This is a genomic window from Acinetobacter sp. P1(2025) (assembly GCF_051390655.1).
GTDB classification, from domain to species: Bacteria; Pseudomonadota; Gammaproteobacteria; order Pseudomonadales; family Moraxellaceae; genus Acinetobacter; species Acinetobacter junii.
Map to the genome: position 1 here is coordinate 1 of NZ_JBPKBJ010000012.1, position 57,671 is coordinate 57,671.

Here is a 57,671-nt window from a genome sequence, read left to right on the forward strand (position 1 = left end):
TGTGCTGAAAAGGCTGCCGACGCATAAAGCGACCCAAATAGAAGAATTACTGCCACATCGCTGGAAATCCAACTCAAATTAAAAAATAGGCATGGGGTTCAGCGGACGCTTACTTTTATTCATAGCAGTGGTGACCGTAGAACCCTCCTTATAGATGGCAAACAAAGAATGTCCAACGCATGTATGCTTGGCTATGTTTTTAGTGCCACACGTAACTTCCTACTTGAAATAGAACATAATGGCCTCGCTTATCGCACTGATGACCATAAACAGAAAGAGGGACAATTTTTTAATAAAATCGACCCTGTTGAGCTACAGGGTGAAACTGAAGCCATAGTTACTATCGGATTTCCTACAACTATAGGTAAAGACATTGACTCTACAATGGATGAAGTAAAGAGCTTACCTAGACTGAATTTAGAAAGCTCTTATGTGATTGATAATATGGAAACTCTAAATCTTGCTGTGAGAGAGGCAAAATCCGCTTTAGTTTCATTCAAATCTGAAAATAAGTTATCTAAATTACACCTCTTTATTAAAGCACCCTCAGTTTTTGCAATGGTCTTGGGACATCGCTTGAATGGTATTTGCGATATCCAGCTTTACGATTGGGTAGATGGGCAATATATCCCTACAGCCGAACTGAACTTATAAGAAGAATTGACTAGTCGATAATATTACCAATAGAGAGGTTGATCATGAACAATCATTCTAATGAAGAAAATACTGATAACTCTTTAGATAAAAAAAAATCACCCGCATTCAAAGTTCTTGAATCCAATGCTGAAAAGTTCTTAATGGTGTGGTGGTATGGGGCGTTAGCAAAAGCTGAACGTAGAAATACCCAACCTAAAGTTCATGTGGCTTTTAGGGAACTTCTGGAAGATTACACACCCACAGATAATTTTATTTTTATTGATGCCAATATAACAGATTTGGTGTCTTGGCCTATTGGCACAGTTTGGCATCATGAACGATTGGTTGATTATCTTCCCTTAGAAATACGGGAGTTTGATATTGACCATACGGATTTTAAACATACCTATGTTCAAACATATAAGCGAGACGAAAAGACTGGGGAAATAGATCATTTCCTCTCAAACATAAATGAATTTTATATTAAGCCAAGCAAACGTGAGAATTGTATTTCTTTCTCCTTAACGGATCAGGAATATAAGGAACTTCTCGTACCTTGTTTTGAGTTTCTGGTTAGAGGGTATGGTCTATCTACTGAACTTCCTAGAATTCTGACAACATACGATGAGGCCGAACGGCATGAACGGCTCTACACTCCTCATCCAGGAGAGGAAGGCACATGGACTGTTCTTATAGGTGATGGCCTTACATTAAATGACCATGTATTTATTGCCTATTATCAATACAGTGAATATACCCAAAATGCTGTAAGGATATTATTTAGCAGTATTGCAAAACATGATGATTTTGATAAAAAAAATCATATATACCCTAAAGTAATGCCATGGCACGAGGAAACGAGAAAGATTCGAGTTTCAGGTTTCAATATTTCTGGTACCAATGCTTTTTTAGGTCTAAGAATTCTTGGAATAGATTTACCAGATCAAACCCTCATCAGAAGTGTCACAAAGGAAGTTCACCAAGTTAAGAAACCTATAGACCACAACGCACCTAAGCCTCCTGAGCTACAACTAGGCTCTGGTCAGATTAATGTATCTGAAGATCAAGGAGGGCGCAGACCATTGTCACAAACGGTTATTTTAGATCATGAATTTGAATGGTTAGGTTCAGGACCCATCGCGAAAAAAAGTAAAACAAAACATGAAAGAACCATTACTCGGTCACAAAGGAAGAAAAATATAAAAGAAACCAATACAGTTGGTACAGGGGAACCTGATAGCTCCAAGGATGTTCTTAATGCCACAATTAATCCGACCACTAATAAAGATAATGCCACAGAATTTGAAGCTCCAGAACAAGGAAGAATTATGGACCTTTGGAATGCTTGCGTAAAAGCACGCTTGTTAAATCCCAGTATTGTCAATGCAGTACACTATTATACTTTTGAAGAAGACTTTAATTACAACGATAAACCCACTCTAATGGCCTTTTCCGTCAATTCAGAAACTTTAGAAAATGAAGATATTTCAGATGGAGAAAAGCAAGCTTATAAAAATTGGTGTTATGCAAATTCAAATAAAACAGCAACTCGCGGAGCATTAGTCATTCGACTATCTCTTAAAAATTGCCCTCCAGTTTATATTTTCGATATACAACCAGCGATTTATATTTCAAATGTAGAGGGAAAAAGCATCCACAAGGAACGTGGGCATTCTGGGCTAGTATTTAGGTCAAAGACCCTAGAACAATTTGAACAGTATATTTCTGATCTCATGAAGAGCTTACCTTTGTCAGAGGGCTCTTATTCGAAAACTCTTCAGGGCTCCAATCTTGTTACCCAATTATTTGTTTTTAGGCGCTCAAAATCTGCTGGCTTTTCAGATGGTGAATCAACTTTATTGAATGCTCTAAGAAAAATTGGAATTACCAATATTCAGTTAAAGGAAAAAACAGAAGAAAAGCCTTATCTATTGAGATTAATAACCTTTAATCTCTAAATTCTTTGGTAACTTAATAGCAGATTTATATCTTTCCATTGCAAGTAATCTTTTAGACATAGGTCACCTATAATGTAAAGATTTTTATTTTTCTTGGGCTTTAGGCAGAAAAAACTGGTTATTTGCAGGATCATTACTTAGAGGTCAACGGGCAGACGAACATCATGACTTTAATTCAGTCAGCCAAACTGAATGGTCTGGATCCGTATGCCTAGTTCAGTGATGTGTTAAAAAGACTACCAACACATAAAATGAAAGACATCGAAGAGCTACTACCACATATGTGGAAGCCTGTTTGAGTCAAGTGGGTTTAATCAAATGCTTACATTTATCGAATAAAAACTGAATCTCTCTAGATGATTAACATTATTTAGTTTATTATTCATTTATTCTGATTTATAAATAACAAATCAATTTTTGGAATAAATATGGATATCAAGGGGTTAAAGGTTTTTAATGCTGTTATTGAAACAGGAAGTTTTTCAGGGGCAGCTCAGAAACTTCATTGTGTTCAGCCCAATATTACTTCACATATCAATAAATTAGAAAGTCTATTAGGTGTAAGATTATTGGTTCGATCTCCTAAAGGTATTTGTCTAACCGCTGAAGGTGTTAAACTTAAAAAATATAGCGATCAGATCTTAGATCTTGTAGATGCAGCATCGGATGATCTTAGTTCTGACAATAATACATTACAGTCATGTCCACTTGATATCGGCATTCTACAAACTGTTAACCAACGTAATCTTATTGATTGTATCCAGCATCTAAACAATAAAACGAAACAACCATTATCAATAAAAACTATGTCTTTAAACCATTTAAAATCAGAATTGATCGCTGGAAATATTGATTGTGGATTAATTAATGAAGAATTAATTCATCCTTGTATCTATAATATTCCTTTATGGAAAGAAACGGCTGTACTTTGTTATAACAATAAATTATTTCCACCACTTACCCAATATTCTAAAGAAATTAATCTTATCGCTTATCCAAAGGGTTGCTATTACCGCCAAATTGGTGAGAAAATTTTATTAAATCAAAATATTAATTTCACAACAATTGATTTCGACAATATTGACAATATATATCAGGCAGTTCTCAATGGTTTAGGGTATGCAGTGTTACCCCATAGTTATATTGAGAGAATGAATAATGATCTTATTACTTTACAAGAGATCCATGATACTGATAGCTCAGTACAAATATGGTTCTCATGTCAAAATCGTTACTTATATAATTTTAAAGAGCTTTATTTACTTCATGACATTCTTATTCACAATGTTTCAGCTAGATGTTAGGTTAATAAGGAAGATCATGTTCTTCCTTATTATTAAAGAAATATAAAATTAAATAGATTTACTTTTGTACCATTCATCTACAAGTGTACTGACTAATTTTTGCATTGAGAGAGGACGTCCCATACCTACACCTTGCCCTGCCCAAAGCGACATAAATTCCGCATTATTTTGTTCTTTTGCCCATTTACGTATAGGCCCAGATAATGCATTCTGAATAGGATAAATTGGTACTGTCTCATTATTTGCCAACTCTCTCATAAATTGATTCTCAATCCCTCTAGCAAGTTTACCTGAGAATGTTTGAGTCAGTTTGGTATCATGACCAGATGAGCTTAGTAATTTATTACGATATGCTGGCGATAAATTAGCTTCATCACAAAATAAAAATGCTGTGCCTAACTGAACCATATCAGCACCAATAGATTGCAGTGCTGCTATAGTTTGTCCAGTCATAATCCCACCAGCAGCGATTAATGGTAATTTTACTTTAGCTTTTGTTTCTATAAGCAGAGGCAATAAAGCCATTCCTCTATCTTCGGATTTTAAAAACATACCTCGATGGCCGCCAGCTTCAACGCCTTGTAAACAAATTGCATCAGCTCCTATAGCCTCCCATGCTAGGGCTTCTTGTACAGTAGTTGCTGTGCCAATGACAAAACATCCTTGCTCATGCAAATTTGTAATTTGTTGTTTATTAAGAATACCAAATGTAAAGCTTGCGATCTCTGGCCGTAATTGCAAAAGGACATCAAACTGTTCACTAAATTTTGGAGCAAATTTAGTAGGTAGCTCTAATGGTGGTAAATTTAGAGAGGTATGTAATTTCTGTAACTTCTCGATATCCAACTTATCCCAATCATGTTTAGGATGATCATTGATGATGAATAAATTAATATTAAAAGGTTTATTCGTAAGCTGACGTATCTTTTCAACGGTAGATTTAATCGCAGAGGGTTCAAGCATCCCCGCACCTAATGATCCTAAAATCCCAATTTCACATGCTTGAGCAACCATTTCCGCAGTTGTTATTCCTGCCATGGGAGCCTGAATAATTGGATACTTAAATTGGAATCTCTCAGTAATCATTTTTGCATGTCCTGATAAAATCATTATCTAACTCCTATAACATTTAATTCTGATTACTTAGGGTTTTAATAAACCTTGAGGTATACGAGGGAATAAAGTTGCTTGGCGTATATCATTTACTCCCATAAAGGTTGCAACAAGCCTATCAAAACCAATTGAAAAACCTGAATGAGGTACACAACCGTGACGACGTATATCAACAAACCAAGCGAATTCATCCAAGTCATGGCCAAAATATTCTAGATTTGCTTTGAGTTCTTCATAGTCAGAAACTCGTGTACCACCACCAACTATCTCACCTTGTCCCATATGAGAAAAGAGATCATTCGATGGGCTTAAATCATAGTTATCTGTACTATGAGCGAACCAAAAGTTTTTTAGACTCATTGGAAAATCAGTTATAAAATATGGTACTTTTACATGTTTACCAATTGCATTGTTATGCTCTTCTGTATAATCATTTCCATAATCAAATAAGTATCCTAATTCGTTAAGTAAAGTTACAGACTCATCATACGTAATACGTGCAAATGGTTTCAGTAACTGATCCAAATGTTCTGTCCCTAACTGAGCTTTTGCATATAAATCGGTATGCTTTTTGAGTTTTTCTGCGATAAAGTGGATTAAGTCCTGTTCCATTTGCATAATTTCATCATTACTAGCCCATGCCAAATCTACTTGCAATTGCCAAATTTCAACCAGATGTATACCTGTTGCATCAGTTTCTCGTCGAAAAGAGGGATTTAATGCATAGACTCTTTCTACCCCACTAACTAGCGCATCAGCATACATCCATGGACTTTGGATAAGAGTCGCAACCTGTTTTCCGTAATAAGGAAACGTAAATACATCACCACTACAAACACAAGATGCATTTGTTAAAATTGGGGTTTGAACCAACATACAATTTTGATCATCCAAAAATTCAAAAGCATATTTTCTAACAAGATGGCGAAACTCTGCTGTAGCTCGAAAGAAATTATTACGTATGCCTAAGTGTCGATGTTCAAGGTCTTTGTAGTTATATTGATTAATATCGATAGGTAATGGCTCTGCTGTATGCAATACATTTAAAGTACATAAAGGATCTTTTTCTGAAATATCACCATTTAATTGTACTATTGATTGTAATGGCAAGTTTTCTAAAAAATGATCTTTATCATCTACACGCCAATTATGTATTTGGTTATTTTGTCGAATCGAGACATTAAAAATCCCTTTTTCCAATAATTGAATTTGTTCAATCCAACCTGCCGCGACCAATTGTTGTTGTGTATTTCTTAGATTTTGCATGTGATACTCCTGATACTATTAGATGGTTAAAATCACTTCATGTTTATTGAATAATTCAGTTAAAAAATCATTACTAATACATTCCGCATATGGAGATATATGCTTCAAAGGTTCTGTTGACCATATAAAATGTGGCTGGTTCGTGAAACTACGGCTAAATATGGATTCTGCAACCAATAAAACTACATCGTTCTTAATTCTAATTTCTTGATACTTTTCAATAGCATTTAAGCTTGTCAAAATAACTAAACGGCTCATAAGAAAAATGCCTTATCATATCGATTGATATATGCTGAAAATTGCTCATTCGTTAGAAATTGCACTGGAAATTTTGTTCCATATTCCTCAAGCCCCCTTTGATCCAAATCGGATTTTCGCACAACCAAAGGAACATCACTTTCTACTAAAAACTTGTATTGATTAGAAAAATTATAAAACGGACTACTATGATCATGATGTAGAAGATAGACAGCATCATGCCAAAATGCAAAACTCACATCGGTATCACTACTAATAGAAAGTGCCATTCGAGCAACTTGCATGTTTATATCAGACATAGCTGGACTTTGACTAAGAACAAATAAAGCGGATACATTCATTTGGAGTCTCCTCCAAAGAAGATGATGCGATCTGCCATATTGTATTGCTCTGCAAACGTCATCATATTTTCTATTTGGATTCCTTCCTGAACATTGCTCTCATCTAATCCAGAAAATTTAGCCATGTTGACGCAAGTAGATACTGTTGCACCTTGAGCAATTAGTTTTCTTAAGCGAATAATATGGTTCTTTATGCTTTGTGTCTGAATAGCATTGTAGATCCCATTACCAATTAAAAAGATGTTGACCTGAAGCCCTTTATCCAAAAAGACCTTAGCCATTTCTAATGCGGCTAATGTGCGACTTTCCCTAGGCCCACAAGCGAGTACAAAGAAAATATTTTTCAATACATGATCCTCATTTCAATTAAAACTACAAATAGTAAGGTTAAAAAACTACTACTGATAAAAAGGAACCTCAAATCTGGTTTGTACCAAGAGTTATCTCCAAGAGTTGCATTCACAGTTAAGTTGATGACTGAACTTGGGGAAATAATGAGTGATTGCACCCAATAACACAGCCAAAGGGTTATAATTATGGGAAGGCTGATTTCATTCGTTAACGGACTAATTAAAGGTGCAACGATACAGAAAGGAATGATGGGATGTAGCCCTATTCGACATACCAAGGGCATAACAATTAGTAATAAAATACAAATTAGAAAGCTAGTTAAATACACTGGTATTTGTGAAAAAATGCCTATTTGTATACCTTCAAAGATATCATAAAGACGTATTGCTAATATGCCACAGGCAATGAATAATATGAGTTCAGGTAGGAGCTTTGTCTGAGCTATATTGATTAATTGAAATAAATCTGAGTGGTTATTAATGATACTGCTAGAAAACCAAGTGATAAAACATGCGATAAATATTGATTGAGAATATGGTTTATGCAGAATAATACTCAATGTTAATAATGTACCGAGAAAAATAATAACAGGTAATAGACTCTTCCACCTATTTATGTTTGTGATTGAAATGTCAGGTGGAGTAATTTCTTTAATGATGTTTATATTATTACTGAACAAATGATTTGATCTATAAGCATTTAATCCAATTAGTGCAATCATAATAACGATGGCAAATAGACTTATAGACATTACACTGAACCAACTAATCGCTGGAAACATGCTTAATGTTAATAGTACAGGCGCAGAAGTAGGAGCTAAAAGGTTAGCTGTAGCAACTCCGCGAGCAACAATATTGGGTATTTCTCTATTGTTTGTCAGTTCTTTCTTACTTAAACCTGCCAACAAGATTGGTATAGTACCCATGTTAAATATAGGTGATATACCAACTGATACACCAAGTGTTATCCAAGGGCGACGATGTTGAGTCAGCCACTGTGAGAGTATCTGACTTATCGCACTATTAGCAATTGCACTTCTCAGGAGATTCAGTGATACCAACATAATTATGACATCTACATATGGCATGAGTTTATGCCATACCGTTGTCCAGTGATTAGGTAAAATGACTGCAAGTATTAATATGAATAGTGCTATCTTTCCACTACGCAGTTTTATCCATGACCAGTGTTGTGTAAATAGAATAGTTAATAATATAAAAACTGCTAGAAGAGCTTGCTCAGGAGCAAAAATTCGCAGCAATGCTAATAATAGCCATAATCCAGAACGTAAATTAATTATCATGTTTTAATCGCTGAGAGATACCATACATTAGTGCTTTACTAGTAAGTGCGGAACCTGCAATAAATTGGCACTTGGGACCTATTCTTTTCATAGCGGCATAGCCACCGAAGAACAGCCCAGGTACACTAGACATACAATTTTCATCTAGTAACGGAAAACCATCTGAACTCTTTATTTGATGTTGTAAATCACTTAAGGGCTTTATTTTATTGATCTCATATTTATAACCAGTGCCAAGAATTAAGTGGTCTACATACTCACATTGCCCACTACGTGCTTTAAGTTCTAATTTTCCATCGGATAAAACATTGGCTTGTATTAAATCGAATTTTGGAATTATTTTTAGCTTATCCCATTGATTAATCAACTTCATTTTTGGCTCAGTAGTTCCTTTTAATAAATAGGATAAGAACCGCTTTTGTATAAATGAAGGTAGACGATAAACAAAACTATCAGCATTCTTAGAACACCATTTGTAGAGATGATTTCCTGGTGAATGTAAATTACGAAAGATGAGATTGCTATCACGAATTAATAATTTTACTTGTGCCCCACTATCAATAGCTAGTATTGCATGTTCAGCAGCACTTTGACCTGCGCCTATTACTGCAATTTTATAATCTTTGGATAAGGTGTTCGGAATATTTGTATCACTTGAATGTGTGAAATTTTTACTAGGAATTTGACGTAAAATTTTTGGAATATTCTCCATTCCTTTAAGACCAGCACACCAAACCAAATTACGACATTTTACAGTTTGGTATTGATCCGCCATTCGTAGTTGTACATTGTAGCTATTGTCCTGATAGTCTACTTTTTCAGCAGTAAATGGTAATGGAGTTAGATTTTGTTTTGTGACGAAGTAATTGAAATACGCTAAAGCTAGAGGCATCGAAACAGGTTGATCAATTGGAACACCAATACACTGAGCAAAGCTTATAAAGTCCATGTCATTTATAGGTGTATTGATACCTGATGCAGCAGCAGGAGAGCGGAGATCATTTGGCAAAATATGATATAGCCAAAAGCTGAATGGTTCGCCAAGCCACAAGTAATTTAAACCAGCATGTTCAGCATGTGCTGCTAAAGAGGCTCCACTAGGCCCAGCACCAACAATAACCAAATCATATGAATTTTCTATTGGAAGCTTTTTCGTTTGTACTTCTAAAGAATCTAAGCCACGTTTAGAGCAGTTAAATGTCAATGATAAACTACCAAGAGTTCCCAATGCAATAATAGGAAAAAATTTACCAGATTCGGAGAGAACACGTTTATCGAGAGTTCTAAGTTTTTGGTCTCTGATATTAGATGGTATATGATTAATAATGCGTTGTTCGATATTTAATGCAGTTAGTGACTCAATGGTAAGTTCATCATAGCCTTCAATCAAAATAAGGCTATTTTTATCTACCCATTTACGATGATGATCAACAATAAGCCATCCTTCACCTTGATTAACACTCAATACTATAGCCAATTTATTTAATATAACTTTTTGTCTTTGCATGTCAGCCATTTTAGCTCTTTCCATTGGTTAAACTTTTGCTCTAAATTTTTATAACAATCAGAAATTCAGTATCATTTATTCTTTGATCAACACATCCATATTCATTTTTCTGACAAAATAAATAGATATCTTTGACAACGTCTAAATGATCAGTTATAACTTCTAGATTTTTCAGATCAGAATTATTTTTAAGCATCCTCTTAATCCTTAATATTGGAATAGGACATCTTAGCCCCTGCAGATTGATACGCCCTAAATCCATATTTTCCATAAAATCCTCATATCGTGATCAATTAAATAAAATATGATTATCAATATTCATTTATGACTAAATTTACAAACTCAACCTCGCCCTTATTTAATTTTTTTAAATGATCTCTGATATATTTTTCCATTACAATTTCAGGTTGTGATAATGGCAAAGGTAGTTCTTTTTCAGATATATGAATAAATCCACCAGTTGTATCTTCAATATATTGTTCTTTGTAATAATCAATATGAGATATGATTTCAATTAGTGCGGAAACAACACAATCTATATCTTCTACAGTGTTGTATAGTCCAAGACTAATGCGAACCATACCTTTATATCGATCAATATAAGCATCAACTTGCTCTTCAGGTAAATCTATGTCATCAGCCATGCTCCAAAGTTCTTCTCGTATGAGTGAACGTACATATGGATGAGCACAAAAGCATTGATTCCTGACAGCAATACCAAAGTAATCATTGAGAATAATTGCTGTGAGTTTATGTGGTAATTTATTAATATTGAAAGAAATAACCCCAACACGATTATGAGGATCTAAATTGCCATATACTGTAATTTGAGGAATCTCGGCTAATTTATTTAACAAATATTGAGTAAGAGATTGTTCTTTTGCTTGAACATTATGCATCCCCACTCTTCGTAGGGTGTTAGCTGTAACACCAAGCATAATACTACCAACAATATTAGGTGTCCCAGCTAATTCTCGGTCAGGGTAAATATTTGAAATGGCATAATCACTTAATGAAACATCAGTAACCATTCCTCCCCCTAAATCGATAGGTTTGGATGAATCTAATAGAACTTTTTTAATGATTAAAACACCTGGTGAGGATGGCGCATACATTTTATGTCCAGCCAAAACCAACGCATCTGCCTTGCATATGGCTAAATCAATAGGCATATGCGGTCCCATTTGTGCTGCATCTATAATGATATAGCTATCATAGCTATGAGCTAATTTAGCTATTTTTTCAATTGGGTTAATGATACCTGTAACATTACTCACTCCAGTAACAGCTACATACGATACATCTTTTGTCTTTAATTCTTGTTCAAGTTTCTCAATATCGATTCCTCCAAGACCAGTTGGTGTATCAAGTAAAGATAAATGTGTTACCTCACTTCGTTGTCTATGTGGTAAATCATTAGAGTGATGTTCCATCAAAGAAACAAGCACACGAGGCTTTGGATTGATTTGTCGTAATATTTGAGATGCTCGATTAATTGCTGCTGTTGCGCCACTACCCAAAAATATACATGTATAAATCTCAGGATCTGCATTAACCAGTTTCAGAATTTCATTAGCAGACCACTCAAAAAGTTGAGTCGATATTTTTGCAGAGTTATGGCTATCACTATGAACATTTGCATAGTACTTTAGATAATCATTAATAAAATTTACGGAAGGTAGGAATGCCAAACTTGATGCTGTTGAATCCAAATAGCATTGTCGAATGTTCGTTCCCAATCTTGTTGGATATTTTGTTTCCAATCCTATAAAAAGGTTTCTAATTTGATCCAGATTTATCATAGATTTATTCACCACATAATATAAAATATTTTAGGCACAACAAAAGCAATTTAAATTACACATAATTACTGCAAAAAAAATCCAGCAAAAATTAGTGTGACAATTATTAACACCACTATTAAAAATATGGAAATAAATAAAAATTATAGACCTATAAAAATTACTTAATTGACAGGTCTTTATATGATCTTTAATTTTACTTCTGTTTTAATACATCAAACGATTTTCTTTGATATTTATTCAAACAAAATCAAATATACAAGCAAGCATAAATATTTATTTTATGTACTTTTAAACAAAAATTTAAATGGTAGTACCTATGAGGCTTATAATATCACCAACATCTCCATATTCCCGCAAGGCAAGAGTACTACTACGTGAAAAAGGTTTAGAAGCTATAGTTACAGAAGTAATAACAAATGTTTATGAGTCAAATCTGGTTACAAAATACAACCCTCTTGGGCGAGTTCCAGTTTTGAAAGATCAGTCACTTAATATTTATGACAGCATCATAATATGTCAATATTTAAATAATTATCAACCTGATATTAAAAAATCAATCTACTCATTATCTAATAGTACATGGGAAGATCAAATACGTGTAGCACTAGCAGATGGAATAATTGATAGTGCCTTACAATTAGTTATAGAAAGCAGACGACCTATTGAATATCAGTCTTCAATGATTATTGAACGTCATACTGCCCACATTCTTCGTGGGCTTCAGGCTTGTGAAGAACAAATCAGTGAATATAAAATCAAATTTGATATCCCAGAAATCGGTTTAGCATGTGCACTTTCCTATTTAAATTTCAGATTACCAAATATTAACTGGGGGAGTAAATATCACGAACTTTACGAATGGTTTGAAAAAGTTAAACAATATAAATCCATGAAAGAAACAGAGTTCACAATACTATAATTTTTTGTTTATAGGTTTATTAACCAAAGAAATGGAGGAAATTAATTTAAACTTACTAAAATATTTTATAGAACAATATTTTTAAGTATTTTTTGTGAATTAATCAACTCCATTTTATTCAAGGAACATATATGAACAAGGTGAGAATTGCTATTATTGGTATGGGGCCTAGAGGTCTTAGTATATTAGAACGGCTTAATGCAATATACAAAATTTCAGATCAGAATCTTAAGTTTGAGTTGCACTTAATAGATCCTCGTGTTTATGGGCAAGGTATTCATACTTCAGAGCAATCAGATCATCTTTTGGTAAATACCATAGCCTGCCAAATAACAATGTTTAGCGATGATTCGGTAACAGATGCTGGACCAATTATTCCAGGTTTATCTATTCTTGAATGGGCAAGGCAGCATGGATACCGAGAATTAAATAATAAATTTCTTTATTTAGGCAATCATATCTGTAATGAAATCAATGCTAATGCTTATTTACCACGTCGTATGTTAGGTGAATATTTATCTTGGGTTTATCGTGAACAAATCAATCAATTACATCCAAATATTAAAATAATTCGTCATCAACAACTTGCATACAATATTGATTCAATGGATGATGGCCAGCAGATTATCACATTGGCGAATGGGTATACTTTTCATGCTGATAAAGTATTTATTACAACAGGTCATGGAGAAAATACACCATCACCACAAGATTTGATGTACCTCAAATTTGTTCAGGAGGTTGCAAAAACCAACCACAAAGCTGATTTTATTAGAAATATTACAAATACTTATTCGTTACATCACATTAGTTCAGAAGCTGTCGTTGCAATTGAAGGTATAGGCCTCACAACATATGACCTAATTTCTCAACTAACCGAAGGTCGATCTGGAAAATTTATAAAAAATACAGATGGTACCTTGAAATATCTTCCCTCTGGTGAGGAACCACATATCCTAGTGTATTCTCGCTATGGCTTACCATATGCAAGTAGAGGAATAAATCAGAAAGGTGCACATGGACAATATCAAGCTCGTTTTTTTACAACCAATGCAATTGATAAATTACGTATAGCTAATCAACAAAATAGAGGCAATGGGCAACTTGATTTTGAGCAGGAATTGCTTCCAATTTTGTTGAAAGAAATGTGTTATGTATATCGATGTACTATAGATAAGAAATGGTACGATATAGAAGCTTATGTGCCTACATCTGATGACTTTACCAAGATTGAGCAAATTTTCTTTGGAAAATTACCAAGTTTGCAAAACTATGAAGCATTCAAGGAATACGCAATAAACTATCTGCAAACAGATATTGAAGATGCCTTAAAAGGGAACATTGATGGTGCTATTAAAGCAACAACAGATATTATTAGGGATATTCGGGATTGTTTACGTTATGCTGTTGATTATGCAGGATTAACACCAACATCACATAAAATATTTATTGAACAATATTGTCCTATTATGAATCGAATTGCTGTTGGACCTCCTGTTATACGTAGCCAACAACTATTAGCTTTACTAAATGCTGGAGTTATTGAATTTGCTTGTGGTCCAAAAGGGCGTGTTGAACTTAATTACCAGACAAGTCGCTTTAACATTATTAGTGAATTTTCTGATGGCTCATATACGAGTAGTGCTGACATTCTAATAAAAGCAAGAACAGATACTTTCTATCCAGCATTAGATAAATCTCCATTCATTGCGAACCTATTAAAGAATGGCACAATCCAACCTTTCTTTAATGGTGATTATCATCCAAGTGGTATAGTAATAAGTCATCATCATCATCCTATCAATAAAAATGGTGATGAAGTGAAGGCACTTTGGGCCCTAGGAAATATAGTTGAAGGAGCAAACTTCTATACTTATGTCTTACCTCGCCCAGGCGTCAACTCACGTGCAATTAGAGATGCAGGTAAATGTGTCTTAGAACTCTTTGAACAATTAGAAACCCATGAAGTAGTTGCCGCCTCAAAAGTAAAGAACAGTCAAGAGCTAATCGAAACTCTCTAATACTAAGTAACCAGCTGAGTTAAAGAGAGATTTATATGTGTCTTCCATTAGATAAATAGGTAAATTATGAAACAAGTAGTTATTACTGGTGCAAGTCAAGGAATTGGTCAAGAAATTGCTAAACTATTTTTGAATCAAGGATATATCGTACATAATATTTCTCGTCATGCACCACAATATTCACATCCTAATTTACGCCATTGGCAAGCAGATATGCTTTATTATGATCAGCTTGAACAAGTAATTCATCAAATTGGTTCATTTGATGTTCTAATTAATAATGCAGGTTATATGAATACGCTTACGGCAAGCTCATATACATGGAATGAAATGCATAACATCATGAATGTGAATTTGATTCACACAATACAATTGAGCATTGATGTTGCAGAAAATATTTTTAAAATACAGCAATCAGGCCGTATTATAAGTATTGCCTCAATTGCAGGGCAAATTGGACACCCTGATATTTGGTATGGCATTTCAAAAGCAGGATTGATTAATGGGATGCGTAGTATGGCTCGAAGTCATGCTCAGCATAATATTCAAACTTTTAGTATTGCGCCAGGTCCCGTTGAAACAGAAATAATGAAAAAGATCCCATTTGAGAGACAAAAACGTTTAAAGGAAGCAACCTTAAATCACAAGTTTTGCCAAGTACAAGAGATTGCCAATACAGCTTTGTGGCTAGCTGATAAGGCACCAAATTGTTTAAGTGGTGAAGTATTTGATTTAAATAATGGAGTGAATTATCGTTAATTATACCAAGAAACTGCTATATTTATTGAACGTTAAGACAGTTAAATCAAGTACATATATCGTATTGGCATATATGTTCAGTATGATATGCTTGATCTATTTTCTATATTCAATCAAAATTATAAGTGAATATAAATAAAAAATATTTATTTTCAATAAAATCAACAATGTAGATGAATTCAATTTCTATTTAAGAAATTTTTTCATAGATTATTAAAATATAAGTTTGGATTTGGTATCCAATATTGCTGATCACCAAGCCTCACTTCAAAGCCATCATCCAGCACCCTAAAATTAATACTATCCATATGATTAAAAATAGATTTATCCAAATTATGGAAATACATCAATCCTAACTTTATCCACTCTAGTGCATTAAAATTTTCCTCTGGGACTTTCATAATGGCTAACAGTTGTTTTTCCAGTTTCTTCATATTACTTTTCTCTGTTATTTTTTCATCTAGTACCCATGACGTATCAAGGTTCGTATCATAATTCTTGTTTAAAAAATTAAGAAAACCAACAATAGCGGAAGCTTGTCCAGGGGACTTAAATAAGTAATATTTTACGTGCCACATTGTTGGTAAATCTAAGCGTGATTGACTTACCAACAGCATTAAAGCAGATGCTGGTTTCATGGCTAAACGGGCAGAACGTATACTTGTTTTCCCTAAATCCATTTTATTTATTAAAACCTGATAGTAGTTCTGAAGAATTTGGGCTGAAAGTGATGAATCTGGACATGAGTTTGCCAGTTTTCTCAGTTGGTCAAATTCAGAACAGTGACCTTTAGATTGTGTATCTATATGCAGATAATGCACTGCAACCAACCACCGGATGGGCAGCTCATATTTGCGTAAACCACTTGTCCTTAGTCGATGTAATAAAGGCGCATAATCTGGGATCTGATCTCTCCAAAGATTATTGGTCTTTTCAAAAAACTGAATATGTTTATGAATTAGCAATGCAGCCTTATGTGGTCCTACCTCATGATCAAGCCAATTCATATATTCTTCAAAGTAACCTTTAAGACTTGGATTCACTAATGTATTAACTAGTTCCTTAATCCTATTGCCCAATATTCTTCGCCATGAACATGATTCACAATATTTTCCACATCCAGCAGGAATTTGTTGCTGACAGGTTAAGCATTGAAGTGGTGGACAGCTTAAACATTTTTTACAAAGCATTTTGCCTGACACAGCATCCTGTTCAACCGACCTATATCTTCTACAACTTTGGCATGTCTGGTAATCACGGGTTGCACACTTTGGGCAAACTCTTAAATTATCCTCAAAACGGCTGATACGAGACAAACGTTGTGATGCCACGCCACATCGCTCACAAGCTTGAAACTCTCTAAAATAAACTGAACAGCTATTACAAACAGGTCCTTGTGCCGTTATTTTTCCTAATGGATATTCTATACGTTGACATAGAATACACGGGCGATTAGTTTCACATTTTTGGCAAACAGCCAATTGATCAGTTTTGTGCAATCTTGAGCTTTTACCACATGATGGGCAATCCCGTTTTTTAAAAACTCGTACATAGCATTTATGGCAATAGTTACGCTGTTTATAGCATCGGTGTATCTTTTCAACCGCATCACCACATTCATCACACTGAGGCATGGCGTTTCCCTCCGAGCGTTATCCTAATTTTCTTTTTAATCTCAAAAACTTTCGTATTACAGCTTCCTTACTTTTAGGTTTTAGGGTATCAACCAATGCTCTCTTTGGAGGGTAGTTCCGATAAACTGAGCCTAACTGTTCTTCAATAGGTCTTAATATGGCTGGCAACTGGTTTCTCTTATCCCAAAATGAAGATCTGTTCATATTTAAAGATTGTGCTGTTTCAATAAATTTTTCTAGGGGAATGATGAGTAATTGATAAATACAGGAAAATAGCCGCTCTCTCTCGATAACTGGAAGTTGACTAACAACCAATCCATTCGAGATAAACTCAGAATGGGGCATCTGAATTTTGAGCTGTTCAAGAAAAGCCCATCCTTTTCCATTTATTGAGCCAGCTAGAACTTTTCTAATAAATTGTAAAAATAACTTAATCACCGTTAACCAATCATTTAGTGAAATCAACTTGTCTTGATAGGTTGCATAGCCTTGTTCCAAGAATTGACCAAAGACTTTTTGGAATGCCAGGGCATGACAATTCATAAAGCATTCATTAACTTCCAATAGGTTTTTTTTACATATTGAACAGCAAGTCATAACCTGATCAGGGGCTTCAAGTCGTCTAGGTTGAATGGCATTATGACAATGCGGACATTGATCATATAAACGCTGATTATGTTTAATACAGCCTGTATGCCAGGCAAAGCGCCAGTGTAAACGGAAATAGGCAACACCATCCTCAGACAAACACTTAGGACAATATTGCCAGCCACCTCGATGCTTACGGTTTCTTGTACCTAATACCAGATACCATGAATCAAGGGTTCCATTATCCAAGTTATATTTAATTAAGAAATTGCGAAGCGTAGCAGAATCAAATTGGCTTTCATCAATTTTTGTTGTAGTGGCCAAGGTTCGTAAATGCTCTGAGCTTAAACCTCGATCTACATCTACTGACCAAATTCGCCATTTGGGCCAGAGTACCCCAGTTAGACTTAATGGGTCACAACCACTATCAAGTGCAGCACGTATCAACCATGAAGACAATGCCTCATCTTTCTGTAAAGTCGTGGGGATAAACCATGAATGGACTTCTGTTGTACCTATCATACCCAGCCCTCCACATAGCTTATTTCACACTTTCTAGTAAGCTACGGTCGATAAACTCCTGACCAGAAACAATAGCTTTCTTTGCAGCTTCCCGTAAAATCGTTCGCAGATTACCTAAATTTCCATCGGTAATATCATGTAGATATTTTACTGTTGCTGGCTCAGCTAGTTTTGAAGCCTGTTTGAGTGGAAGAACTTTTTCAAACTTATTTACCATGGCTTGAAAGTCCTTATCTAGTTTCCATAAGGGCAAATTAACCACACGAAAACGACTTACATGCTGTGGATCAGTACGCAGGACACTAATCGCTTCTTCTGTACCAAACCCGACAATGGGTATCTGTGTTTCATTACACAAATACTTAATTGCATTCATTACAGTTCTTTGCTTAATCGGGCTGCCACATAATAAAGAATTCATTTCGTCGATAATGAGGAGTTTTACCTCGTAAAGTTTAAGGCAATGGACCACTTGGTAACGTAGCTTCGCAACGGGGTCTCTTTCTCGAAAGGGAACCCAGAACTTATCAAGAATAGCCATATACAAAGCTTTTTCATCAGGTGAAACAGGTGCCTGCACAATAATTACAGGTTTTACTGCATTATTTTCTGCATTGATATGACCCTCCCCATACAGCTTAAAGAACTGATTAATAATTGAGGTCTTACCATTATTTGGCTTACTCAATACCAGTAAGTTGGGCATACGGCTCCGCTTCGGAAGTGTCAGGAATCCTTTCAATTGGTCTAGTAAGTCATTGGCTGCTGGATACCCAATCCATCGGTCCTCTTCCAGGAAGTAGAGCCTGTCCTCAATAGACTGTTCCACAATAGGGCGAAACTCTTGAAAAACATGTGAATAGTTACTCATGAAATATCCTCATCATTTTCCAGTTCATCGAGAGGCAATAAACCATATACGCTTTCAAGCTGTTGCTCCAAAATCGTACTCTCTTGTTGATGTTTTTTGCCCTGAATTGATGCAGGGTTAACACTCATTTGGTGTTGGGTACTGCGCTGACGTGATCTGCGAGCCCGTCGAGTTTTAGTGCTTGCTTCCTGAACACGTTCCCTAAGTTTAGCTAGAGCCTGTCCAAGTTCATGATCTTTTAGATATTCGCCAGTTTCCTTCTTTAGTTCCTGAATCTTTTTGTGTTCCCAAATACTAAATGGCGGAATACTTTGATCCGCTAAAGGTACCTTAAAATAATTTTTGATTTCGGGATCAAAGAACCATATCTCACTAATATTTCTTGGATCACGCCTAAAGATAAATTTACGTTTTTCCTTTTGATTATAGGGGTCTACAGCATTAATCCAACCTCTTAATACATCAGCATAATAAGCAAGGCCATCAATTGTTACACCTGTTGTTTGAATCGTCCTTTCAAAACTTGGTAGAAAATCAAGAAAGAAATTATGATCATTTGCAGGCAATCTGGCAGCTCCAGAACCTAACGTGTTTTTATCGCCAAAGATACCCAACTCAAAAGCATGTAGTGGAGAAGTACCTAAAGCAGAGTGTTTTCTTTTGTGGTAAACATTACAGATAAAATCAATTAGCCAGTCCTCAAATTCGGAAAATGTGAAAACTGCTTCCGTATCTGAGTTATAGCCTTTTCTTTCAAAAATATTTGAAAAAGTTGTTCCTGGAACTGCGTGAATATCCGTTGCAAATGTTCCCATCAAACGTTCAATGTGCCCACCAAAACGTGGTTTTTTAACTGGTCGGTATTCCAGACGAATATCATGTGCCATACAGGCATTTCTGAAAGTTTCTGAGTGAAACTCAGGTCCATTATCGACATGAATGGTGTTCATAATTCCCCAGACAGGCCATTCAGCTTGAATCTTGCGCGAAGCTAGCCATTTCTCTTTGGGCAGTACAGCTTGAGAAACGCTCATTGCAATCGACATAACAGAGGGAGCATCTAATGATAAGTAATATCCCACAACTACCCTTGTACGCACATCAATTGCCAATGTAAGAAAAGGTCGTCCTATAGGGCACCTGCTAAAATCATCAACCAGAATAAGATCAACGGGTGTATGGTCAATCTGTACAACGGCAAGTGGATAATCAGCATGAGGGAATTTCCCTGCGGCAGGTGTAAATTTGTTATCGGCCTTTTCCTTATACCCCCTCTTACGAAGAGAGTCTCTCTGGCTAATCGCTGCAATACGATTTCTTACTGTATTGGCATGAGGCACCTCTAGGATATGGTATTCATGACATAAGCGTTTCACTTCAAGTACAACTTTTTGAACACTTATTCTTTGATTAGTTAGGTATAAATCGTTGATGGCTTTTTCAATGATTGCTTCAGCATGTTTATTAATTATCTTCTTGCCTTGTGGCAATCCCTCTTTTCTAGGTCGCAATCCATCAATAGTTCCATATGCTTTATAAATTTTTAACCATCTATATATGGTGGCTGGATTTATATCATGTTCCTGAGCACGTAATTCTACTTCCTTACGACCACTCACACCTCCCTCAATGAAAGGACGGATGATGTTGAAACGCCTTTCAGCCTCAATCCAGTCTTTATCAGCGATGAGCTCTAGATCTTCATGTTGTTCCACAGCTATTGACGGCCTTAATTCACTGATAGCCGCAACATTTTTCCTACCTGTATTATTGTTTTCAACAAAAACTGATTTCAGGTCAATGACTTCAATAATCGTATGGGGAATCCCTTTTATCTGAACAGGCTCCCCAGCAGCTATTTTGATATTCACACGTCTATCATTCATGACAAACTCCCACTTACCCAAAGTTCAGTAGATGGCTGTAAAGGTGCATTTAAATCGCAAACCAGATAACCATGAGCAACTAAATACCAAATTTGACTAATTCCATTTGCTCTGTCCCATTTGCCAAGGAAATGTCTGGCTAATAGAGTCTCAAAAGTTACGGCTCCTCGATCTCTCACATAAGCCAATAGGTGCATTGAATCGGCAGGAGGAAATTCCATCTTTCGGTACTTTTGTAAAAACATGGCATTCGACCATAACTGATCCCGAATCCGACCCTCATGTGCAATATGAAATTTCCAACCCTCTTCTTTGCATACCCTCATGGCAGCACGATATCTAGCTTTCCATAAATGTAAATTAACTTGCAATTCATCTATAGGTTTTACTTCAACCAGTTTAGGTGCAATAAATGGAAGAAAATCATCATGCTTATAAGTTACGAGAAAGTCAGGGGTATAAACTCGTTTCTGTCCATTATCAAAATACTCAATGGTAAAGGGTTGAGACTCAACAGCAAGAACATTAGGGTCAACCTCTAATCGAATGAGAAAATCGCGTTCCAATGTTGATTCAAAGGCCACTGCGGAATCTTTTTTAAAAGGGTATAAACCAGATACACTAATGCGTGTATTACCAATTTTTCTTCGAGCTGGTACGATGTTAACGGTGTCGCATGATTGATTGTTCATTCTAGGTTCCGTTGCATAGTTCTTTATAAAATTTGTCGCATAGTTCTTTGTAAAATGGGGTCTAAGTCATTGAGCCTAAATCATATTGTCGCATAGTTCTTTGGAAATGACAGAGGCTCTCAACCAAAACCTGGAGAAATTACGCTTGCTCATCGCGGCGTTTTGTTTTTAGATGAATTACCTGAATTCGACCGCAAAGTGCTTGAAGTTCTGCGCCAACCTTTAGAGTCTAAAGAAATCGTAATTTCTCGCGCGGCGAGACAAATGACCTTCCCTGCAAATTTTCAGTTTATCGCTGCAATGAATCCATGTCCTTGTGGATATGCATTTAATCAAGATAGTCGTTGTCAGTGTTCGCCTGAAAGTATCCAGCGTTATCAAAATCGAATTTCAGGTCCACTTTTGGATCGAATCGATCTGCATATCGATGTTCCACCCTTGCAAGCTCAAGAACTACAAGACCAAAAACCCTCAGAAAACTCTGAAACTGTTCGTCATCGAGTGATAAAAGCATATCAACAACAAATCAAAAGACAGCAATGCTTAAACCAAGCGCTTTCACCTCAACTTTTGGATCAACATGCTCGCTTAGACGAGGGATCTGCAAAAATTATTGAAGTAGCACAACAAAGGTTAAATCTTTCGGCCCGTGCTTATCATCGGGTACTTCGCGTTGCAAGAACGATTGCTGACTTAGCTGAGAGTGAGATGATTTCTAGCTCACATTTAACAGAAGCCTTGTCTTATCGAGGTAGCAATAGCTAAAAAGCGACCTAATGGTCGCTTTTTTCTCAAATCAGTTAGAACGCATAACCTAAAGCTAAAACAACTTTGTTTTTCTGTTTAGTTTCATCACGTGTATAACCGCCAAAAATGTAATCTAGACTCCACGTTGCGCCAGTTTCACCCAAAGGATGCGATAAACCTAGTGTAGCGTGTCGGAATGCAAAATCTGTTTTGGTGACATCACCTGGTTTTGCTTGATAAGCCAAGTACTCATCATCATCACCATAATAATAAGCTGCAACTTGTGCTTTACCTGTGAATCCGCCAGCTAATTTAGGTGCATAAGTTGCCAAGAAATAGGTATCACCTTTATTACCGAAAGTCACATTATTTAATAATGTCTGAGCAGTGATATTAAAGTCTTTGTAGCTCAGTCCGACAATTGTTTCATAACCCGTTGATTCCCAGCCTGGATAGTAATAATAAACAGTCCCACCAATTTGATAGCCCAAATCTTTTGTGATTTTTCCTTTGTATCCTGCATACAAATCATTTTCAAATGACTTCTTCTCTTCTTTTACATAAGTCGGTGAGGTATTAAAATCTGCATATGCAGCTGTCAATGTTGAAAACCAATAACCCAAATAAAAACCACTATCATGTGCATAATCAAGTCCACCTTGCACCGCAGGTGTATCACTTTCAGGTGAGTTGGTCATACCACGCAAGTTATAACTAGACACAACATTGATATTGCCTGTGATCGTACCTGGAAATGGAAGTTTTTTTTCTTCTGCCATAGTGAGTGTCGAAGCGAATGTAGCGACCCCTAAAGCAACAGCTTGAACTGCAAACTTCATCATATTGATTGCCCCTTTTTATTTACATTTGAATGATTTAGGTCTTAAAGTGAATCAATAGATATTTTGCAAATGCCATGCCATTATTGATAACAATGTATAATTAAATAAATTAATATAAAACAACTATTTAGATGCAAATTAGGATGGTTATTTTTTAGAATAAGTAAGTTGCAAAATTAATGATCGAATACCTAACCAAACTGGAGCAAAAAGCGTTCATTCTGGCGCAGTGATGCACGTAATACTTAACTCAATTTCAAACAATCAAATTGATTAAAAATAAAATGACTAAAGATAAAAAAGCCAGCAAATTGCTGGCTTTCAAAGCATCAATCAATTACATGATTAGAATGTTTTGTTTAATGTAAATACTGCACCTGTTTCAACACCACGTTTATATGGTTGAGCATTTGCATCAATGTTTGTTCCTACAGCAGCTAGTTCAGCTGATAAACCAGGTACTGATTTCACGCTATAAGTTACACCAACTTTCCAATCGACATAGTTATCGTCTTCACTACCGTTGTCACTAAAGTCGTAATCATCAGCTTTAGTATAACCAACGCTAGCTACACCACCAAAACCAGTATCAGCGAAAGGAACAGTATAAGTTGCGTTTAAATACCACGCATCTTCTTCTAAACCAAAGAAGTCGTTGGTGTAGTTAACAGCAGCTAAAAGACTGTCACCAGAAGCAATAACACTGCTGAATCCTAATTTAGCGTATAACTCAAGCCAGTTAAAATCTGAAGCACTTGGATAACCGTAATACCATAAACCAACATCTAATTTTGGCTTACCAGCAAATGGTAATTCAGTTGCATAACCTACATATGGGTCTAACTCCAAATGTGGATCAGCAGAACCAAAATTTACATTTGAACCCCATACCCCTGCATACAAACCAGAAGAATGAGATAAAGCAAAACCACCTTGTAATGCTGGATCACTTTGAGTTTGTGTCATACCACGATAACGGTAGTCTGTAGTTAAAGCAGCATTACCAGAAAAGCTAAGGCCATACTGAGATAAAGTATTTGTTTCTTCGGCCATAGTAAAAGTCGAAGTCACAGCAAAAATACTCAACGCGATCGCTTTACATGCAAATTTCATCATATTGATCTCCCCCATGATGGATATTCGACTGATTTATGTTTTAAGTTGCATCATTTTGTAATTAGCAATTGCTGTGCCAACTTTTAGAAATGCTTGCTAAATCTAGCTTCTGTTCAATAAGAGTGCTATCGACGCCATTTGGCTGTGCTGAAATATTATTTTTTCTTTAATAAGGTTCATTTTTCTGAACTATTAAGAAGAACTGCCATTGTTGCGCCTAAAAAATGCACAAAAATAATGCAATTCAATTTAATAAAAAGTGCTGTTCTCCTTAAATAACAATTAAATATGTTGATATAGCCTGAATCGCCCCCTAAAAGTGCACAGATAAAACTTAAATCTGCCTGAAAATAATGGTGCGTTTTTGTACAGCAAAAAATGTCATTCGTCGGGATGTAATTTTTTGCAAATCAGTCGAATAGCTTTTGATCAAAGAAAAAATAAATCATTAAAATAAAAGAGAAAAAATAGAAACAAATCACGTATTTTAAATGCATTAAGCTAAAAAATAATCAATATATTTTACGATTAAAATAAAACAATATATTAATAAAAATCAATATATTAATTTAAATATGATTTAATTTTAAACGATAATTAAATCATAAAATGTTAGCTTAATTTTGTGTAAAAATGATTAAAATAATTTAATAAAAATCTATATTTTTTATGTATAACTTATACAATTGGTCAAAATTTCTATTTGATCGAAATTGATCTTATTTATTATGAGGCCACCTATGCCAAAGGCAAAGAAACTAACATTAGCGGTTTTGATTAATGCCGCATTGATCTCCTCAACATATGCAAGCGAACAAAGCGAAGCTAAAGGTTTTGTTGAGGATGCAAATGGTTCAGTATTGTTCCGCACAGGCTTTTTAAATCGTGATAAAAAAGACGGTTTAACAAATGATACAAGCTCAACAGCGCAAACTGCCATTTTTGATCTTCAATCAGGCTTTACAAAGGGTGTTGTTGGCTTTGGTGTTGGCCTAGTAGGTGATGCATCTTTCAAGCTTGGTGCGAATAATAATACGGGTAATCAAATGATTCCTGTAGATGATCGTGGATTTGCTTATGATCATTGGGCTCGTGGTGGTGCCAATGTGAAAGCACGTATTTCCAACACAACCGTGACTTATGGTACACAGGTGTCAACACTTCCTGTCATGGCAAGTAATCAAGCCCGTTTAGTGCCTGAGTATTACACAGGTGTTTTCATTCAAAGTAATGAAATTCCAAATCTAAATGTAGTTGCAGGTAAATTCACAAAAAACCAAATGTCAAACCAAATTAGTACCGATAAAGATGTGACAGGTCAAGGGCTTGATCGTGCAGTAGTTTGGGGTGCTAAATATAAATTTAATGATCAACTCAATTCATCGTATTATGGCTTAGATGTTCAAGATAAGTTAGAACGTCATTATGCTAATGTAAACTTTACCCAAAGCTTAAAAGACAAGAGTACCTTAACACTTGATGCCATGGGTTATCATACAAAATGGGATAAAGATGCACTCACTGATTCACATACCACAGATGATCTAGCAAACCGTAAAAACTCGATTTGGGCTGTTTCAGTGGGCTATGGCAAAGATGTACATAATGTCATGCTTTCTTATCAAGATAACACAGGTAATACTGGATATGACTATGGCTATAATGCTGATGGTTTACAAAGTATCTGTGTCCCTAATTCCTATTTAGGTGACTTTAATGGTAATGATGAAAAATCTGTCGGGCTACAATATAACTACAACTTTAAAAATCACGGTTTACCTGGTCTAAACTGGACAACTGCATTTGTTTATGGTTGGGATATTGATATCGCTAAAATAACAGATCGCTCAAAAATCATTGACCAAGCCGAAGAACATGAGTTCTTTAACCAAGTCAAATATACAGTTCAAACAGGTGCATTGAAAGATGCAAGCCTACGTGTTCGCTATTCTTACTTACGTTCAAGTGATACCTATAATAATGTTTCTGGTCAATATGTCAGCAATGTCATTGGCTCAACCAATGAATGGCGTTTGTTCCTTGATATTCCTGTGAAACTGTTCTAATTCACAGCTTTATTTAAGTCATAAAAAAACCTCCATTCAATTGAATGGAGGTTTTTTTATCAGCTAGACTTTAAATCATAAAATCTAGCTGAATCTACTCAGAAAATTACTTCTTAGCAGCTTCGATCGCTTTAAGCACTTCAGCTTTAGCAACATCAGCACTTTCCCAACCGCTAATTTTTACCCATTTTCCAGGCTCTAAATCTTTGTAATGTGCAAAGAAATGCTCAACTTGGCTAATCAATAAAGGAGGAAGATCTGTATATTCTTTAACATCTTTATAGAGAGGAGATAACTTCTCATGTGGAACTGCGATGAGTTTCGCATCAATACCACCATCATCTTCCATATTTAATTTACCAACTGGACGGCAACGAATCACAGAACCAGCAGCAACAGGATGTGGAGTTACAACAAGAACGTCTAATGGGTCACCATCTTCAGATAATGTATTTGGCACATAACCGTAGTTCGCAGGGTAGAACATTGCCGTACCCATAAAACGATCTACAAATAACGCATCAGAATCTTTATCGATTTCGTATTTGATAGGTGCTGCATTTGCAGGAATTTCAATGATGACATAAATGTCGTTTGGTGCGTCTTTACCCGCAGGAATATTGCTATAACTCATATCAACACTCGTTTATATTGGTGAACTTAGATGTAAATCCGAGAGATTATAACGTGAATACAATGAAAATGATGCTAGAAAACCATCAGCTAGAGAATTTTCTATTTTATTTACCTTAAGTCATTTTGACAGTAATCACAAAAAGGAGAATCGGACAAAGTAGCGAAAAAAACCAAATGATCGAACGTAAAGTCGCTAAATTCGCTAGATAACAAATACCGTAAATCACGCGACAAACGATATAAGCCCAACCTAAAGTCATAATAAATTTCTCAGGTACCACCATATATTCAGCCATTAAAATAGCCGCAATAAACAAAGGTAGACTTTCAAAACTATTTTGCTGTACAGCATTGGCACGTGCGGCCAAACCTGTCGTTTTAGCGAGAAATTCACGCGGATTCTGATTATCTTTTGCTTGAAAACCACCCTTCGATTTTGCAATCAAGGTGAAAACATAAGGCAACAGACACGCGACGATAATAATCAATATAATGCCGCCAATACCTTGCATGCTCACATCCGTCACTTGAAATTCTTTTGATCATGCTATCATAACCTAAAATTTATTTAATTTTCATTTGTGTATATTCGACAAATCTCTCAAGTTTATATGCCGTCCACTTGTAACTCATTTTTAGTTTTCTAGGGTTAGACTATGCAACATCCAGATCAAAAAGAAATGTTTGAAGTACTTGCACAGCAACGACAACATCAAGTCCTCGTAGATCGTGTATTGAAAGTCGTGCTGCCAATCATGGCATTTTTACTCAGTGTCATTTGTGCAAACTTGAACTGGCAATCGACTCTAGGGACCTTTGTTATACTGACGATTGCCTTCTATGCTGTTGGGATTAAGCGTTTAACGCTTTGGCATTGGTTGAGTATTATTGTTGCTTACGCTGTAGCAGATAATTATTTTAGTTTTAATGGGATTGATCCTACTCGTCTTCGTTTTCAACTTGCCACAATGGTTGTATTTGTCGGGATTGTAGGCATCGGTCGACCGTATATTGATCGCTGGTTAATGAAGTCGAATAACGCTAAATAAACTCAAATAAAAAACGCCGCGATTGCGGCGTTTTTCCTGCATACCATTTTTCAATGGGTGAGCTGCGGTTATAGCAGCGTAAAGATGGGATTCTTAAGCAGGTTTACGTAAATCTTTACGTAAGATTTTACCTACGTTTGATTTTGGTAAGTCATCCATAAACTCAACATAACGAGGGCATTTGTAACCTGTTAAGTTTTGTTTTGCATAAGCTAAGATTTCTTCAGTTGTTAATGACTGATCTTTTTTCACGATGAAGAGTTTTGGCACTTCACCTGATTTTTCATCAGGCACACCAATCGCAGCAACTTCCAATACTTTAGGATGTTTTGCAATCACGTCTTCGATTTCGCTTGGATAAACGTTAAAGCCAGAAACCAAGATCATGTCTTTCTTACGGTCTACAATCTTGAAGTAACCACGTGTATCCATGATACCGACGTCACCAGTACGGAAGAAACCATCTTTAGTCATGACTTTTTCAGTTTCGTCAGGACGGTTCCAGTAACCTTTCATGACTTGAGGACCACGGATTGAAATCTCACCCTGTTCGCCTTGTGCTACTTCGTTACCATCATCATCAAGTAATACAACTTCAGTTAATGGCAATGGAATACCGATTGTGCCACTAAATTCTGTTGTTGCTGGTGGGTTAGCAGTTGCAACTGGTGAAGTTTCAGATAAACCATAACCTTCGATAATGATCGTACCTGTTACTTTCTTCCAAGCAGCAGCAGTTGAAGGCAATACAGCCATACCACCACCCATTGCCATCTTAAGATTGCTATGGTCAAGTTGTTTAAACTCTTCATTGTTCACTAAAGCATTAAATAATGTATTTACTGCTGGGAAGAATGAAGGTTTGTATTTGCGTAATTCACCAACAACAGCTGGTAAGTCACGTGGGTTAGGAATCAAGATATTTGCTTGACCTTTGTACATACCGTAAAGCGCACACACCATGAATGCAAAGATGTGATAAAGCGGTAAAGCACATACGATACGGTCATCTTTAGCACCATCACCCGTACCGAATTTACTTGAGAAAATTCCGTCACACTGCAATAAGTTTGATACAAGGTTGCGATGAGTTAATTCAGCACCTTTTGAAACACCTGTTGTACCACCCGTGTACTGAAGTACAGCAGTGTCACTCAAGGTTAAACTTGGACGCTTATAATTGCTTGGGCTTACTTTGTTTAATGCAGTATTAAACTTCACATGACCTGGAATGTTCCAAGCAGGAATTTGCTTACGCACTTTACGTAAAACGAAGTTAACGATCGTACCTTTTAAGGTCCCCAACATATCGCCAACAGTTGCTACTACAACATGCTTCACAGGCGTTTTACCAATAATGCTTTGGTATACACTTGCAAAGTTTTCAATGATCACAAGAGCTTCCGCGCCTGAGTCATTTAATTGATGCTCAAGTTCGCGTGCTGTGTAAAGTGGATTCACATTTACCAGTACTAAGCCTGCACGGAATACACCTAAAGCAACCACTGGGTATTGGAATACGTTAGGCATCATCACCGCAACGCGTGATCCTTTTGCCAAACCCAAGCTTTGTAAATATGTTGCGAATTTACGACTAGCGACTTCTAATTCATTATACGTTAAAACTTTATCCATGAAGATAAAGGCATCACGTGAACCAAATTTTTGGAAATTGCGTTCAAAAATATCAACAAGTGAGGTGTTTTCAGCAGGCAGTGCAACTGTTTCTGGAATTCCTGTCTTTTGGTATTCAGCAAACCAAATCTTTTCCATAATGCCATTATCTCCGAGTGTAATCCTTAAAATGTAACAACGTTACTTTCCATGGCAAAACATTTTTTTTAACTTTTTGAATTGCCTTGTCAATCTATTCACACAAGATGAATATATTTCATATATAACGTATTTGTGTCGCAGAATACTAGCCTTATCTCTGAATGAGGAGTCTATTTGCTTTTTGATATCCCCGTGGTAAAAGTTGCCCCTTTGTTGCTCTTTTTCCTATATATTTTTGGAGATCATCCCCTTTCAGTTTTAGATGTTGTTGTCCTGCAGCGACTTGGATTATTTCATCTAAATTCAAGGTTGTCATGGATAAAATTTGCTCTTTTTCATCAAGTTGTATCAACTTGTTACCTTTACCTTTATTCAGCACAGGTAACTCAGTCAAATCAACGATAAGTAACCTACCCGCAGAACTTAAGATTGCAACATGTGTCGCTTGCTGAATTGGCAACAATGGTAATGCCGTCGCTTTATCCGCCACAGTCAAGAAGGATTTACCTGCCTTAGCATTGGTATCCAATTGAGCTGCTTGTGTTTTGAAGCCGTAACCATTTGAACTCACGGCAAGCAATTCACTCGCATCATCTTCAATAAAGACTTGAATAAATGACACACCACTGGCTGGTGCAAGTTTAGAACTTAAAGGCTCACCCAATCCACGTGCCGATGGCAAACTACTGATCGGTAAAGCATAGCTTCGACCTGTTTCATCCAAGAAATAAACCCGCTGATTGGTCTTTCCAACTGCATGGCTGAGATATTGATCACCTGCACGATAGTTTAAGTTCGCAGCATCGACATCACCGCCTTTGGCAGCTCTCACCCAACCTGCTTCTGATAAAACAACCGTCACCGTTTCCGCAGGCATTAAGTCCTGCTCTTTAATTTGTACAGCATCAGCACGAGTAACGATAGGTGAACGACGATCATCACCGAACTTTTTAGCATCTTCTTTTAATTCATTAATGATTAAATTCTTCAATGATTCTGGATTTGCCAATTGCTCACGAATAATCGCAGCTTTCGCTTCTAACTCTTCCTGCTCACGACGAATTTCCATTTCTTCAAGCTTGGCGAGGTGACGAAGCTTTAACTCTAAAATGGCTTCCGCTTGAATGTCATCAATCCCAAAGTGCTGCATCAACACTGGTTTGGGTTGATCTTCCTCACGAATAATTCGAATCACAGTATCAATATCGAGATAAGCAATTAAAAGACCTGCCAAGATATGCAGTCGTTTTTCGATTTTATTTAAATGGTATTGCAGACGACGTGTCACCGTTTGCTTACGAATTTCAATCCATTCCAACAAAATACGGCGAATCGATTTAACTTGCGGACGACCATCCGCGCCAATCATATTTAGATTGACGCGATAGCTAGATTCCAAATCCGTCGTAGCAAATAAGTGACTCATTACCGTTTCTGCATCGACACGGTTAGAGCGCAGTACAATCACCAAACGTGTTGGGTTTTGATGATCCGATTCATCTCGTACATCACTAACCAGAGGCAATTTCTTAGCGATCATTTGATCAGCAATTTGAGTAATCACTTTTGATCCTGAAACTTGATACGGTAGTTCAGTGATTACGATTTCATTTTTATCAATGGTATATACCGCACGCATGCGATAACTACCACGACCTGTGGTTTGAATTTTTAATAATTCTTCAGGTGGGGTAATAATTTCTGCTTTAGTCGGTAAATCTGGTGCAGGAATGTATTCTGCTAATTTTTCATCTGTGGTTTCAGGATTGCGAATCAGTGCAATCGTACCTTTTACCACTTCACGTAAGTTATGAGGTGGAATGTCAGTCGCCATCCCCACCGCAATTCCTGTGGTGCCATTCAGCAAAATATTGGGAATACGTGCAGGTAACGTGATTGGTTCTTTCATTGAACCGTCGAAGTTATCTTGCCATTCGCTAGTGCCCTGTCCTAGTTCACTCAGCAATAGTTCACTATAAGCGGATAGCTTAGCTTCGGTATATCGCATCGCAGCGAAGGATTTAGGATCGTCTGGTGAACCCCAGTTGCCTTGACCTTCGATCAATGGGTAACGATAACTAAATGGCTGAGCCATCAACACCATCGCTTCATAACATGCTGAGTCACCATGAGGATGGTATTTACCCAGCACATCACCAACTGTACGAGCAGATTTCTTTGGCTTACCTGTTGATTTTAAACCTAACTCACTCATCGCATATACGATACGGCGCTGTACAGGTTTTAAACCATCACTGATATGTGGCAATGCGCGATCCATGATCACGTACATGGCATAGTTTAAATAAGCTTGTTCTGTGAATTCAGCTACGGAACGGTTTTCGGTTGCATGATGTGCAAGGCTGGTCATTTCAGCAAGTCATCCAAAATCATTGTTATCGTCAATGCTTTGTATGCTATGTGGATGAAAGCGTTGTGACAAGCCCCTGTTGTTGTTTAAACGTCAAATGCTGTCTTACAAGAGATGTTATTTCTTAAATACAATCTGAAAAATTATGAGACAAATAAACATAATATTCGGAATAAGATAATTCAGTCGATCTTGTTGAATATTTCTTAGTAATTTGAACAATCCCACAGTCACTCCGAATAAAAGGAGATCATGCAGAATGTTTAAAACATCTAACTGAAACTTATACTGCGCCAGAAAATATACAATCACCAAGATAAGAAAAAGCTTGTTACTTTTATAAAAATCTTTCTTATCAAACTCGATATCATTCATTTTAATTTATCTCAAAGCATCGCATATACAGCTAGTCAATCAATGCTCATCCGTAGACGAAGCAGATTCCGCATCATCTTCTTTATAAATAAATTTCGGCATTTCTAAGCCAAAATAAATCGCGATCAAACGCAGAGTAAAACCAAAAACCAAAGTGAAAATAACGGTCAAATCATGTGGCAAACCGACCTCTAAGCAGACCCAATAACAGATCACAGCAACAAAGGAAATACTGGCATAAAGCTCACGGCGGAACACTAAAGGCACGTCATTACACAGAATATCACGCAGAATACCACCTGATACTCCTGTCAAAACTCCTGCAACGGCTGAGACGACAAAACCGTGCCCCATCGACAACGCAATTTGGCAACCAATAATGGTAAAACCAATTAAACCTAAAGCATCAAGTACTAAGAAGATATTGCGTAAATGCTTCATCCATTTGGCAATAATAATCGTGACAAATGCAGCACAACACGTCAGTACCAAATACTCAGGATGCTTCACCCAAGTTAAAGGATAATGCCCTAACAACACATCTCGAACTGAACCACCACCCAAAGCTGTCACACAGGCAATCAGTGTCACACCGAACCAGTCCATACTACGACGTCCCGCTGACAGAGCTCCTGTCATTGCTTCCGCAGTAATGGCAATAATGTAAATAACGGTGAGCAACATCTGCCTACATCCTTCAATCAGGCATAAAAGTGTGCGCTATTTTAAGACAAACTTAGATGAATTGTGCACAACATTGTTTAAATTTTTTCCCCGAACCACAAATACACGGTTGTTTCATGGTGACTTGCATATTCAAGGTTGGATCAAGAAAATACCAACGCTGCTGATGTAAAACAAAATGTGAAATTTCATGATGTATATGCTGCTGTTTTGCATCCTGATTTTGATCACAATAATGGGCTTTAAACTCGACTAAGGCATGAGTTTTATCAAGTTTAGGCTGGTGTTGTAACACTTCTAATTTCAACCATTGATTGGACTGACTCCAATCTGCGATTGCAGCACGATCAAGCATAGACTGTTGACCTAAAGCAGTCGTCTCAACAATATAATCTATTTTTTGCAAGGCAAATGCGCTATAGCGTGAACGCATCAACTGCTCTGCATGTTCAGCAAATTGTTGTTTTAGATGCAAAGGCTGACAACAATTTATGTATAAACCTTGTCCGCAAGGGCAATTCTCTAACACAGTCATTTTTCATTCTCAAAAAAAAAACCCTGAGAAAACCATGATGTGATTGCTCTACATATTAGATTTAGCTCAGGGATTTAAAGCAACTCAACAAATCGAATTACTTTTCAGATGTTTTGTCTTTTGCAATGATGCGCACTTTTTCAATCTTGTGCCCATCCATCGTCACCACCTCAAAGCGATGACCATCGGCTTCGATCATTTCACCATTTTCAGGCAAACGTCCTAAATGGAAAAGAATATAACCCGACAAAGTTGAATATTCTTCACTTTCATCAACTAAGTCCTTACCGAGTAACAATGACACATGGCGAATATCAGTCGATCCTTCTAACAACATCGAACCGTCTTCTAAGCTTGCCGCCGCAGCTTCGAGTTCATCTTCGTCAGGAAACTCACCAGCAATCGCTTCAAGTACATCAATTGGAGTCGCAATACCCTCAATTGAACCATATTCATTGAGTACAATCGCCATTTGCAAAGGTGCTTGACGTAATTGCTCCATCACCATCAACACTTGCGCATTTTCATGAACAATCAAAGGTTCTCTAATATGTTTTGTGAAATCAATTGAGCCTGTTTCAATATATTCATTTAATACTTTATGGGTCAGAACAATACCTTCAATATTATCCAACTCACCACGCGCAATAATTAAACGTGAGTGGGTCATTGCCATTAAGCGATGTTTTAACTCTTCAGGATCAGAATCTAAATCTAACCACTCTAACTCTGGACGAGGTGTCATGACCGATTTAACAGGTCGTTCCGACAATCCCAGTACACCTTGTACAAGTACGCTATGGTATACACCATTATCTTCGTCAAAGACTTCTTTGGCATAAGCTTGAGTTGCTAAAACATCTTCCGCTTCTTTGTTTTGACCATCATTTTTGCCGCCCAACATACGCAACACTGCTGAAGCAGTGCGATAGCGCAAGTCAGTCGTTGTCACAAGTTTTTCTTGGTTACGACGCATAGTTTGGTTGACCATTTCAACCAAAACAGAGAATCCGATCGCTGCGTATAAATAGCCTTTCGGAATATGGAAACCAAAGCCTTCAACGACTAAGGAGAAACCAATCATCATCAAGAAACCGAGACACAGAATCACAACAGTTGGATGTTTGTTGACAAACTCCATCAAAGGACGTGCTGCCAACAACATGATACCAATCGCAATAGTCACCGCGATCATCATCACTGAAAGGTCTTTGACCATACCCACAGCGGTGATCACACTATCAAGTGAGAATACCGCATCAAGTACAACGATCTGTACAACCACCATCCAGAATGCAGCATGAACTGGATTTTCTTCTTTTAAGGTCTGCTTACCTTCAATTCGCTCATGTAATTCCATTGTTCCTTTAAACAATAAAAATACACCACCGAACAACAGAATCAAATCTCGCCCGGAGAAAGGATGATCGAACACATGGAAAAGCGGCTGGGTTAAAGTGACCACCCAAGCGATGGATGCCAACAAAACCAAACGCATTAATAATGCGAGAATTAAACCAATTCTACGAGCAGCAGCACGTTGTTCTGGCGGTAATTTCTCCGCCAAAATCGCAATAAAAACAAGGTTATCAATACCTAACACGATTTCCAATACGACTAGAGTCGCCAAACCAACCCATGCAGAAGGGTCAGACATCCATTCGAAGATCATTGACGAGACTCCTCTGCAAAATTGGCAGCAAGATATTGGAGTTTAAATTTTAAAAGGCCAGCATTAGCAGCCAAAACATTTTTCTTAGGAAATAAAAACAAAGCGGAGCGACAACAACCACTACTCATAGAGGTACATAAATTAATAAAAGGATTTTCAGTATAGGCAAGATCGTAGTGAAATTCACCTTTTTTATGTGGATGTTTCTTACAAATTCTTTCTAAGTATTGCCAAAAGAGATTGTATGTAAAATGTGAATAAAACTGTCATAAAAGTGATTTAGCCTAGACAACTAGAATGAAAATGATAAGGTGAAAAATAAACGAAATGAATAGTGTACTAAGAATGACTGAGAAAAGAACAACACCTCTCCCAAAAACAACTCAAGCTTTAATTGCGCTATATTGTGGTTCACGTACAGGTAATAAACCAATCTACCGCGATAAAGCGATTGAACTCGCACAGCATGTCGCTGATCAAGGCTTTGGCATCGTATATGGCGGTGCCAGTATTGGTCTAATGGGACAAGTCGCAGATACGGTTTTAGAACATGGTGGCGAAGTCGTTGGCGTAATTCCTGAGTTCATGCTGGATTATGAAATTGCTCATAGTAAACTCACCGAGTTACACGTTGTAGAGACCATGCATGAACGTAAAGCGTTAATGGCTGAACGTGCTAGTGCCTTTATTGCTCTGCCAGGTGGCTTGGGAACTTTTGAAGAAATTCTAGAAATTGCGACTTGGGGACAACTCAATCAGCACCAAAAACCAATGATTATTTATAACGTCAATCGTTTCTATGATGCACTGATTGCCCAACTTGACTATGCTGTAGAAGAAGGATTTCTACCCCCTCAACATCGTGCCAAAGTGATTATTTGCGAAACTACTGAACAAATTTCCAATGTAATTAAAAATTTGGATGCACCGACCCATATAGAAGTTTGATGTATTTTGATCAAAAAAGCGGATCTATTGATCCGCTTTTTTATAACTTGTTACTGAACATTCACTTGATAAATTGCAGTAGAGCCACTCACTTCATTTCCGACAACCAATAAGGGCTTACCATTTGGTGAGTCTTTGGCAGCGATAAAGATCAAACCTTCTGGTCCTAAATCACCTTGCTTGGCACTATCCGTTTCCACAAAATTACGAGTCGTGAAATATTCAATAAATTTGGGCTGCATTGGCGTAGTAATGTCATATACCATCACGCCACTCATTCGCTCTAAACCAATAAATGCAAAGGTCTTCGCGCCAATCGTGCCAAGTGTAATGCCTTCAGGTTCAGGACCTTTATTATCACTACGATCATCTAAACTAACGGCTTCATGATCGGTATTAAAATAAGTTGGAAACAGTTCAGCAGCTTTTTTCTCAAACTCACTTCCTGAATCCCATACCAGCTGCCCTTGTGTATTCCAAATACTAAATGAACGTGCACCATAGGCATACAATTTATCGTAAGTTAATCGTCCATTTGCATCCAGCTTTGGTGATCCATCCGCATTAGTTTGATATCCCATATTCCATGCGATATTTAAACGGCCTAAATTACCATCTTTACGACAATCTCCTGCTTCGGTTGCTGTCGCACCACAATAGGCAAATGTAACAGGATTAAGTTTAGCTCCTTTCACACCATTTGCGATCTTTTGCAAATGGGCAGGATAATCACCTTCCGCATTGAAGCCTTTACTGTTAAATAAATGCTTCATACGGATATTTTCAACATAACCTTGAGCTAAGTTACCCGCAAAATAGGCATTTTCATCTTTTAACCATTCACGGCTATCCCCTTCATTGGCTGTGACCAAATAGGTTTGTCCATTCACTTGATAATTCGCAATCGAGTCTGGCTGATACATACCCACTAAACCAGTCCAAGTTTTGATATCTATCTTGCTGTCTCTATCACTGACATCCAGTTCATTACCCATTACGCCATGATCTTTATAGCCCAATGGATAAATATCGGTAACTTTCTGCTGAGCAATATCAATTCGTGCAATCGCATTATTTTCTTGTAATGTCACCCATGCCGTTTTGCTGTCACCTGAAATGGTAATGTATTCAGGTTCTAAGTCTTGAGCAACCGTAGCATTTGGTCCAAAAATACGCACACCTTTTGACATGAGATCTGCCTTTTGGCTATTCCAAGCTCTAAAATCAGCAATACTCGCTTTAGGTTGTTTAATGTCTTGAATATCAATAATACTGACCGAACCTTCAGGATCAATCGAATAATCATCATTTGGCTCAGCTTCATTTGCCACTAAAACAGTTTTGCCATTTGGACTAAAGGTCAGCATGTCAGGCAATGAACCTACAGCCACTTTACTCATAAAACTCAAATCTTTGGCATTAAAGAAAACCACGAGACCTGCATCGGTTTTATTTTTTGCTTGGACTGCAATCGCCACGATGCCATTATGTACGGCAACGCTATTCACTTCTGAGTCAGCTAAATAATCACGTGCAGAGAGTTCTGCAATATGAATAGGTTGTTCAGGCTTAGATGCATCTAGTACATCTACCAAACCTTTTTGTGCATTCACGACAAATAACCGTTTGCTTGCCGCATCATACGCAGGAATTTCTGCTGCACTTTCAGCAAAAATATTGGTTTTATAGTGTCCTAATACACTTAATTTAATGGTTTCAGGGGTTGGTTCAATTTGTTCTGATTTATTGTTGTTGTCATTATTATCGTTACATGCCACTAATCCCACAGACAGTAAAGCTGTCAATAAAACTGAAATCTTAAACTTCATGATCAATTTCCATACAATTTATTTTGTAGGATCAATCTAGTGTTCCTAGATTCAAATTCGATGACATTTTGATGTCATTTCGATGACGTCTCTTTGACAATTATTGTCTTTCTTTCAGGCTCTTTTGCATTAAACTTGAATAGAGTTTTAGCACCTTAAAATATATGACAACGACTACTCATCAAGCTGTACAACCTGAATTTCGCTTGTTGGTATTATTGGTTTCGATAGGCTTTTTTATGCAAGCCTTAGACACCACGATCGTCAACACGGCGATTCCTGCTATGGCAGTTCAGCTCAATGAAGACCCATTGCAAATGCATGGAGTCATTGTCGCTTATGTATTATCCGTTGCAGCCTGTATCCCGTTAAGCGGTTGGCTTGCTGATCGCTTTGGTGTTCGCAATATTTATCTCAGTTCGATGGTAATTTTCAGCTTAGGATCACTAGGTTGTGGCTTATCCCAAAATCTCGATCAGTTGCTATTCTTTCGTGTCATTCAGGGGATTGGTGGTGCATTGCTCATGCCTGTTGGTCGTTTGGCACTACTTAAATTAATTCCTCGCTCTCAGTTTCTCTCCGCTATGAGCCTAATGAGTTTGGCTGGTTTAATTGGTCCACTCATGGGACCGACATTGGGCGGATGGCTCGTCGAAGTCACTACATGGCACTGGATTTTTCTGATCAATATCCCGATGGGAGTTTTAGGGATGATCATGACCTTTAAAGTCATGCCTAACCAAAAAGAACCTAGCGTAAAAGCCTTTGATCTAAGTGGTTTTATCTTGCTCATGATCGCAATGGTCGGATTGTCTTTAGGCATTGAAAATATTGCTGCACCTCAATATTCAGGTTTAGTCAGTATTTCCTTATTAGTTGCAGGTACGATTGCAACAGTTGCGTATGCCTATCATGCACATAGCCATCAAAATGCTTTGTTTCATGGACGTTTATTTCGCTATAAGATTTTTTCAATTGGGGTACTAGGAAATTTCTTTGCTCGTCTAGGCAGTAATGCGATTCCCTTTATTTTACCGTTGATGCTGCAAGTGGCTTTTGGCTTCGAACCCTTTATCACAGGTTTAATGATGATCCCGATGGTATTAGGTTCATTATTTTCCAAACCGATTATTCGACCGATTATTCAACGAGTGGGTTATCGTCGCTTTCTGCTCACTAACACCGTGTTGGTGGGTCTATGTATTGCCAGTTTTTCATTAATGACCGCTGATACGCCTCTATGGCTAAAAATATTACATTTATTTATCTTTGGGACGCTCAACTCACTGCAATTTGTTGGCATGAATACGCTCACCCTTAAAGATTTACCACAGCATGATGCGAGTAGTGGAAATAGCTTCTTATCAATGATTATGATGCTCTCAATGAGTATCGGGGTTGCTTTAGCAGGCACATTGATCAATGTATATGGTCAACATTTTCCAGCATCATCGATAACTACAGCTTTCCATGCCACACTCATCTCTTTAGGATGTATCAATATCATTACTGCTTGGATTTTTTGGCAAATTCCCAAAGAAACAACAGATTAATTAAGTAATAAAATATCAAAAATAAGAAGGATCTAGAGATGATCGTCCCTAAATATTGGGCTGAAGCAAAAACCAAAGCGAAATTTGAAGGTCGCCAATATACGATTAAACGCTTTGGTTGGTCAGATGAAAATATTGAAGCGGCTCAGCAGCATGCCGAGCAACGAGTCTTTGAGGCGCTTGAACAACTTAAAATAGATAAAACGGTTCGGCGTATCGATCATAAAATTGCTTATAACGGTGCAGAGGGCTTACCTATTCGAGAGGAAATCATCAGCCAGTACGATGATGTGATTATTACGCGTAATAGCTATGGTGCATTATGTCTAAACACACCTGATGTCTTATTCGCAGATATTGATTTTGTGACCCAACCTCATTCTAGTTTGTACTTCATCGTTTTCTTTGTATTACTGGCTAGCAGCGGTTTAGGCGCATTTTATTTTTCTTCTTGGTTTATCTTTGGCTTTGGATTTGTCCTTTCGCTTCTAGTTACGAGCCTGATTGCAAAATCGGTATTTAAATTCCAACAAAAATTTAAGGGCACACCTGAACAACAAGCTCTAGAGAAAATTAGAGCGTTCTCAACACATTATCCAACATGGCACTTACGTGTTTATCGCACTCCTAATGGTTATCGAATTTTGGTTATGCATCAAATCTTTGAACCTCGAGGGGAGCAAGTTCAATCATTTTTCAAAGCAATCTATGCCGATCCCTATTATGACCTGATGTGCCAAAATCAAAATTGCTTTCGCGCCCGAATCAGTCCTAAACCGTGGCGAATAGGCGTAGAGCGATTAAGACAAGGTATATGGCCGATATCAAATGAGCGCACGGCACACAGAGAAAACTGGGTTCGTGAATATGAACAACAGGCTAAAGATTATGCATCGTGTAGATTTGTGGAACAATTTGGTAGTCAGATGGTTCATCCCAAAGCAAAACGAGTACAATCAATACATGATCAGTATTGTAAATCCGACTCTCAATTAGACCTTGCATAACTTCTGACGACATGGCGAAAAAAACTGCGAAATACCGACTCTCTGAGCATTATCCAACTTATACCAGTATCGGTTTAGCCGTCATGTTAGGTATCGTCAGTTATTTCGGTTTGTTCTACCAACAAAAAGCTTCTGCACAAGATTATTCGATTCGCGGTTTTGATGTTTCACATCATCAAGGTGAGATTAACTGGAAAAAAATCTCTCCGATGCAATATCAATTTGTCTATCTCAAAGCCACAGAAGGTGGCGATTTTAAAGATCGTAAGTTTCAGAACAACTGGCTAAAAGCTCGCGAACAGGGGTTGCATGTCGGTGCTTATCATTTCTATCGCCTGTGTCGTGATGGCAAAGTTCAAGCTGAAAATTTTATCGCGACTGTTCCAAAGAAAGCAGATGCCCTTCCCCCTGTGATTGATTTGGAATATGACAGTAATTGTATTAATACCTATACCAAAGAACAGTTACTCAAAGAAATTCAGGTTATGCATGATCAATTACAACAACATTATGGCAAACAGCCTATTTTCTATATTTCTAAGAGTTTTTATCACATCGTTTTGATGGGGAGCTTTAACGATACGCCGCTATGGGTTCGTGATTACGAAGCTAAACCTGAATTAAAAGACGGACGTAAATGGCTATTTTGGCAACACACCCAAACTGGAAAAATTGATGGGATACCTAAAGCAGTTGATTTAAATGTGTATGCGGATTCACCACGCCAGTGGCGTATCTTTCTTGAGCAGCAAGGCATTCAAGATGGCAAATGAGTTACGCAAAATCATTCATATCGATATGGATGCTTTTTTTGCCTCAGTTGAGCTGCGTGATCGTCCTGAACTTAAAGACTTACCAGTGGTCATTTCCTCACACCATCCACGCGCTGTCATTGCCGCTGCCTCCTACCCTGCTCGTGTTTTTGGTCTACGTTCTGCGATGTCGATGGGGCAAGCAAAAAAGCTTTGTCCTCAAGTGGTGGTGATTGAACCTCATTTTGAGAAATATCGAGAGGTTTCAGCACAAATTCATCAAATTTTTCAGCAATACACACCACTCATCGAACCATTATCTTTAGATGAGGCTTATTTGGATGTCACTGAGAATCTAAAAAACATCCCGAGCGCTACTGAAGTTGCGACTCAAATTCGCGCAGATATTTTTGCCGTCACAGGACTAACAGCCTCCGCAGGCGTTGCACCTAATAAGTTTTTGGCTAAGATCGCATCTGATTGGAATAAACCGAATGGATTATTTGTAATCAAACCCCATCAAATCCAACATTTTATTCAAGACTTAGCACTGAATAAAATCCCTGGCGTTGGCAAAGTCACGCATGAAAAATTAAATCAATTAAATTTACACACCTTGGGCGACCTACAAAAAATAGAAGAGAACGTACTCATCCATCACTTCGGAAAATACGGTAAACAGCTGTATTTATATGCACAAGGCATTGATCATCGTCCAGTTAAAGCAGAACGTGAACGCCAACAAATCTCGAAAGAAATTACCTTTGATGATGACTACACATTGAATCAATGTGCTCATGCTTGGCAGCCTTTAGCAGAACAAGTCTGGCGCAGTTTGCAAAAAAAACAACTGACTGCTCGTGGGGTAAACGTCAAACTCAAACTCAAAAACTTTCAAACCTTGCAGCATAGTAAGAGTTTTAAACTCCCTCTGCGCTCGCAGCAAGATTTAGAACAAGTGGTTTTGCAATTAATCGAAGAAATGCCTATTGATCAAAGTTTTCAGTTCCGTTTAGTCGGTGTAGGCGTTTACCAACTACAGACGCATGAGGAAGAATCTCAACTTTCCTTGTGGTAACGTTGCTTTTTTATGCAAAAGCACAATTCTCGTTCAAATTTATGTTTGCTTTTTATGCGGTTTTCAGTACTCTAAGCATCGCAGTGACATTATCCTTGTCATTTGCTCTTGCTAAAGAAATCCTCGCTTTTAGCATTTGCTCCTGTGGTTGGCGTGACGATCAAATCCGAATATTACAGGGCACTTCAAGTGTCCTTTGCTTTATTAAATAATTATAAAAATGAGTATTCCTAGTTTTCTCAACCACATCTTCCGCTAAACTAACCCAATAAAATTAGAAAATATTGATTAGTTAATCATGATGAATCAAAAACAAATTCTCTGTGTTGAAGATGAAGCTGCGATTATTCTTCCGCTACGTTATGCTCTTGAGCGCGAAGGCTGGAACGTGAGTTGGGCAAATACAGGGGCTCAAGCACTACAATATCTTTCAGAACAAGCTTTTGATTTTATTATTTTAGATGTTGGTTTACCTGATCAGAATGGTTTTGAAGTCTGCAAACAGCTACGCCAAAAATATCAAACACCTTTATTATTCCTCACTGCACGAGATGACGAAATTGACCGTGTTGTTGGTTTAGAAATCGGTGCAGATGATTATTGTACAAAACCTTTTAGTGCAAGAGAAATTGTGGCACGAATCAAAGCCATTTGGCGCAGAATGGAAATACAGGCGCAAAATATCTCATCACAACCATCAATTAGCAAAGTAGAAATACCCCTACAATCTGCAACATGGACGTGTAATCCGCAATCGCTACAGATTCAATATCATGGGCAAATACTGCACCTGACACGCTATGAATATCGTTTGTTATTTTTACTGATTCAGCATCCTGAACAAGTCTTTAGTCGACAACAACTGATGGATCATATTTGGGAACATCCTGAGCATAGCCTAGAACGTACAGTCGATACCCATATTAAAAGTTTAAGACAAAAGCTTAAACAAATTACCCCTGATGATGATCCCATTCGAACACATCGAGGGTTTGGGTATAGTTTAGTGAAGTTAGGTTAACCAATGTCCATCTTTATCCGCATTTGGTTTTTCTTTAGCTTAGTGGTTGTGCTGAGCCTGAGCTTTATTGCATACACGTTGAATCAACAGGTTAAACCAAATGTACGTCAAGTGGTCGAAGATACTCTCGCCGAGAATGCCAATATCATTGCCCAACTGATTGCAGAAGATGTGGCACAACAAAAAGTCAGTACACCTGAATTTGATCAAAAAATTCAAGCAGCATTATCACGCCAACTCAATGCCACAATTTGGCAGCATCAAAAAGATGAAATTAACCAACAACTGTATATTACAGATCAGCACGGTATTGTCATCTACGACTCCGAAGGTCAAGCCGTTGGGCAAGACTATTCTAAATGGAATGATGTTTATCTGACTTTACGCGGCAAATACGGCGCACGTTCTACTGCAACCAATCCTTATGATCGAAACAGCAGCGTGATGCATATTGCTGCACCCATTATTTACAAACAACAATTACTTGGTGTAGTTAGCATTGGTAAACCAAATCAGTCCGTGCAACCGTATATTGCTCGTGCAGAACGTCAACTGATTCATCAAGCGCTTTGGATCGCCGCACTGAGTTTATTACTCGCAAGCATGGTGGCATATTGGTTAAGACACAGCATTGATAAAGTGCGTCGCTATGCTCAAGCACTAGCACCCGTCAATCAAGCTCCATTTTTCTATTCTGCAAAAGAGCTCAACCAAGTGACTCAAGCGCTCAGTGAAATGCGAGAGAAACTCGAAGATCGAGCTTATGTCGAGAATTATGTAAACACTTTAACCCATGAGTTAAAAAGCCCACTCACTGCAATTCAAGCCAGTGCAGAACTATTACAAGATGATTTACCCTTAGCAGATCAACAACAATTTGCAGCACATATTGTTGAGCAAAGTCATCGCTTACAATCTTTAATCGAACGCATGCTACTGCTCACACGCTTAGAGAAAAATCAGCATGCTTTAGAGTTTCAAAATATTGATTTATCAAAATTGATTCGGGATTGCGTGATACAACAACAGAGTGCTCTTCAAATTAAACAGATTCAAATAGAGCTGAATCTTCCTGAATATTGCGCAATCTATGCTGATCCCTTTTGGCTTAAGCAAGCAATCAATAATCTTTTAGATAACGCAAGAGACTTTTGCTCTGAACACGGTCTTCTCGCAATTCAACTCAGGGCAAATACCGTCACTATCACTGGTGGTATTGAAATTCTATTATTCAATGAGGGTGAAACCATCCCTGAATACGCTTTAAATCGTGTCTTTGAAACCTATTTTTCATTACCTCGTCCGCAAAATCAGCAACGAAGTACAGGTATTGGTCTGAGTATCGTGCAACAGATTATCCAACAGCATCAAGGTCACGTCACCATTCAAAATATCCCTGAAAATGATTTAGACTTCTTAGAGCAACACAAATCAGGAGTACTGGTAAAAATTATACTTCATCGAAACTTCACTTAAGCTTCAATTACAACTCATTTAGAACGCATATCGATTCGAGATACTTGTCAGATCACAATGACAATGGAATCCACCATGCGCAGAAACTTTATTAATCTGAAAATAGGAGCGATTTTGTTCCTGATTTTGATTTTTTATATTGGTCTTTTTTTTATCTCTAACTTAGTAGATGAGCGCCAAAGCTATCAACAACAAGTGATTCAGGACATTGCAAAAGAACAAATTCGCCCACAACAAGTGATTGCACCCTATTTAAAACTTCCCTATCAAATTCAAACTACATGTACCGATGAACAAAAGAAAACTTACGATTGCACACAAACAGCATTTATTACCTTAGGTGCAGAAACAACAGACTGGACCGCTGAATTTAAAGTTTCAGACAATACCTACAAACGTAGTATGTATAAAGCGATTAGTTATCAAAATCACATGCAAGGAAAAGGCGTATTTAAAGGCGCTACGATTGAACCTCAACACAACTATCTTTGGGATCAAGCTGAAATCATTTTTCCTATCCAAGATGCTCGCGGTCTAAACGCAAAGCCAACGTTTAATATTGATGGAAAAAATTACAAATTTGACTTTTCTGAACAAAGCCAAGGACAGCATGGCTTTGATCTACTACATATCACCAGCAAGCAATATCCTGAACTGATCCAAAAACTCCAACAAGGTTTTAGCTTTAATCTGCAATTTGATCTAGAAGGTTTAAGCGAATTTGCCTTTATCCCAACCAGTTACGAAATGACATATCAAGCTAAAGGCAATTGGGGTGATGTGAAATACGATGGTCAAAGTTTACCGTTTAAGAAACTGAGCAAAAGACAACTTTTTGAAGCGGACTGGAAAAATATTGCTTTAGGTAAACGTAATTTAGATCGTCTCTCAACTTGTGAAAACAGTCAGTGTTTTTACCAAGCTTTAAATACTCAAAGCAATCTGATCAGTGATGTTGAAGCTGCTTATGCTACTTCAAATACATCTTCAAATAACATTTCTGGTATTTCAACGCAATTTTTAGAACCCGTTAATATTTATACCCAAACTGATCGTGCCATCAAATATGGCATTATGGTGATCATTATTACCTTTGGTTGCTTCTTTTTATTCGAGGTTTTGAAGAATCTCAAAATTCATCCTATTCAGTATGCTTTGGTTGCCATGGCGCAAGGCGTGTTCTTCGTCTTATTACTATCAATCAGTGAATATTACGCTTTTTCCCTTGCCTATCTGATTGCGGCAGTTGCATGTATTGGCTTGATTACTTGGTATTTATACTTCGTCGTTCAAGGTTTTAAAGCCGCCATACTCTTCGGTGTTTTGCTCAGTGCTTTATACGGCATGATGTATCTATTACTACAATCCAGCGGAAAAACTTTCTTGTTCGACTCCATTTTGTCTTTCATTTTAATTGCATGCGTCATGTACATCACACGCCACGTCAATTGGTATCAATCCGAACAACAAAACATATAAACGAATCGGGCAAAGTCATATCTTTGCCCAATCTTTAACAATGATGATAAGGAATAAGATCATGTATCACACGACCACTTCAGCTTTGAGCCAACTCAAACAACTGTGTCCCAACCAGAGCTCTATTGCGAGCTGTTTAAATCAACTTCGACAAGCCAAAATTCAATTTCTGAATCTAGGCAATATTATTATTTGCCCACAATTCCGCTCTATTTTGATTTTCAAACAACGTAAATTAATGGAAATAGAAACTTTTTCAGCCTAATTTAAACAAATTTACACTGCATCAGAATCGTATCAAGTACAATCTTTTATGTTGTTATTCATTCAGGTAAATCTTATGTCTGTGCAGCGTTTGCATGTCACTTCTCGTTACTGCGAAGTCGCAATTTCAGGAAATTTGGTTCATTTAGCAGGTCAATTAGCTGATGATACCAGTGTAGATGTGACTGCTCAGACACAGCAGACTTTAGATAATATCGATCGTTTACTAGCAGAAGCGGGAACAGATAAAACCCATATTTTGTCAGTGCTTATTTTTCTTAAAGACATCGAGAAAGATTATGCCGCGATGAATGCGGTTTGGGATGCATGGATTGCTGAAGGTCATCCCCCAGCACGTACCTGCGTAGAATCTAAACTCTATGCGCCTGACGTACTAGTAGAAATGACCGTTACTGCTGTTCTTCCAGATTAAGACGATTTTGCAGCAAACATACTGTACTTCATCATACGTTCTGTTTGAGGCAATGAGGTAGATGAAGTTGTCATAATGGTGTTTGATTCATAAGGATCAGATACCAAATCTTCACGTAATTCATGTTCTGTTGGAATACTACCGTAGCGTAGAACTTTATAACCAGCCAACTCCAACAAACTATCTTGATAGTATTTTTGATTTAAACGATTAATTGAAGACTCATCTGCAATCTCAATCACAGCGAGAACCTGATATTGTTGATCAAGCACAACAAAATCTGCCACTAGTCCTTGATACTTACGGCGTGTATGCGCATATTTTGTTGTCAATAAAGCATCAAAAGACACGTGTGCAAGTACAGTATGACGTGGCAAAACAGCCTGTAAGCGCATAAGTGTAATTTGTTCAGAAATCGTGAGAATGCCGCGGCGTTTTAACGGACTATCTTGACGTTGATTTTGATGCATACGCCGAAGCGCGAGTGCTGCAATTATTAGCAACCCAGCAAATGTAATGAAATAATACATTTCTAACCAATCCCTTTAGATTTTTTATAATCATTTGGCTTTATGCCATTTTTTTAATCAATAACAGCGATAGCAAAGTCATTTTAGCAGTGCAACTTTAAAGTTTTTAATCGTTTTCTACTAGTCGACCAAAGTCGTAAAAGCTGTTCTGCCCTTTATTTATAATCATCATAGCTTAAATTTTCAAGTTGATATTGTCAGTATATGTTTCTATAAATTGTAGTTTCACACTTAAATTGTGATTATTTTGACATTTTCAGACGAAAAGAAAGGGAAAGCATGTTTCCCTTTCTTTTAAATATTAACGATGAGCTTTAGCCTTAGGTTTACTCTTTCCTGAAAATGGCTTTTTATCGCCAGTTTCACGTGGTGGCAAACCAGTATGCTGAGTCAACACCTGTCCTTTTTGAGGACGTTTCTGACTCGATTGAGACTGCGGACGAGACTGTTGACCCCGTTTTACAGAATCACCAGCCACGGTCGAGTTTTTCTTACGAGCAGACTTATATTCACCTTCAGCCGTGCCTTGTGGCTGATAGGTTGGAATCAGATGCTGTTTCGAATTACCAATTAAATCCGAACGCCCCATTTCTTTCAGTGCTTCACGTAATAACGGCCAGTTATTTGGATCATGGTAACGCAAGAAAGCTTTATGCAAACGACGACGTTTTTCGCCTTTCACGATATCGACATTTTCAGTATAACGCGCCACTTTAGACAATGGATTCTTGCCTGAATAATACATAGTGGTTGCAGTTGCCATTGGCGATGGATAGAAGGTTTGTACCTGATCGGCACGGAAACCATTCTTTTTCAGCCAAATCGCCAAGTTCATCATGTCGTAATCCGTTGTACCCGGATGCGCAGCGATGAAGTAAGGAATTAAATATTGTTCCTTCCCTGCTTCCTTACTAAAACGCTCAAACATTTGTTTAAAGCGGTCGTAAGTTCCGATCCCTGGTTTCATCATCTTGGATAATGGACCATGTTCGGTATGCTCAGGTGCAATTTTCAGATAGCCACCAACATGGTGCTGTACCAACTCTTTGACATATTCAGGGTTTAATACTGCGAGATCATAACGCAGACCAGAACCAATCAAAATCTTCTTCACGCCTTTGATTTCACGTGCTTTACGATAAAGCTGAACCAATGGCGCATGATCAGTGTGTAAGTTTTGACAAACACCTGGATAAACACAAGACGGTTTACGGCAGTTCTTCTCGATTTCAGGGTCATTACAATGCAAACGGTACATGTTTGCCGTTGGACCACCTAAGTCTGAGATAATGCCTGTAAATTGAGGTGCAGTATCACGGATCTTTTCAATTTCACGCAGAATTGATTCTTCAGAACGGTTTTGAATAATACGACCTTCATGTTCAGTAATCGAACAGAACGTACAACCACCAAAACAACCACGCATGATATTCACAGAGAATTTGATCATATCAAATGCAGGGAAACGCGCATTACCATAAGCTGGATGCGGTAAACGTGCATAAGGTAAATCAAAGACATAATCCATTTCTTCCGTTGTTAACGGAATTGGTGGTGGATTAATCCAAACATCACGTTCGCCATGGCGTTGTACCAATGCGCGAGCATTTCCTGGATTGGTTTCCAGATGCAAAATACGGTTGGCGTGCGCATACAGCACTTGATCATTGGCGACTTCTTCAAAAGAAGGCAAACGAATCACAGCGAGTTCACGTGGAGGTAACTTATGTTTAATCGCTTTGGATGGCGCAGGTTTTAACTGTACGATCTGCGTATCTGGATCAAGTTGATCCCCTTCACGAACGATTGGATTGGTCACAATTTCTTTTTGGAAATTTTGATATTGTGCGAGTGAGTTGCCTTTTTCTTTTTCAACTTCACAGCCATCAATATCTTCAGTCATGACATATGGATTGATAATTGGGTCTACACGACCAATCGTATCCACATCATTACTTGCGATTTCAACAAATTGTGCTTTTGATGCTTTATTGTGTTTATTAATAATAAATGCAGTACCACGAACATCAGTGATGTCATGAACTTTCTCACCTTTAGCTAAACGATGCATCACTTCAATGATTGCACGCTCACCATTTCCATACATTAATAAATCGGCTTTAGAATCCATCAAGATTGAACGACGAACCTTGTCTGACCAATAATCATAATGAGCAATACGACGTAGGCTACCTTCAATCCCACCGAGCAATACTGGCACATCAGGAAAAGCCTCACGGCAACGCTGACAATACACCGTGGCAGCACGATCTGGACGTTTATTCGGTTCATTATTTGGCGAATAAGCATCATCTGAACGGATTTTACGATCTGCCGTATAACGGTTAATCATCGAATCCATATTGCCCGCAGTTACGCCCCACGCAATGGTTGGTTTACCTAAAACACGGAAACTTTCAACATTGGTCCAATCTGGTTGAGCAATAATACCTACACGGAAGCCTTGTGCTTCGAGCACACGCCCAATCACACCCGATACAAAAGATGGATGATCAATATAAGCGTCACCACAAACTAAAATAAAGTCACACGCATCCCAACCGAGTAGATCCATTTCTTCTCGTGACATCGGCAAAAATGGTGCGGGTTCAAAACACGACGCCCAATATTTGTCGTAATCAAACAGCGCTTTAGGCGCAGTCTGCTTGGTATAGGCAGTAGACATAGCTTGCGAATCTCGGCTAGCAGATGAAGGAGAGACATCTAAAGATGAAAGCCGATCATTTTAACATGAATTCAATTCATTTTCCCTGTTTATAAAGCATTCAAGAACAAGGAGATAACAAATTATTTGTACAAAGTTTATTCAGATTTAATAATTTAGGCTGAACGTTGTAATTTACCAAGATATAAAGCGGATACTAACCCAATCACCAAAACCACACTCACACTCAAATTAATTCCAATCCAGCCAAACTGCTCCCAAACCAATCCACCGAAGCTGCCGAGCAAACTTGAACCAATGTAATAGCAGAATAAATACAGCGAGGATGCCACTGCACGATATTGTACTGCTTGTACTGAAACCCAACTACTTGCGGTCGAATGCGCTGCAAAAAATGAAAAAGCGAAGATAATCAAACCGATCAAAATTGACCATAATGATGGAAGGAGTGTAAACCACAAGCCAATCATCATCGTCATTAACATCATCGGCAGAACCTTATCACGCCCATATTTAAAGCCCCATTGTGCGGCTTTAGGCGAACTATAAATGCCTGCTAGATAAGCAATCGAAATCACACCAATCCATGCTTGTGATAAGTGAAATGGAGCTTCTAATAAATGATAGCTAATGTAGTTAAATACCGTCACTAAACAGCCCATTAAGATAAAACCTTGGGCAAATAAAATCCTTAATTTTGAATCTCTTAAGTTCTGCTCAAATGCATCCTTAAAGCGAGAAAACCGAAAGGGATACGGTTTAAAGTGCTGAGATTTGGGCAATAAAAAATAAAATAAACAAGCGATAATCAGATTTAGAAAACCAATAATATAAGTAGCAGATTGCCAAGAAATAAAATCAACTAAAACCCCCGCGATTAAACGCCCTCCCATTCCACCAATTGCCGTACCTGAAATATATAGCCCCATGGCAAAACCGATATCTTTTTGTGCGATCTCCTCTCCGATATAGGTCATTGCAACCGCTGCGACACCACTCACAGCTAAGCCAATAAAAATACGAGTAGTCAGAAAAATTTCCCAAATCGGAAATGAAGCACTAATCAGCAATAATATGGAAACAAAAAATAAGGCAAACACCATAATCCTTTTGCGTCCATAACGATCAGATATGAATCCTGTGAACAACAAACCAATCGCGAGTGCAATGGTTGAAAAAGATAAAGGGAAACTACTGTGCGTTGGTGTGACCTGAAAGAATTTTGCAAAGATCGGCATCATCGGCTGTACACAATACAGGGATGAAAAGGAAGCAAAACCAGCAAAGAACAAAGACCATAAAATCGCAGTAAACGATTTTGAACCATATTCAATATGGGTTGGGCGCGTAACTGATTCAGACATGAGGACTCCTTCTGCCTGATCAGTATACGCTTTCAACCGAAATGAGGAATGACCATTTCGGCTAATTTTACCCGACGTTTAAAATAATGCTTTCGGCAAACGAATCTGAATAATTTCGTTATCATCAGCAAGTTTGGCATTACGTCCCGAAGAACCTGGGAAATTATTGTCATTCAATACAGTTAATGTCGTTCCATTTTCAATAATTACATCTTCAATCGTTTCAAATGGGAAAGCAAAGACCTGACCTGTTCCAATATCCCCTTCACGCGCTGTGCCATAGAGTAAATTTGGATTGGCAATTTTGATTAAATCCACCAAATCTTCACGTACTACCATTTGTTTAGGTTCGGTCAAAGTGATCCGTATCAGCTTTTTATACCCACCTAAATTATTTTGGCTCGCATCACGTTCGATGATGATGCCATCTTTATCACTAAATAATTGGAAATCACCGATATTAGTTGCCTTGCTATTTAAAGCGAACCAATAATATTGTCCCGTATAGCTTTTCTTCTGAATATCAAATTGAGAAATCAGAAGTTGACCTGTTGCATCATTCAGCAATGGCTTTTCCAGTAAAGGATATAGATATTTGCCATCTGGAGAAATCGCCATTCCCTCAAAGCCCCCACTGCGCTGTACCAAAGGCTCAACAAAATTGATGTTGGCTTTGTTAAATTGGTTTTGAGGGGAACGTAGTTCTTGGGCTGAATTTAAAGGATTAGGCAATCCAATTGGTGCATCCAATAAAATTCCTTCTGCTGAGAAATGTAATAAGTAAGGGCCAAACTCATCACCGATCCAATAGCTGCCATCTGCTGCACGTTGCATCGACTCAGGATCAAAATCGGCACCTGTTAATAAACGTTCTGAAGTATTTCCATTCACAATTTCAAAAGGAATACGTTTATTTGGATCACGTAATTGAATAAAGCTTTGGACTGAAACTTGCCCTGTGCCTTTATTTTTTGTTCTGAAATCGGCTTTGATTTTATAAATACGCAATAAATAATCCGCTGAATTGTCTTGCGTACCAAAACCATTATCAGACATCGCCATATAACTACCGTCTTCATTTTTCAAAGCAGCCGAGAAACCTTGTACAGGTTGCCCTTTAAATGGTGGGTAAATACCATTAGTGCCACTGACAGCGTTGCCAGAATCAGGTCCAATCGCATAGGTTTCTACAGGCAGCTTAGCAAAAGAGATCAAGGTTGGCTCAGTCACTTGATCTACCGATGTTTTTTGATCTTGATCATCATCATTACATGCCGTTAAAGCCAAAGCACTACAGCACAATAAAGCCAATAAAGTTTTCTTGTTCATAGTTTTATACATTTGGTAAAAATTAAGAAAAATTAGAACAAGTTTTTATGAAGCTTTGACTTCAATAAAATGACATCTTTATGGCGATGCAATCCGATGCTTTCTCCTTAAAACTCTGTTTTGTTTTAGAGTTTTGTGGGCTGATATTCACCTGCAATCGCAGCTTTTAAAAAATTCTGAAAAGTCGGACATTGCATATGATTTTCTGCGGGACATACCGCAGCATGTCTCAATCCTTCGCTAATGAAATGTAAACGTCGTGTCATTTGTTCTAATTGTTCTGCCTTATCATTCAGCATTTTCCGATCTAACTCAGGCTTTCCATCCTGCCCAAACATGCTTGCAATTTCATCCAATGAAAAGCCTGCTGCTCGACCTAATGCAATGAGAGCCAGTTGATCCAAAACTTGTTTACTGTACTGACGACGTAAGCCATGACGACCAATCGATTTGATTAACCCTTTCTCTTCATAAAAGCGCAATGTCGATGTCGTGAGCTTTGCTTTTTTTGCGACTTCACCAATATCCATAAATACCCCTTGACTTCAAGTTGGCTTGAACTTGCACAATCAATTTATCAGATTTTATTGGTAAAGGCTCAAGGTGATTAAATGAATGTGTTGGAACGATTGATCTACATTTTTGGACTTGGTATTGGTGCAACCATCATCATGGATATTTGGTTGTTGATATTAAAAAGATTCAATATCCCAACGTTAAATTTTACTTTACTTGGACGTTGGATTGGCTGGATTTTGCGTGGAAAAATCCAGCATCAATCAATTGCTCAAAGTCCAGAAATTCGACATGAATATCTACTTGGCTGGATTGCTCATTACAGTGTGGGTGTCATTTTCTCTTTCAGCTTTATTTTAATGGTAGACCAAAATTGGTTGGCTCAACCTCAATTTCCTTCTGCACTTTCCTTTGGTGTGATCACTGTTTTGATCCCTTTCCTGATCATGCAACCCGCGATGGGATTAGGTATCGCTGCCTCAAAGACACCTCAGCCCTTTATTAACCGCATTAAAAGTTTGATCAATCACAGTATTTTTGGGTGTGGTTTATTTCTCACCGCTGTATTGCTTAATTTTTTCTAATCGAGGACGACTCCATGAAATCTATTGCAATTATCTACCATAGCCGCCAAGGTCATACACAATTTATTGCAGAGCAAATTCAAATAGGTGCTGCACAAGTAGAGAATATTCAAATTGATTTGTTTACAGCAGAATCATTGATGGCTCATCCATACCTTATCGCCCAATATGATGGACTCATTTGGGGTAGTCCAACTTATTTAGGTGGTGTTTCAGGTACCTTCAAACAACTGATGGATCTCACAGGACCATTATGGAAAAAGCAAAGCCTAAAAGGAAAACTCGCGGCAGGATTTACGGTTTCATCACTTCCTGCTGGAGATAAACAGTCTACACTCATTTCACTTTTCACCTTTTGTATGCAACACGGTATGATATGGATTGGTAATCCTGTTCTACCTGAACAACATCAAGGTATACCTTATACTCAGGCACTCAATCGTCTTGGTTCTTGGTCAGGTTTAATGGCACAAGCTGAACATCAAAGTGCAGCCAATGCGTTTGATTTTGGTGATATTAAAACCGCCCAATTATTCGGGCAAAATTTTGCATTAAATTTAAATGCAATTCAGAGGTGATTACGTGAAGGCAGCAAGTCTTTTATTTCCATTCATATTATCTTGCATGATGTCATTTCTCATCTCAGGAATTACTACCTTTAAAGCGGTAGGTTTAATTGATAACTTCTTTTCAATGTGGATGTCAGCTTGGATTGTGGCGTGGATGTTTGCATTTCCAAGTGTATTAGTCTGTGCACCGATTGCTCAAAAGCTAGTAGCATGGATAATAAAGACAGCCAATTTGAAGCATTGAGATATTCAACTATGTAAGCCACAGCCTACACGAAATCAGGTGATTAACGCATATACAACATGCCAATACTTACCTAGAATGCAAGACATAGAGACAGGATGTCTCATTTAAAATAATAAAAAGCACAGGACGTGGTCATCGACAGGAGTTGGTGATAGCACCAAATACGAAGAAGCCTCGACAGGAAGTCGAGGCTTCTTTTTTTCTAAATTAAGTCAAGCCTAAAATATAAAAACCAACGATTTTGCCTATGAACTATCATTGACCCGAACTAGGCCTCTTTTTACTATCCGCGTGCTTTTATAGAATGGACACACTTTTTTCACGATGATAACGCGATACAGATTTTCTTTTACTCAGTTTCAAAACAAATGTCTTAAACTCAGCTTTATAGTTATTAGTGCCTACTTCATCGTTGCATGTACAACAACAAAATCACCAACAATCAACCATTCACAACAATTTTCACAAGGCATTCAAACGGCTTTTTCTGTTCATCCAACGACTGCAAATCGTGTCGCACCCATGATTCTGCAAAGTGCTGAATCTTATAACATTTCTCCACATTTACTTGCTGCACTGATTCGACAAGAATCTAGCTATATCGCCAATGCCAGATCATCAGCAGATGCCGTAGGTTTGACCCAAGTACGTCCCAAGTTTTGGCAACAGACCTGTTCTGGAAATCTTTATGATGAACAGATTAATATTAATTGTGGCGCATACATTCTTGCAAAATACTATCAAGCGACTGGTGATTGGTTCAAAGCACTTGGTTATTACAATGTCGGACCAACCGGTTATAAAAGAAGCCTCTACATGCGCAATCAAGCACATCGCTACGCCAACTCAGTAAAACGCCATGAGCAAGCTTTAAAAGAAGCATTATGATTACATCATGTACGCATATACGTACATCAGTTGCGGTGATTAGCGAATATACGACTAAAGTATAAAGCTCTATCATAAGAGTCATAAAGAGACAGGAAGTCTCATTCAGAACAACAAGAAGCACAGGACGTGGTCGTTGACAGGAGTTAACGGCAAGAAACCAAATATGAAAAAGCCTCGACAGGATGTCGGGGCTTTTTTTATATCTAAACAATGCTCTTCACATGATCGCAAAATAACTATTATTGACTCATTTACATGGTGTTAATACCATCAACTCATCTTGGTACTTTTGGTTTATTATTTTGCAATTCTTATTCAATCATACTGATCAATACAGTCGTATCAATAAATTTAATGGAATGATTTTAAAAATTAGTTTGATCATGATAGCGATCAGTATGACAGCATGCAGTAGTTTAAGCGGGTCATTTGCAAACCGATCTAATCAATTGTCTTCAGGTTTGCAAAATGCTTATTCTGTTGCTCCAAATACTGCCAATCGTTTATCTCCTATGATTGTGCAAAGTGCCGAACGTTATGATGTTTCACCAACTTTACTTGCTGCACTAATTCGCCAAGAATCAAATTTTAATAGCTCGGCGCGCTCGCCCACAGGTGCGATTGGTCTAACTCAAATTATTTCTAGCTATTGGAGTACATCTTGCCCTGGCAATTTGTATGATGAAAACACCAATATCAACTGTGGTGCTTATATTCTTTCCAGCTATTACAAATCTGCTGGCAGTTGGTCTAAAGCCATAGCGTATTACAATGTTGGACCGACTGGCTATGAACGTAGTTTTTGGACTCGCCATAAAGCGAAGAAATATGCACGCTCAGTTAAGCGCCATGAAAAGACCTTAAAAAAAGCCTTATAATAGAAGTAATAAAAAACCATGCGCTTAGGCATGGTTTTTACTCACTCAACAATGCAATCAAGCTTCGTCAAATAAACCTTCAAATAAAACAGAAGATAAATAACGCTCACCACTATCAGGCAAGATCACCACAATGGTTTTACCTGTATTTTCAGGACGTTCTGCAATTTGAGCTGCTGCTGCTAAAGCTGCACCGCTTGAGATACCAACCAAAATGCCTTCTTGAGTTGCACACTTTCTTGCCCACTCAATCGCATCAGCACTATTCACTGGTACAACCTCATCCACCAAATCCAAATCTAAGTTCTTAGGAATGAAGTTCGCTCCAATGCCTTGAATCTTATGCGGTGCGGGTGAAATGCTTTCACCATTTTTAGTTTGAGTAATGATTGGAGATTCAGCAGGTTCAACTGCGACAGAATAAATTGGCTTATTCTGAACTTGCTCAAAATAACGAGAAATGCCAGTAATTGTCCCGCCAGTGCCAACACCCGCAACTAGAATATCAACTTGCCCATTGGTTGCCTGCCAGATTTCTGGGCCTGTGGTATCGACATGAATCTGTGGATTGGCTGGATTTTCAAATTGTTGTGGTAGAAAATAAAGCTCTGGATTTTCCGTTGCTAAACGAACC

At 37.6% G+C, this 57,671-nt stretch carries 52 protein-coding genes and 3 pseudogenes (1 of these 55 running past the window's edge); 25 read left to right on the plus strand and 30 right to left on the minus strand.

Going from position 1 to position 57,671, the window contains the following annotated elements; genetic code table 11:
* Nucleotides 1-114: 114 nt before the first annotated feature.
* From cap4 to ACSC97_RS04810, 4 genes and pseudogenes are all read left to right on the plus strand, one after another.
* Nucleotides 115-654 (plus strand): annotated as a pseudogene (gene cap4 / locus ACSC97_RS04795) (CD-NTase-associated endodeoxyribonuclease Cap4); the annotation flags it as partial.
* Nucleotides 655-698: 44 nt separating this feature from the next.
* Nucleotides 699-2,594, plus strand: coding sequence for a hypothetical protein (locus ACSC97_RS04800; RefSeq protein ID WP_436659547.1), 1,896 nt, complete (start codon nucleotides 699-701; stop codon nucleotides 2,592-2,594).
* A gap of 94 nt (nucleotides 2,595-2,688) precedes the next feature.
* A pseudogene (locus tag ACSC97_RS04805) lies at nucleotides 2,689-2,893 on the plus strand (transposase domain-containing protein); the annotation flags it as partial.
* 129 nt (nucleotides 2,894-3,022) lie between these two features.
* On the plus strand, nucleotides 3,023-3,898 hold the full coding sequence (locus ACSC97_RS04810) for a LysR family transcriptional regulator (protein WP_004756399.1): 876 nt from the start codon (nucleotides 3,023-3,025) through the stop codon (nucleotides 3,896-3,898).
* Between the two features lie 48 nt (nucleotides 3,899-3,946).
* Here ACSC97_RS04810 and ACSC97_RS04815 read toward each other — a convergent pair whose 3' ends face one another.
* Genes ACSC97_RS04815 through ACSC97_RS04855 form a run of 9 tightly spaced genes read right to left on the minus strand, consistent with a single transcriptional unit; the run spans nucleotide 3,947 to nucleotide 11,839 of the window.
* The gene (locus ACSC97_RS04815) at nucleotides 3,947-5,008 is read right to left on the minus strand and encodes an NAD(P)H-dependent flavin oxidoreductase (RefSeq protein WP_004756400.1); all 1,062 of its coding nucleotides are present in this window, start codon (nucleotides 5,006-5,008) and stop codon (nucleotides 3,947-3,949) included.
* A gap of 33 nt (nucleotides 5,009-5,041) precedes the next feature.
* Entirely contained in the window at nucleotides 5,042-6,277 is a 1,236-nt protein-coding gene (locus ACSC97_RS04820) for an amino acid--tRNA ligase-related protein (RefSeq protein ID WP_004756402.1), read from the minus strand.
* A gap of 18 nt (nucleotides 6,278-6,295) precedes the next feature.
* On the minus strand, nucleotides 6,296-6,535 hold the full coding sequence (locus ACSC97_RS04825) for a hypothetical protein (protein ID WP_004756404.1): 240 nt from the start codon (nucleotides 6,533-6,535) through the stop codon (nucleotides 6,296-6,298).
* Nucleotides 6,532-6,876: a DsrE family protein gene (locus ACSC97_RS04830; protein ID WP_004756406.1), complete on the minus strand. Its 345-nt coding sequence runs from the start codon at nucleotides 6,874-6,876 to the stop codon at nucleotides 6,532-6,534. The genes ACSC97_RS04825 and ACSC97_RS04830 overlap by 4 nt, the downstream gene beginning before the upstream one ends.
* Complete coding sequence (locus ACSC97_RS04835) at nucleotides 6,873-7,223, minus strand: DsrE family protein (RefSeq protein ID WP_004756408.1); 351 nt, start codon at nucleotides 7,221-7,223, stop codon at nucleotides 6,873-6,875. Before ACSC97_RS04835 ends, ACSC97_RS04830 begins: the two co-directional genes overlap by 4 nt.
* On the minus strand, nucleotides 7,220-8,530 hold the full coding sequence (locus tag ACSC97_RS04840) for a hypothetical protein (RefSeq protein ID WP_004756409.1): 1,311 nt from the start codon (nucleotides 8,528-8,530) through the stop codon (nucleotides 7,220-7,222). The genes ACSC97_RS04835 and ACSC97_RS04840 overlap by 4 nt, the downstream gene beginning before the upstream one ends.
* Entirely contained in the window at nucleotides 8,520-10,046 is a 1,527-nt protein-coding gene (locus tag ACSC97_RS04845) for an NAD(P)-binding domain-containing protein (protein WP_004756411.1), read from the minus strand. The genes ACSC97_RS04840 and ACSC97_RS04845 overlap by 11 nt, the downstream gene beginning before the upstream one ends.
* Nucleotides 10,047-10,077: 31 nt before the next feature.
* The gene (locus ACSC97_RS04850) at nucleotides 10,078-10,308 is read right to left on the minus strand and encodes a sulfurtransferase TusA family protein (protein WP_004756412.1); all 231 of its coding nucleotides are present in this window, start codon (nucleotides 10,306-10,308) and stop codon (nucleotides 10,078-10,080) included.
* Nucleotides 10,309-10,348: 40 nt separating this feature from the next.
* Complete coding sequence (locus ACSC97_RS04855) at nucleotides 10,349-11,839, minus strand: aminotransferase class V-fold PLP-dependent enzyme (protein ID WP_005329741.1); 1,491 nt, start codon at nucleotides 11,837-11,839, stop codon at nucleotides 10,349-10,351.
* Nucleotides 11,840-12,158: 319 nt separating this feature from the next.
* Here ACSC97_RS04855 and ACSC97_RS04860 point away from each other — a divergent pair, with 319 nt between their 5' ends.
* The 3 genes from ACSC97_RS04860 to ACSC97_RS04870 all read left to right on the plus strand — a co-directional run bounded on the left by ACSC97_RS04860 (nucleotide 12,159) and on the right by ACSC97_RS04870 (nucleotide 15,541).
* On the plus strand, nucleotides 12,159-12,761 hold the full coding sequence (locus ACSC97_RS04860; RefSeq protein ID WP_004756424.1) for a glutathione S-transferase N-terminal domain-containing protein: 603 nt from the start codon (nucleotides 12,159-12,161) through the stop codon (nucleotides 12,759-12,761).
* Between the two features lie 131 nt (nucleotides 12,762-12,892).
* The gene (locus tag ACSC97_RS04865) at nucleotides 12,893-14,782 is read left to right on the plus strand and encodes an FAD/NAD(P)-binding protein (RefSeq protein ID WP_436659554.1); all 1,890 of its coding nucleotides are present in this window, start codon (nucleotides 12,893-12,895) and stop codon (nucleotides 14,780-14,782) included.
* A 66-nt stretch (nucleotides 14,783-14,848) separates the two neighbouring features.
* Nucleotides 14,849-15,541, plus strand: a complete 693-nt coding sequence (locus ACSC97_RS04870; protein ID WP_004756429.1) for an SDR family oxidoreductase — start codon at nucleotides 14,849-14,851, stop codon at nucleotides 15,539-15,541.
* Between the two features lie 203 nt (nucleotides 15,542-15,744).
* Here the strand turns inward: ACSC97_RS04870 and ACSC97_RS04875 are convergent, their stop codons facing one another.
* The 5 genes from ACSC97_RS04875 to ACSC97_RS04895 are packed head-to-tail and all read right to left on the minus strand — an operon-like array spanning nucleotide 15,745 to nucleotide 21,734.
* Nucleotides 15,745-17,175 carry a hypothetical protein gene (locus ACSC97_RS04875; protein ID WP_004756430.1) on the minus strand — a complete coding sequence of 477 codons (1,431 nt, stop codon included), beginning with the start codon at nucleotides 17,173-17,175 and terminating at the stop codon, nucleotides 15,745-15,747.
* Nucleotides 17,176-17,193: 18 nt separating this feature from the next.
* On the minus strand, nucleotides 17,194-18,285 hold the full coding sequence (locus ACSC97_RS04880; RefSeq protein WP_004756433.1) for a TniQ family protein: 1,092 nt from the start codon (nucleotides 18,283-18,285) through the stop codon (nucleotides 17,194-17,196).
* A gap of 19 nt (nucleotides 18,286-18,304) precedes the next feature.
* Nucleotides 18,305-19,156, minus strand: a complete 852-nt coding sequence (locus ACSC97_RS04885) for a TniB family NTP-binding protein (RefSeq protein WP_004756436.1) — start codon at nucleotides 19,154-19,156, stop codon at nucleotides 18,305-18,307.
* Nucleotides 19,153-21,042, minus strand: coding sequence for a Mu transposase C-terminal domain-containing protein (locus ACSC97_RS04890; RefSeq protein ID WP_004756438.1), 1,890 nt, complete (start codon nucleotides 21,040-21,042; stop codon nucleotides 19,153-19,155). Before ACSC97_RS04890 ends, ACSC97_RS04885 begins: the two co-directional genes overlap by 4 nt.
* Nucleotides 21,039-21,734, minus strand: coding sequence for a heteromeric transposase endonuclease subunit TnsA (locus tag ACSC97_RS04895; protein WP_004756440.1), 696 nt, complete (start codon nucleotides 21,732-21,734; stop codon nucleotides 21,039-21,041). Before ACSC97_RS04895 ends, ACSC97_RS04890 begins: the two co-directional genes overlap by 4 nt.
* 114 nt (nucleotides 21,735-21,848) lie before the next feature.
* Between ACSC97_RS04895 and ACSC97_RS04900 the strand changes: the two are divergent.
* A pseudogene (locus tag ACSC97_RS04900) lies at nucleotides 21,849-22,499 on the plus strand (ATP-binding protein); the annotation flags it as partial.
* Nucleotides 22,500-22,534: 35 nt separating this feature from the next.
* On the opposite strand, the gene ACSC97_RS04905 reads toward ACSC97_RS04900, so the two are convergent.
* A complete protein-coding gene (locus ACSC97_RS04905) occupies nucleotides 22,535-23,323 on the minus strand; it encodes a TorF family putative porin (RefSeq protein WP_075695871.1) in 789 nt (262 codons plus the stop codon).
* Between the two features lie 345 nt (nucleotides 23,324-23,668).
* Nucleotides 23,669-24,439: a TorF family putative porin gene (locus ACSC97_RS04910; protein ID WP_005403516.1), complete on the minus strand. Its 771-nt coding sequence runs from the start codon at nucleotides 24,437-24,439 to the stop codon at nucleotides 23,669-23,671.
* 740 nt (nucleotides 24,440-25,179) lie between these two features.
* Here ACSC97_RS04910 and ACSC97_RS04915 point away from each other — a divergent pair.
* Nucleotides 25,180-26,505, plus strand: a complete 1,326-nt coding sequence (locus tag ACSC97_RS04915; RefSeq protein ID WP_125297267.1) for an OprD family outer membrane porin — start codon at nucleotides 25,180-25,182, stop codon at nucleotides 26,503-26,505.
* A 106-nt stretch (nucleotides 26,506-26,611) separates the two neighbouring features.
* Here the strand turns inward: ACSC97_RS04915 and ppa are convergent, their stop codons facing one another.
* Nucleotides 26,612-27,139, minus strand: a complete 528-nt coding sequence (gene ppa / locus ACSC97_RS04920) for an inorganic diphosphatase (protein WP_004957263.1) — start codon at nucleotides 27,137-27,139, stop codon at nucleotides 26,612-26,614.
* A gap of 115 nt (nucleotides 27,140-27,254) precedes the next feature.
* Nucleotides 27,255-27,653: an MAPEG family protein gene (locus ACSC97_RS04925; RefSeq protein ID WP_004957262.1), complete on the minus strand. Its 399-nt coding sequence runs from the start codon at nucleotides 27,651-27,653 to the stop codon at nucleotides 27,255-27,257.
* Nucleotides 27,654-27,797: 144 nt separating this feature from the next.
* Here ACSC97_RS04925 and ACSC97_RS04930 point away from each other — a divergent pair, with 144 nt between their 5' ends.
* Nucleotides 27,798-28,190, plus strand: coding sequence for a hypothetical protein (locus tag ACSC97_RS04930; protein WP_004957261.1), 393 nt, complete (start codon nucleotides 27,798-27,800; stop codon nucleotides 28,188-28,190).
* A 93-nt stretch (nucleotides 28,191-28,283) separates the two neighbouring features.
* Here ACSC97_RS04930 and ACSC97_RS04935 read toward each other — a convergent pair whose 3' ends face one another.
* The 5 genes from ACSC97_RS04935 to ACSC97_RS04955 all read right to left on the minus strand — a co-directional run bounded on the left by ACSC97_RS04935 (nucleotide 28,284) and on the right by ACSC97_RS04955 (nucleotide 35,603).
* Nucleotides 28,284-29,963 (minus strand): AMP-binding protein, encoded by a 1,680-nt coding sequence (locus ACSC97_RS04935; protein ID WP_436659562.1) that lies wholly within the window; start codon nucleotides 29,961-29,963, stop codon nucleotides 28,284-28,286.
* 154 nt (nucleotides 29,964-30,117) lie between these two features.
* Entirely contained in the window at nucleotides 30,118-32,337 is a 2,220-nt protein-coding gene (gene parC, locus ACSC97_RS04940; RefSeq protein WP_004917083.1) for a DNA topoisomerase IV subunit A, read from the minus strand.
* A gap of 414 nt (nucleotides 32,338-32,751) precedes the next feature.
* Complete coding sequence (locus tag ACSC97_RS04945; protein WP_004957253.1) at nucleotides 32,752-33,396, minus strand: trimeric intracellular cation channel family protein; 645 nt, start codon at nucleotides 33,394-33,396, stop codon at nucleotides 32,752-32,754.
* A 52-nt stretch (nucleotides 33,397-33,448) separates the two neighbouring features.
* Nucleotides 33,449-33,931, minus strand: coding sequence for a YchJ family protein (locus ACSC97_RS04950; RefSeq protein ID WP_416703055.1), 483 nt, complete (start codon nucleotides 33,929-33,931; stop codon nucleotides 33,449-33,451).
* Nucleotides 33,932-34,028: 97 nt separating this feature from the next.
* Nucleotides 34,029-35,603 carry a TerC family protein gene (locus ACSC97_RS04955; protein WP_436659565.1) on the minus strand — a complete coding sequence of 525 codons (1,575 nt, stop codon included), beginning with the start codon at nucleotides 35,601-35,603 and terminating at the stop codon, nucleotides 34,029-34,031.
* A 327-nt stretch (nucleotides 35,604-35,930) separates the two neighbouring features.
* On the opposite strand from ACSC97_RS04955, the gene ACSC97_RS04960 reads away from it, so the two are divergent.
* Nucleotides 35,931-36,551 (plus strand): TIGR00730 family Rossman fold protein, encoded by a 621-nt coding sequence (locus tag ACSC97_RS04960; RefSeq protein WP_004917099.1) that lies wholly within the window; start codon nucleotides 35,931-35,933, stop codon nucleotides 36,549-36,551.
* A 50-nt stretch (nucleotides 36,552-36,601) separates the two neighbouring features.
* Here ACSC97_RS04960 and ACSC97_RS04965 read toward each other — a convergent pair whose 3' ends face one another.
* Complete coding sequence (locus ACSC97_RS04965) at nucleotides 36,602-38,380, minus strand: choice-of-anchor I family protein (protein ID WP_436659568.1); 1,779 nt, start codon at nucleotides 38,378-38,380, stop codon at nucleotides 36,602-36,604.
* A 164-nt stretch (nucleotides 38,381-38,544) separates the two neighbouring features.
* Between ACSC97_RS04965 and mdtD the strand changes: the two genes are divergently transcribed.
* The 9 genes from mdtD to ACSC97_RS05010 all read left to right on the plus strand — a co-directional run bounded on the left by mdtD (nucleotide 38,545) and on the right by ACSC97_RS05010 (nucleotide 47,443).
* The gene (gene mdtD / locus ACSC97_RS04970; RefSeq protein WP_436659570.1) at nucleotides 38,545-39,933 is read left to right on the plus strand and encodes a multidrug transporter subunit MdtD; all 1,389 of its coding nucleotides are present in this window, start codon (nucleotides 38,545-38,547) and stop codon (nucleotides 39,931-39,933) included.
* 38 nt (nucleotides 39,934-39,971) lie between these two features.
* Complete coding sequence (locus tag ACSC97_RS04975) at nucleotides 39,972-40,940, plus strand: hypothetical protein (protein ID WP_286687322.1); 969 nt, start codon at nucleotides 39,972-39,974, stop codon at nucleotides 40,938-40,940.
* An 11-nt stretch (nucleotides 40,941-40,951) separates the two neighbouring features.
* Nucleotides 40,952-41,713, plus strand: a complete 762-nt coding sequence (locus tag ACSC97_RS04980) for a glycoside hydrolase family 25 protein (protein WP_099949342.1) — start codon at nucleotides 40,952-40,954, stop codon at nucleotides 41,711-41,713.
* Nucleotides 41,703-42,770, plus strand: a complete 1,068-nt coding sequence (gene dinB, locus ACSC97_RS04985; RefSeq protein WP_125272572.1) for a DNA polymerase IV — start codon at nucleotides 41,703-41,705, stop codon at nucleotides 42,768-42,770. Before ACSC97_RS04980 ends, dinB begins: the two co-directional genes overlap by 11 nt.
* Before the next feature lie 298 nt (nucleotides 42,771-43,068).
* Nucleotides 43,069-43,791 carry a two-component system response regulator CreB gene (creB, locus tag ACSC97_RS04990; RefSeq protein ID WP_125318603.1) on the plus strand — a complete coding sequence of 241 codons (723 nt, stop codon included), beginning with the start codon at nucleotides 43,069-43,071 and terminating at the stop codon, nucleotides 43,789-43,791.
* A gap of 3 nt (nucleotides 43,792-43,794) precedes the next feature.
* Nucleotides 43,795-45,267 (plus strand): two-component system sensor histidine kinase CreC, encoded by a 1,473-nt coding sequence (creC, locus tag ACSC97_RS04995; protein WP_212387847.1) that lies wholly within the window; start codon nucleotides 43,795-43,797, stop codon nucleotides 45,265-45,267.
* A gap of 75 nt (nucleotides 45,268-45,342) precedes the next feature.
* Nucleotides 45,343-46,746: a cell envelope integrity protein CreD gene (creD, locus tag ACSC97_RS05000; RefSeq protein WP_436659574.1), complete on the plus strand. Its 1,404-nt coding sequence runs from the start codon at nucleotides 45,343-45,345 to the stop codon at nucleotides 46,744-46,746.
* A gap of 61 nt (nucleotides 46,747-46,807) precedes the next feature.
* The gene (locus ACSC97_RS05005) at nucleotides 46,808-47,011 is read left to right on the plus strand and encodes a hypothetical protein (RefSeq protein WP_039046888.1); all 204 of its coding nucleotides are present in this window, start codon (nucleotides 46,808-46,810) and stop codon (nucleotides 47,009-47,011) included.
* Between the two features lie 75 nt (nucleotides 47,012-47,086).
* On the plus strand, nucleotides 47,087-47,443 hold the full coding sequence (locus ACSC97_RS05010) for a RidA family protein (RefSeq protein WP_004957219.1): 357 nt from the start codon (nucleotides 47,087-47,089) through the stop codon (nucleotides 47,441-47,443).
* Here ACSC97_RS05010 and ACSC97_RS05015 read toward each other — a convergent pair.
* The 5 genes from ACSC97_RS05015 to ACSC97_RS05035 form a co-directional block, all read right to left on the minus strand.
* Nucleotides 47,440-47,973, minus strand: coding sequence for a DUF2726 domain-containing protein (locus ACSC97_RS05015; RefSeq protein ID WP_404489556.1), 534 nt, complete (start codon nucleotides 47,971-47,973; stop codon nucleotides 47,440-47,442). The two genes, ACSC97_RS05010 and ACSC97_RS05015, sit on opposite strands and share 4 nt — an antisense overlap.
* Before the next feature lie 301 nt (nucleotides 47,974-48,274).
* A complete protein-coding gene (locus tag ACSC97_RS05020; protein WP_125299601.1) occupies nucleotides 48,275-50,659 on the minus strand; it encodes a YgiQ family radical SAM protein in 2,385 nt (794 codons plus the stop codon).
* Between the two features lie 155 nt (nucleotides 50,660-50,814).
* The gene (locus ACSC97_RS05025; protein WP_436659577.1) at nucleotides 50,815-52,023 is read right to left on the minus strand and encodes an MFS transporter; all 1,209 of its coding nucleotides are present in this window, start codon (nucleotides 52,021-52,023) and stop codon (nucleotides 50,815-50,817) included.
* A gap of 78 nt (nucleotides 52,024-52,101) precedes the next feature.
* Nucleotides 52,102-53,352: an esterase-like activity of phytase family protein gene (locus tag ACSC97_RS05030; RefSeq protein ID WP_436659579.1), complete on the minus strand. Its 1,251-nt coding sequence runs from the start codon at nucleotides 53,350-53,352 to the stop codon at nucleotides 52,102-52,104.
* Nucleotides 53,353-53,477: 125 nt separating this feature from the next.
* Entirely contained in the window at nucleotides 53,478-53,882 is a 405-nt protein-coding gene (locus ACSC97_RS05035; protein ID WP_005403498.1) for a helix-turn-helix domain-containing protein, read from the minus strand.
* A gap of 81 nt (nucleotides 53,883-53,963) precedes the next feature.
* Here ACSC97_RS05035 and ACSC97_RS05040 point away from each other — a divergent pair, with 81 nt between their 5' ends.
* The 5 genes from ACSC97_RS05040 to ACSC97_RS05060 all read left to right on the plus strand — a co-directional run bounded on the left by ACSC97_RS05040 (nucleotide 53,964) and on the right by ACSC97_RS05060 (nucleotide 57,037).
* On the plus strand, nucleotides 53,964-54,452 hold the full coding sequence (locus ACSC97_RS05040) for a DUF2938 domain-containing protein (protein ID WP_436659581.1): 489 nt from the start codon (nucleotides 53,964-53,966) through the stop codon (nucleotides 54,450-54,452).
* A gap of 14 nt (nucleotides 54,453-54,466) precedes the next feature.
* The gene (locus ACSC97_RS05045; protein WP_270900021.1) at nucleotides 54,467-55,030 is read left to right on the plus strand and encodes a flavodoxin family protein; all 564 of its coding nucleotides are present in this window, start codon (nucleotides 54,467-54,469) and stop codon (nucleotides 55,028-55,030) included.
* Between the two features lie 4 nt (nucleotides 55,031-55,034).
* Nucleotides 55,035-55,265: a DUF2798 domain-containing protein gene (locus tag ACSC97_RS05050; RefSeq protein WP_004917151.1), complete on the plus strand. Its 231-nt coding sequence runs from the start codon at nucleotides 55,035-55,037 to the stop codon at nucleotides 55,263-55,265.
* A 327-nt stretch (nucleotides 55,266-55,592) separates the two neighbouring features.
* Nucleotides 55,593-56,156, plus strand: a complete 564-nt coding sequence (locus ACSC97_RS05055) for a lytic transglycosylase domain-containing protein (protein WP_004917154.1) — start codon at nucleotides 55,593-55,595, stop codon at nucleotides 56,154-56,156.
* A 362-nt stretch (nucleotides 56,157-56,518) separates the two neighbouring features.
* Nucleotides 56,519-57,037 (plus strand): lytic transglycosylase domain-containing protein, encoded by a 519-nt coding sequence (locus ACSC97_RS05060; protein WP_125318610.1) that lies wholly within the window; start codon nucleotides 56,519-56,521, stop codon nucleotides 57,035-57,037.
* A 57-nt stretch (nucleotides 57,038-57,094) separates the two neighbouring features.
* On the opposite strand, the gene cysK is transcribed toward ACSC97_RS05060, so the two are convergent.
* Nucleotides 57,095-57,671, minus strand: partial view of a cysteine synthase A gene (gene cysK, locus ACSC97_RS05065; RefSeq protein ID WP_004917158.1) — the 3' portion only. It continues 425 nt past the right edge of the window; only the last 577 of its 1,002 coding nucleotides appear in the window; the start codon falls outside the window, past its right edge — the gene reads right to left on this strand; its stop codon occupies nucleotides 57,095-57,097.

Excerpts from the sequence above, each read along its gene's own strand:
- ACSC97_RS04825 (WP_004756404.1), bottom strand. The coding sequence starts at position 6,535 with ATGAGCCGTTTAGTTATTTTGACAAGCTTAAATGCTATTGAAAAGTAT.
- creB (WP_125318603.1), top strand. The coding sequence starts at position 43,069 with ATGATGAATCAAAAACAAATTCTCTGTGTTGAAGATGAAGCTGCGATT.
- ACSC97_RS04815 (WP_004756400.1), bottom strand. The coding sequence starts at position 5,008 with ATGATTTTATCAGGACATGCAAAAATGATTACTGAGAGATTCCAATTT.
- ACSC97_RS04860 (WP_004756424.1), top strand. The coding sequence starts at position 12,159 with ATGAGGCTTATAATATCACCAACATCTCCATATTCCCGCAAGGCAAGA.
- ACSC97_RS05060 (WP_125318610.1), top strand. The coding sequence starts at position 56,519 with ATGATTTTAAAAATTAGTTTGATCATGATAGCGATCAGTATGACAGCA.
- ppa (WP_004957263.1), bottom strand. The coding sequence starts at position 27,139 with ATGAGTTATAGCAATATTCCTGCGGGTAAAGACGCACCAAACGACATT.
- ACSC97_RS04955 (WP_436659565.1), bottom strand. The coding sequence starts at position 35,603 with ATGATCTTCGAATGGATGTCTGACCCTTCTGCATGGGTTGGTTTGGCG.
- ACSC97_RS05025 (WP_436659577.1), bottom strand. The coding sequence starts at position 52,023 with ATGTCTGAATCAGTTACGCGCCCAACCCATATTGAATATGGTTCAAAA.
- ACSC97_RS05015 (WP_404489556.1), bottom strand. The coding sequence starts at position 47,973 with ATGTATTATTTCATTACATTTGCTGGGTTGCTAATAATTGCAGCACTC.
- ACSC97_RS04895 (WP_004756440.1), bottom strand. The coding sequence starts at position 21,734 with ATGAACAATCAATCATGCGACACCGTTAACATCGTACCAGCTCGAAGA.
- ACSC97_RS04865 (WP_436659554.1), top strand. The coding sequence starts at position 12,893 with ATGAACAAGGTGAGAATTGCTATTATTGGTATGGGGCCTAGAGGTCTT.
- ACSC97_RS04915 (WP_125297267.1), top strand. The coding sequence starts at position 25,180 with ATGCCAAAGGCAAAGAAACTAACATTAGCGGTTTTGATTAATGCCGCA.
- mdtD (WP_436659570.1), top strand. The coding sequence starts at position 38,545 with ATGACAACGACTACTCATCAAGCTGTACAACCTGAATTTCGCTTGTTG.
- dinB (WP_125272572.1), top strand. The coding sequence starts at position 41,703 with ATGGCAAATGAGTTACGCAAAATCATTCATATCGATATGGATGCTTTT.
- ACSC97_RS05010 (WP_004957219.1), top strand. The coding sequence starts at position 47,087 with ATGTCTGTGCAGCGTTTGCATGTCACTTCTCGTTACTGCGAAGTCGCA.
- ACSC97_RS04910 (WP_005403516.1), bottom strand. The coding sequence starts at position 24,439 with ATGATGAAATTTGCATGTAAAGCGATCGCGTTGAGTATTTTTGCTGTG.
- ACSC97_RS04975 (WP_286687322.1), top strand. The coding sequence starts at position 39,972 with ATGATCGTCCCTAAATATTGGGCTGAAGCAAAAACCAAAGCGAAATTT.
- ACSC97_RS05055 (WP_004917154.1), top strand. The coding sequence starts at position 55,593 with ATGATAACGCGATACAGATTTTCTTTTACTCAGTTTCAAAACAAATGT.
- ACSC97_RS04830 (WP_004756406.1), bottom strand. The coding sequence starts at position 6,876 with ATGAATGTATCCGCTTTATTTGTTCTTAGTCAAAGTCCAGCTATGTCT.
- ACSC97_RS04925 (WP_004957262.1), bottom strand. The coding sequence starts at position 27,653 with ATGCAAGGTATTGGCGGCATTATATTGATTATTATCGTCGCGTGTCTG.
- ACSC97_RS04875 (WP_004756430.1), bottom strand. The coding sequence starts at position 17,175 with ATGCCTCAGTGTGATGAATGTGGTGATGCGGTTGAAAAGATACACCGA.
- ACSC97_RS04855 (WP_005329741.1), bottom strand. The coding sequence starts at position 11,839 with ATGATAAATCTGGATCAAATTAGAAACCTTTTTATAGGATTGGAAACA.
- ACSC97_RS04820 (WP_004756402.1), bottom strand. The coding sequence starts at position 6,277 with ATGCAAAATCTAAGAAATACACAACAACAATTGGTCGCGGCAGGTTGG.
- ACSC97_RS04950 (WP_416703055.1), bottom strand. The coding sequence starts at position 33,931 with ATGACTGTGTTAGAGAATTGCCCTTGCGGACAAGGTTTATACATAAAT.
- ACSC97_RS04840 (WP_004756409.1), bottom strand. The coding sequence starts at position 8,530 with ATGATAATTAATTTACGTTCTGGATTATGGCTATTATTAGCATTGCTG.
- ACSC97_RS04905 (WP_075695871.1), bottom strand. The coding sequence starts at position 23,323 with ATGATGAAGTTTGCAGTTCAAGCTGTTGCTTTAGGGGTCGCTACATTC.
- ACSC97_RS04960 (WP_004917099.1), top strand. The coding sequence starts at position 35,931 with ATGAATAGTGTACTAAGAATGACTGAGAAAAGAACAACACCTCTCCCA.
- ACSC97_RS04800 (WP_436659547.1), top strand. The coding sequence starts at position 699 with ATGAACAATCATTCTAATGAAGAAAATACTGATAACTCTTTAGATAAA.
- ACSC97_RS04980 (WP_099949342.1), top strand. The coding sequence starts at position 40,952 with ATGGCGAAAAAAACTGCGAAATACCGACTCTCTGAGCATTATCCAACT.
- ACSC97_RS04930 (WP_004957261.1), top strand. The coding sequence starts at position 27,798 with ATGCAACATCCAGATCAAAAAGAAATGTTTGAAGTACTTGCACAGCAA.
- ACSC97_RS04880 (WP_004756433.1), bottom strand. The coding sequence starts at position 18,285 with ATGATAGGTACAACAGAAGTCCATTCATGGTTTATCCCCACGACTTTA.
- ACSC97_RS04870 (WP_004756429.1), top strand. The coding sequence starts at position 14,849 with ATGAAACAAGTAGTTATTACTGGTGCAAGTCAAGGAATTGGTCAAGAA.
- creC (WP_212387847.1), top strand. The coding sequence starts at position 43,795 with ATGTCCATCTTTATCCGCATTTGGTTTTTCTTTAGCTTAGTGGTTGTG.
- ACSC97_RS04945 (WP_004957253.1), bottom strand. The coding sequence starts at position 33,396 with ATGTTGCTCACCGTTATTTACATTATTGCCATTACTGCGGAAGCAATG.
- ACSC97_RS05040 (WP_436659581.1), top strand. The coding sequence starts at position 53,964 with ATGAATGTGTTGGAACGATTGATCTACATTTTTGGACTTGGTATTGGT.
- ACSC97_RS05020 (WP_125299601.1), bottom strand. The coding sequence starts at position 50,659 with ATGTCTACTGCCTATACCAAGCAGACTGCGCCTAAAGCGCTGTTTGAT.
- ACSC97_RS04885 (WP_004756436.1), bottom strand. The coding sequence starts at position 19,156 with ATGAGTAACTATTCACATGTTTTTCAAGAGTTTCGCCCTATTGTGGAA.
- ACSC97_RS05035 (WP_005403498.1), bottom strand. The coding sequence starts at position 53,882 with ATGGATATTGGTGAAGTCGCAAAAAAAGCAAAGCTCACGACATCGACA.
- ACSC97_RS04850 (WP_004756412.1), bottom strand. The coding sequence starts at position 10,308 with ATGGAAAATATGGATTTAGGGCGTATCAATCTGCAGGGGCTAAGATGT.
- ACSC97_RS05030 (WP_436659579.1), bottom strand. The coding sequence starts at position 53,352 with ATGAACAAGAAAACTTTATTGGCTTTATTGTGCTGTAGTGCTTTGGCT.
- ACSC97_RS05045 (WP_270900021.1), top strand. The coding sequence starts at position 54,467 with ATGAAATCTATTGCAATTATCTACCATAGCCGCCAAGGTCATACACAA.
- ACSC97_RS04890 (WP_004756438.1), bottom strand. The coding sequence starts at position 21,042 with ATGAATGATAGACGTGTGAATATCAAAATAGCTGCTGGGGAGCCTGTT.
- creD (WP_436659574.1), top strand. The coding sequence starts at position 45,343 with ATGCGCAGAAACTTTATTAATCTGAAAATAGGAGCGATTTTGTTCCTG.
- ACSC97_RS05005 (WP_039046888.1), top strand. The coding sequence starts at position 46,808 with ATGTATCACACGACCACTTCAGCTTTGAGCCAACTCAAACAACTGTGT.
- ACSC97_RS04965 (WP_436659568.1), bottom strand. The coding sequence starts at position 38,380 with ATGAAGTTTAAGATTTCAGTTTTATTGACAGCTTTACTGTCTGTGGGA.
- ACSC97_RS04810 (WP_004756399.1), top strand. The coding sequence starts at position 3,023 with ATGGATATCAAGGGGTTAAAGGTTTTTAATGCTGTTATTGAAACAGGA.
- ACSC97_RS04935 (WP_436659562.1), bottom strand. The coding sequence starts at position 29,963 with ATGGAAAAGATTTGGTTTGCTGAATACCAAAAGACAGGAATTCCAGAA.
- parC (WP_004917083.1), bottom strand. The coding sequence starts at position 32,337 with ATGACCAGCCTTGCACATCATGCAACCGAAAACCGTTCCGTAGCTGAA.
- ACSC97_RS04845 (WP_004756411.1), bottom strand. The coding sequence starts at position 10,046 with ATGGCTGACATGCAAAGACAAAAAGTTATATTAAATAAATTGGCTATA.